Origin of the sequence: Halarchaeum nitratireducens, from assembly GCF_017874695.1 — an archaeon.
GTDB classification, from domain to species: Archaea; Halobacteriota; Halobacteria; order Halobacteriales; family Halobacteriaceae; genus Halarchaeum; species Halarchaeum nitratireducens.
This window is the reverse complement of the sequence record NZ_JAGIKY010000017.1, coordinates 1-56359: the sequence shown is the minus strand read 5'-3', so window position 1 is coordinate 56359 and position 56359 is coordinate 1. Positions and strand designations below refer to the sequence as shown.

Sequence of the window (56359 nt, the reverse complement as noted above, 5' to 3'; positions counted from 1 at the left end):
CGCTCAAAAGATCCACAAGCGACGACCAATCTTACAAGAGACGCTCGCTACCGCTACACAACCGAGGTGTGAGGCTTAACTAAAGACGGATGCTTCGATCCACGAGATGCTTCCGCTCGCCGTCTCGTCGAAGCGCGGTAGAAACCCAGAACGGGATTGAAACCGCTTGACGACGCCGACGACGTCGAGGACGCCGACGTCGAAGCGCGGTAGAAACCCAGAACGGGATTGAAACATCGACCGGACGACGAGCTGGTCAGCCGCCGGGTTCGGTCGAAGCGCGGTAGAAACCCAGAACGGGATTGAAACTTGCCGGGGCCCTGACGGCTGGACATGAGGATGCGGTCGAAGCGCGGTAGAAACCCAGAACGGGATTGAAACCGTACTGGCTCGCCGCCTCACGCACCCGAGCGAGCTGTCGAAGCGCGGTAGAAACCCAGAACGGGATTGAAACACATCGGCGCACCGTCCTCGTTGTCGTTGTCGGCCTGTCGAAGCGCGGTAGAAACCCAGAACGGGATTGAAACCGGGCGCATCGGCGGCTCGACGACGTCGGTGGAGGGCGTCGAAGCGCGGTAGAAACCCAGAACGGGATTGAAACACTATCTCTCGTGGTCGATCGGCGATCAGGACTATTGTCGAAGCGCGGTAGAAACCCAGAACGGGATTGAAACGTGGGGCGCAGACGCTCGGCCAGGATCGCGAAACCGAGTCGAAGCGCGGTAGAAACCCAGAACGGGATTGAAACCTGTTGCGCGTCGAACGAATAGCGATAGTCGTCGAGTCGAAGCGCGGTAGAAACCCAGAACGGGATTGAAACTGTAGTCGGGTGAGTTCGGCCCGGACGAGCCGAACCGTCGAAGCGCGGTAGAAACCCAGAACGGGATTGAAACACGGGACGCGCGACGTCGACGTCGTCGGTCCCGACGGGTCGAAGCGCGGTAGAAACCCAGAACGGGATTGAAACCGCACCTCCCGGTCTGGGAGGTTCGGAAGCGGGTGGTCGAAGCGCGGTAGAAACCCAGAACGGGATTGAAACCCGTCGGACCGGGCGACCTCGTCGTCCTGACGGGGTGTCGAAGCGCGGTAGAAACCCAGAACGGGATTGAAACCGCCGTTCAGGACGTACACCGACATTCCGGACACGCCAAGGATGACGTTGGCAGGAACTGACTGACTGAGTGAGAAGATCGGCTTCCGACTGAGAGATCACCCAAAACGAATGCATATCCGAGGTAGATAACGAAGGCGATAACGCTCGCTCCGGGGCCGAGTTGGCCTAGGCGGACGAGCGCGATGCGTCCGTATGATGCCGTCGCTCGTTTTCCGATACCGTGCTGGTGGACGTGATATTCTCGCTACTTCCAGGTGAACCACCGTGAGAGCCACGAGCGGAACGTCCCGTGGCGCTTGACCATGATGACCGTGCCCTTCGCTCGTTCGCCGACAGCTTCGGGAACGGCCCCGAAGACGAGTTGTTGGAGGAGGCCTTCTCGTGACGACCCGATCACGGTCACGTCGTATTCTCCCGACGCGTCGACGATTTCGTCCACGACGTTGCCTTCAAGAACGCGCGTTCCGACCGTGACGTCGTCGGCGAGCGTCGATACGAGAGTATCCACGAGCTCTTCAGCGTCCGCGTGGTCAGCCTCTGAGCCATCCGGTTCGACCACGTGGGCGACGTCAACGTGCGCGTGCGTGGTGTGTGAGATCGCCTGTGCGACTTCGGCTGCGAGCTTGGCGTGCGGACCACCGGCGGTCGGCACGAGGATTCGCTCAATGTCTTGGACCGTCTCGTCGATGCGCTCAACGAGAACGTCACACTTCGCGCCCGTGACGACGTCGTCGACGTTACTCCCGAGGACGAAGTCGCGACGCCGGGAGCGCCCCCGCCAGCCGAGGATGACGGCATCGCTGTCGTGTTGCTCGATCGTGTTCAGGATCGCTGTGGAGACCTGGTGGCCGATCTTGATCGTGCCGCTGACCGGGACGTCCGCGTCCTCGGCGATCTCCATCGTCTGGACCAACAGTTCGCGTTCGTCGTCGACGAACTCGCGCCCCTCGTCGAGCGGGGTTTGTTGGGGAACGGTGACGACGCTGAGCGCGAGGATTTCGCCGTCGTTCTCACGCGCCATGTCGATGGCGGTGTGCATGAGCTGTTCTGCGGTCTCCGGATTGGCGACCGGGACGACGATCTGGTACTCCCGGTCGGCGGGTTCCTGCTCGACGACGACAGTCGGCGTCTCCTCTTCGAGTTGCTCTTCTTCCTTTGCCTGCGAGTAGCCGTAGTAAACGACGAGACCGAGCCCCATCCAGACGATGGTCGTGACGAGCGCGATCAATCCCTCGTTGCTCGTGCCGATGCCGATGGCTTGGAGGCCGAGTTCGTAGACGAGGAAGGGCGTGAGGAGGAACTGGAGGACGATGCCGATGAGTGGCGGCCACGGCATATAGGGGACTTCGTAGGTCCGTGGGAGGTCCGGGTGGGTCTTGCGCATCCGGATGAGCGTCCAGTTCACCTGCACGAACAGCAAAATGAACATGATGTCCGCCGCGGCGGCGACGGACTCGATCGGGAGGGCGATGGCCATCACGACAATGATCACCGCCGAGATGGCGATCGCGATGTGTGGCGTGCGCTTCTCCGGGTGAACGTTGTCGAAGACAGGCGGGAGGACGCGGTCGCGCCCCATCGCGAAGGAGACGCGCGAGGAGGAGTAGACGGTTGCGTTGAGCGCGGAGACGGTGGCGGCGAGCCCAGCGAAGAGGAGGAGCGGGACGCCGTAAGGGACGAACTGGCCGGCCGCGCGGATGATGCCGAGCTCACCGAGTTCGCCGAGGATCTGCCACGTCGTCCAGTCGGCGGGCGTGCCCGCAACACCGGCGAGATCGATGATGTGCTGGTTGACGGTGATGCCGCCGATCGAGACGAAGGCGACGAGAACGTAGATGGGTATGACGATGGCGAGCGAGTAGAAGACGGCTTTCGGGATGTTCGTTCCGGGGTCAACGACTTCCTCGCCGGACTGGACGATGATCTCGTAGCCCTCGAAGGCGATGTAAGTAAAGCCCATCGCGCCGATGATCCCAAAGACGCCGTTCGGAGCGAACATGGGGCTAGAGAGGAACTTGCCAGCCCACTGGGGGGCGGTGAGCGTGGCGCGCACGCCGAAGACGATGAAGACACCGAGGATGAGGAGCTTAAGTCCCGTGACGACGACGCCGGCTTTCCCGGTCTCCTCGGCGCCGCGGTAGTTGATGTACGCGAACGCGATGACGACGAGGACGGCGACGATCTTCTCCGCCCAGTGTTGGGAGAGGACGCCGAAGAGGACGAAATGGTTGGAGAGACCGGGAATGGCGTAGACGGCGAGGACAGTGAAGAACGTCCCGAACGTCACCGCGTAGAGCGAGCAGGCGACGGCGTGGGCGAACCAGCTCATCCAGCCGGCGTAGAAGCCGTTGGGGTCCCGGAGGGCCTCTTTCACCCAGAGGTAGCCGCCGCCCGCCTCGGGGAACGCGGCGCCGAGTTCGGCGTAGCTCACGGCGGTGAAGAGTGCGACGAAGCCGTTGATGATGAACGCGATGGTGAGGGCGGGGCCAGCGATACCGGCGGCGAAGCCCGTGAGGGCGAAGACGCCGGCACCGATCATCGCGCCGACACCGATGAACGTGATGTCGAAGAGGCTCATGTCCCGGGACAGCTCCGTGGTCGCCCCTCCGGAGGCCGCGTCGCTCACGTGAGTCCCCCCAGTTGAGAGACTTGTCTAGTTTGGCCGCTCAGACAGCGGGGTGCCGGGCAGGCTCCGACGTCTATTCGATGCGTGAGATTGCGAGTTCGTTCGTGGGCTCTCCCGATACGGGCTTCACAGATCGGGTCTGACCGATAGCCCAACGCGCCGAGCCTCGACGTACTCATATACGGACGTTTCTCTCGACCCATATAAAAACAGCAGATAGTTGCGTATAACGCACAAAAGAGGTGTTTAGTTTCGTTTCAGGAAATATGTCGGTGGTCGATAGGGCGCGAGTCGCCCGACGACGCGAACGTCGCGGCGTGGCCGAGCCAAGCCGAGCTAGACGAGCCCCCGAGGTGGTATGCGAAGACTGTTAGCTTCGGGGCTCGTACCGTCGATATGGAGCGGTTGGACGAAGTCGATCGGCGTATCCTCTATCGTCTCGTCGAGGACGCACGGAACACGTCCGCACCGATGATCGCCGACGAGGTGAACGTCTCGGGTGCGACGATTCGGAACCGTATCGAGCAGCTTGAGGAACGAGGCGTTATCACTGGCTATCACGCAGCTATCAACTACGAGCGGGGCGATAATTGGATGCAGAACCTCTTCATCTGCACCGCGCCAGTCGCCGACCGCGAGAAACAAGCGAAGAAAGTGTCGAATATCCCGGGCGTCGTCAACGTCCGTGAACTCCTCGCTGGTCGGCGAAACCTCCACGTCACCGCGATCGGCGCAAATTCCGACGAGCTGACGGTCATCTCGCGGAGACTCGCTGACATCGGGCTCGACATCGAGGACGAACACATCGTCCACATGGAGGAGACGGTTCCGCTCGACCACTTCGGGCCAGGCGACGGACCGCGGAACTCGCCGATGCGGGACTTCCTCAGCCTCACCGGAGGGGCCGAGGTGATCGAGCTTACTGTCGACGAAAACTCACCGATCGCCGGCCTCACACTCTCCGAGGCGAATAAATCCGGGCTCCTCGATAAGGACTTGCTTGTCATCGCCATCGAGCGCGACGACGAGATCATCACTCCACGCGGGTTCACCGAGATCCGAGCCGACGATCTCGTCACCATCTTCTCACGCTACAGTACGGACGGCGTCGCCATCGAGCCGTTCGAGGCGGACGCCTGAGGTTCCAGCATCGAACTAGCGGAGGTCGATTCTCGCGATCTCCTCGGAACAGCAGGCCGGACACGTCTCGCTCGCGGACTCCACGATGGTTCCGCAGTGACGACACTCGTAGAACCCGTCCTCGCCGAGTCGGACGCCCAGTTCCCACAGCCGTACGAGGGCCCTCATGAGACACACCTATCAGTAAGTACTCTGTGGGTATCGTTATCTATCCGATGGGACGGATCGCTGTGCAGTCTATCGGTTTTCATCGTCACGTTCGGTCGGCTTACTGCTCGGTGTCCGTCCCGGTGAACGTCCGGAGGATCCCGTCTGTCGCGCCTTCCCGTGAGAAGACGGTGAGGAGGTCACCGGCCTCAACGATGGTCCCACCCCGGGGTGTTACGACGGTCTCACCGCGCTCGACGGCGACGACGAGGACATCCTCCGGGATGAGGTCGGCGCCGTCGGCTTCGTGGAGGGATTTCCCGGCGATGGGTGCGGTGTCGGTGACCGTGACCTCGAACACCTCGGCCCCACCGGCGAGGGACATGAAGTCCTTGATCGCGGGACGCTGGACGGCTCGAAAGAGATATTCGGCGATGAGACGCTGCGGGTTCTCGAGGACGTTCGCGCCGATCTGACGGAAGACGTTCATGTGCTCGGGATTCTGGACGACGGTGACGAGCGAGGGGATCTCGAACTCCTTCGCGAGCAGGAGGCACATGATGTTGGTCGCATCCTCGTCGGTCGTGCAGATGATCGCGTCGGCCTGTGCAGCACCTGCATCTTCGAGTGTTTCCTTCTCCGTTGCGTCCGCGTTGATGACGAGACAGTCGTGTCTGCGACCGGCGCGGTCTGCGACGTCCGGGTCGCGTTCGATGACGACGACTTCGTTCCGTGTCTGTTCAGCTAGCTCAAGGACTTGCGAGCCGATATTGCCCGCGCCGACGATGATGACGTACATGGATTGTGTGGTTGTGAGTTAGTCGTAGTCGATGCTGTCAGGGCCGCCGCACCCAACGGTAGACGGGGTAGGTTGCGACGGCGACGACGTAGAGGGCTGCGGCACCGAGAATGGCCGGATGCCGGCCGAGGGTGGCGCCGGCGGCGACGAGTGCGAGACCGACGACGATGAGTGCGTCCACGATGGAGTCGTCACCGCCGAACTCGCGGAACTGCCGGATGACCGGCCAGTTTCGGAGGCTCATTGGAAGACACCCTCGCGGTAGAGGAGGCCGCGGAGTAAGACGAGCACGGGGATGATCTCGAGGCGGCCGATCCACATGTTGAAGAGGAAGGTCACCTTCGCGGGCGTCGGCATTTCGGGGCCGGTAATGCCCGCCGAGAGTCCGACGTTCCCCTGCGCGCTCGCGATCTCGAAGAGGACGTTCGGAAGCGTGAACGACGAGTCGACGGTGAGCATGAGGACGAACGCACCGACGGCGAGGAAGATGAACCAGAGGAACGTGATGATGGCGGCCTCCTCGAACTCCCGGGCGGCTTCCTGATCGTCGAGCTTCCGGTTCCCGAGATCGAAGTGCGTCACGGCGGTCTGTGGCAGAAAGACGTTCCGGATGCGGTAGGCGGTCCCCTTTGTGAGCGTGGCGAGACGGACGAGTTTGATGCCGCCGACGGTCGACCCCGCAGCCGCCCCGACTACCATCCCGATTGCGACCGTCACCTGCGCGGCCATCGACCACTGCGTTCCGAGCGAGTTGGCCGTCTGGAAGCCCGTACAGGAAGCCGCCGAGACGAACTGGAAGACGCCGTACCGGACCGACTGGAAGAGCGCCGCCGCGTTCCCGGTGAGCGTGGTACCGAGGAAGGTGACCGTCTCCGTCGACTGATACACGCCCTGGCTGTAGATGATGGCGACGAGGAATGCCGACAGGAGTCCGAAGAAACCGAATACCCAGCGCGTCTGGAGGTCCTCGTACAGCTGGGAGAGGTCGCCACGGAGGACGAGGTAGTGGACGGGGAACGCGATGCTCCCGAGCACCATAATGGGAAGAAGTGCGAAATCAATGAGGGGGCTGTCGTAGGTCGCAATAGAGCCGTCCGTGATCGAGAACCCGCCGGTGGCGAGCCCAGTCATCGCATGGTTGATTGCGTCCCACATCGGCATTCCCGCCAGCCACAACACCAGGATGGAGAAGACGGTGAAGAGGAGGAAGATCCACCAGATGGTGCGGACCGTCGAGACGATGCTCGGGTGGATCTTCTCGGAGCGTGCCTCCGACTCGTAAAGCGTCAGGCTCCCCGACCCTGGGCGTGCGAGAATCGCCGTCGTCAACACGATGACGCCGACACCGCCGATCCATTCGATGAACGACCGCCACCACTGCAGGACGTGCGGGAGTTCGGACTCGTTCACGCTCATCGTGAGTCCCGTACCCGTGAAGCCGCTAAGGCTTTCGAAGACTGCGTTCAGCGCGGAGAGGTGTGCCGCCGTCGTCTCCGAGAGGAGCGGCGCCCCGAAGAGTGCAAATCGCTGTGTCCACGCGACGAGGAGAAACGGAAGTGCACCGAAGATGGCGACGAGGAACCAACCGCTCGCCGCGATCATCATCCCGTGGAGCTTCCCCGGCTCGGCAGCGCCAGCGAACCGACGGGTGAGTGCGGTTCCGATTCCGAGTGGAAGGACCGCCGAGACGAGGAGTGCAGGAACTGCGTAGAGCTCGTGCCAGACGAGGGTGACCGGGAGCGACAGCAGCGGCATCACGGAGAACGCCTGAAAGATTCGGCCGAGATCCCGGCCGATCGTCGCAGAGGACTCCTGCATGCCCCGTCCGTACTAAGAGCCGAAACAAATACCTACCGATGCCGGTCGTCAGTACACAACTCCTATATATGCCTGGTTTCTCTGAGAGAAAAATACACCACCCATATTTGGCAATCAGCAAATCTCATGTGCGGGGACCTGGTATACTGTGATATGGGAACAGATGATAAATCGGAGGATACCCTTCCCTCTATCGAGGGAATCCTCGACGACGAAATCGGGGGCAGGGACAACGTCGAGCGATACAGCATCATTGAACGCACGCGCCACGAAGCAGAAGTCATTCTTTTCGAGGAAGACGAGACGGGTGCGATCAAGCAAGCACTCTACCAAGTCGACATCACCAACGCACTTGATGGCGGGGACTACCACGTCCACTGGACATTCATCGGCTACCGTGGCAACGGTGAGTGAGAATCTGCGGGGACTCCCTCTAGCGGCATCTCTCACCGGGAACCCCGAGTAGGTCCGTCGATCTCGGAATCGCTCGTGCCGTCGCCCGCTCGGCCACCCGCCTTCGCTTCCGGCAGCGCACAGTCTCGTCATTGACTTCGGCTTCCGAGAGACTGTCAGCCTCACTAGCTGCCGCTCGCTCCGCGGATGATTTCCAAGGGCGCTTCTCGGAATCCCACGACTGAAATTCAGGCCGAGTGCAACGACCCCATGGTCTCGAGACGCAGACGGTCCACCCCAAGAGATACTCCGACCCTCTGCAGATTCCGGGTCAGTTGCGCGTCGCCAACTGCGCGATTGCGGCGCTGGTCACCATTTCGACGATGCCGAAGCAGACTGCGGGGAGCGCAGCAATTGCGGGGAAGCCGGCGGCGACGACGAGCGCGGCGGCGACGGCGAAGTCACGCATTCCGACGGAAAACGTCCCGGCGAGGCGTTCGGCGGGCGTCGCGTCCGCGATGCGTGTGATGCTCCACCCGAGGCCGTAGCCGAGGAGGTTCAGCGTGAACGCGCCGGTAACGACGAGCGCCAGATGGGGAGTGACAGCACGGAGATGGGTGGCATTCGCGGCGGCGACCCCGCCGATGATCAGGACGACCATCACGGACGCGATACTCGTGTAGTAGTCGTCGTAGTGCACGACGACGCGCTCGTAGCGCGAGCGGGCGAGTACTGCGGCCACCATCGGGAGGACGACGGCGACGAGGAGTTCGGAGACGAGGCGCCCGCTATCGACGTGGACCGCCTTACCAAGTAGCGTGATGACGGAAGCGGGCGTGTAAAGGACGCTCACGACGCCGATAGCGACGAGCGAAATCGAGGAGAGCGCAATATCACCGTCGGCGAGCGCGGTCATCGTCGGGGAGACGAGTTCGGGTGTAACCGCGCCGAGGAGAACGAACCCCGCCGTAAGCGTAGGTGAGAGTCCCAGGACGGTGGCGATGGTGAACGCGAGAAGCGGCATTGCGAGATGTGCGAGGAGGACGCCTGCGAGGACGCGTCGGTCAACCGCACGGACGTCCTCGATCGAGAGGAGGAGTGAGGTGCTTCCGACCATCACGACGAGAATCGGTGTGGTCGCCTGCGTCACCACGCGCAGCGATGGTACGAGTACACCGAGGAGGACGGCGAGGATGACCCACCCGATGAGGTACTCGTCGATCAGGCGTGTCAAGCGCACACTGGGGTTTGCTGGAGTGCGGTTGAATCGGTGCCGGTTCTACTGACCGGGATTTGCACTCCCCCGAAGCCTCGACGAGTGACGCTTTCAGTGAATTGTTTTATTATCCGATGGCGGATTGGCAGAAGATTGCCACTGTCTAATTCTGAACCCCCTCGATTGGCGTCTTTCCGTCGAGATCTTGGTGCGGTCTCTAACGGTTGTAGTAGTGCGGGAATCGTTCAAGCTATTCGCGTATACTCGACCGACTGCCCACCCACGAGCTATGGCAGTAGTCGGCGCGCATTTTGAGGGTGTAAAACCACTTCTCGATGAAGTTCCGCTCAGTATAGTTGATCCGACCCCTCAATCCTAATCGACTAAGAGCAGTCCGATAGCCAAATTGGTCAACGAGAGGTACAGTGTCTGAGAGGTCGTATTGGACTAACCGCCCGGGCCCGACGGAGGGTTCGTGTCGCGACGTGGTAGAATCCCACGGGGCTGAGGCCCGACCTTGCCTCTCAGTCACTCTGGGCGAACCGTTCTCGGAGCGCGGCTTCACGCGTCTCGAACTGCTCGATGTCGGCCCGAAGGTCGCGCTCAACGCGTTCGACTTGGGCGAGCGCGGCGTGGTCGTCGAGACCAGTCTGACCATCGTCCCTCGTCGTCTCACTCACCTGTTGTCGGTACGTCCGCGTGAGTTGATCGAGCGTGCCTGCGGGGTTGAACAGGATGTCGTTAGCCACCCGAACGTACCGGTCGAGTGCCGCGCCCTCCTTACCGGTGTAGAAGTGGGTGAGGGCGTGCGTCGCGCCCGAGTGGAGTGTCCACATGTCGATCTCGAAGGGATCGTCGGCCTCGGCACGGGCGTCGCTGGCCGCGCGCTCAGCGAGGTAGTCGGGGAAGTCGAGGAGGGCGTAGAAGGTCTCGACGTCGAAGGGCACCTTGCGGAGGTCGAGCGTGATCTCGCGGGCATCAGTGATGAAGGCCGCGAGGTCGTCAGCGACGATCTGGAGTTGGCCGAGGAGGCGCTCCCACCAGGTCTCGAAGGACTGGACGTCCCCGACGTGCTTGACGGTTCGGCGATCCGTCAGCGCGTGGATCGAGTTCGCGCAGTAGGAGTCCTGTGCGAACCCCTCGACGTAGACCGCGTGGCCGCCGAAGAAGTCGTAGCCGGAGGAGAACCCGACCGCGATCGGTTCTTCGCGCCCCGGGAGCGTGACGGAGAGGCCGTCGAAGAGGACGTCCATGTGGACCTCGCCGCCACCACGGTACTGTCTGATCGCGCCGAAGATGACGTCGCCGAGCGGCCGGACGTCGATTGTCTCCTCGGCGACGACGGCTTCGAGAGGCGTGTAGACGTCGTGGGGGTTGATGATCGCATAGCTATCCGTCGGCACGTGGAAGAGCGGGTCGACGCCGCGCGCGCGTGGGCGGCGAGACGCTCCGGATAGAGGGCGGACGCGGACTCGCGGACAGCGCGGGGGCAGTCGACCGCGGCGATGCTGGGTGCGGAGGCGCGCGAGCTGGCGACGTTTGCGCGACGTGAGCGTGTTCCCGCGTGCATCCCGCTTCCACCCGATCTCACTGGAGAGCCCGCGATCGTGTCGGCCTTCGGTGAGCGGTGGGCCGGTCCGCTCGACGGTCTCCTCCTCGTCGAACCCCGTGTAGAGTCGTCCACGGTGGTCGATCCGGTACTCATCGATGACGAGCCCGCACTCGACGCACGCCGTTTCGCCGCCGTCGGTCGCCGTGTCGCCTTCGCACTCCGGGCACCCCGGATCGGTCGGCAGTGTCTGTCCGTCGTCCTCGTCGAACTGTCGCTCGTAGATACGGCTACTCATGGTCGTGTCCGGGACGGCTCTCCGGGCCGCCCCGCGCCCGTCAGGGGCGGCCCACAAACGGCGACTGGAGTCGACCGCAAAGCCAAACCCGGGCACTGATGTCGAGAGAGACTAGCGAGAGCGCGACCTAGAGAGGAGACATCACTCATCTGCGCTTTTTGTCAGTCGGCAGCCCGGTGTCGCGTGTCTGCTACTGCCGTGTTTGAGGAGCGTCTACACGTCCCGCTCCCATCTCTCCCCGAACAGCACCGCATCGCCGACATCCTCTCGACAGTTGATGAGCAAATTCAGCGGACGGACGAGATCATCGAGGAAACGGAGGCGTTGAAGCGTGGCCTGATGCAGGGCTTGCTTACGACCGGTCCCGGGGACAACGTGGGGACGACAGAAGCGAGGATCGGGCCGATGCCGGTCGAGATTGCCGACAACTGGGAGGTGGACTATTTCGACGACGTGATCGAACTGAATCCCAACGACGACGTGCCAAACGAGGATTCGTTCCCATTCCTCCCGATGGACGCGGTGAATGAAGACACCCGTACCGTCGATTACTGGGAAGAACGCGACGCCGAGGACTGCACACGACCTCGATTCCGTAATTACGTCCTCGTCCACGAGTTCGTTCACGCGAAGCATCCACAACACTCGGATCGGTTCTGGAACGCCGTTGGAACGGTGCTCCCGGACTACTCGGACCGTCGGCGGTGGTTGCGTGTCAACGGGAATACGTTGACAGTGTGAGTGCAACGAGCTGAGACGATTGCCGTGCACGCTCCGGTCTCGCTATGCGGGTCGTGGTCGGACGTGCGGAACTCGGGTCCATCGCCAGTCTTGCACACGACGCTGACGGGCTCGCGCTCGGGGGCAGGAACCGCCTCAGGGGCGTTGAGACTGGAACTATCGGTGTGGTCGGTGTCGATTCGCCGCTGTCGGACTGGACGTTGGTCGTCTCGAATCCCTCATCCCTTTGGGGGACCAACACTCGCGAGCGCCGAAGAGACACTGACCACGACCACGAGAACTCCGAATCACCCACTGAAAGCGGTAGCAGAATTCGAGAGTAGTCGGGGGAAATCAACGGGCGGTACGTGCGGCCACATCAGAAACAGTCTCGAAAACAGCACTGGTGGCGACAGAGAACGGTAGCACTACGCAGAGATGGAGCCGATCGATCGGGCCACCACATCCTCGGTGCGGACGACGGTCTCGCTGGCCAGCAGTCCCCCGCGTGAGCAGCGGTGACGGGACGCTCGAACTCGACGTGGGTGATGGCGTCCCGATCGATTTCGAACGACTCTCACTCATCGCCGAGCGTCTCGGCGACGCTACTCGCTCCGCGATCGACGAGTCGTCGCCGACTGCACCAGACCGACTCGTCTGTGTCTTCGAGCCCGCGCTCTATCCGGTACGCGTCGGAGAAGCGCGCCGTACCCCGCGCCGAAGTTAGACATACGTGTAGTTATATCCTAAATATCTCGCTCTAACACGCCACATGGGCTTTTTATTCAAAGCATTTATACATAGATGGGGCGGACGGGTGAACGATGCCAGACGGAAACTCGACTACCCTGTTATACCTGTTCGGGCCGTTCGCCGTGTACTTGGCGATGCTCGTCGTCTACTACGTCTGGGAGGGCAGACGGGGGCGTCGCCTCCACGAGACGTACGAGACGGAGGGCGAGCATGCCTAGTGGGATCGCGGGCGCCGCGGGCACGTGGGTGCTCGGCACGTTCGCCGCGTACCTCCTCGTCCTCCTCGGGATCGGCCTCTACTCCTCGCAGTTGATGGACACCGTCGACGACTACGTCATCGGCGGCCGCGAGGTCGGCCCCGTCGTCACTGGGTTCTCCGAGCGCGCCTCCGAGATGAGCGGGTGGCTCACCCTCGGCGTTCCCGGCGACGCCTACAACACCGGTGTCATGGCGTTCTACAACGGCCTCGGCATGATCCCGGCCGACCTCTTCGCGTGGGCGGGCATGGCCAAGCGCCTCCGCAAGTACTCCGAGATCGTCCGCGCCGTCACGCTCCCGACGTTCTTCGCGACGCGCCTCCAGGACGACACCGGCCTCGTGAAGGGCATCTCCGCCGTGCTGCTCATGCTCTTCGAGGGCGGCTACGTCGGCGCGCAGATCGTCGCCGCCGGCACCCTCCTCCAGGTCCTCACCGGCGTCTCCCCGCTCGTGGGGATCCTCGCCGGCGGCGTCATCGTCGTCGGCTACACGATGCTCGGCGGCTATTTCGCCGTCGCGTGGTCCGACTACTTCCAGGGCGCCATCATCCTCGCCGCCTTCATCCTCCTGCCCGTCCTCGCGTTCACCACCTACGGACTCCCCTTCGACGACCTCGCCGCGATGGGCGGCGGCCTCTCCAGCGTCACCGCCGGAATGACCGGCTGGGCCGCCGTCTTCGGCATCATCAGCTACGCCGCGATCGGCCTCGGCATCCCCGGCAACCCGCACGTGATGGTGCGCTTCATGGGCATCGACGAAGTCGAGAACATCCGTCTCGCCGCCGTCGTCGCCCAGCTCTTCATGTTCGTCGCGTACATCGGCGCCGGCTTCGTCGGCCTCTACGGCCTCGTCGTCTTCGGCGGCGGTATCTCCAACACGGACAACGTCATGCCGATGCTCACCCTCGACCTCTTCCCCGGCTGGCTCGCCGGCATCATCCTCGCCGCCGCGCTCGCCGCGATGATGTCGAGCGCGGACTCCCAGCTCCTCGTCGCCACCAGCGCCGTCGTCGAGGACGTCTACCACGGCTTCGTCGACCCCGACGCGAGCGACGAGACCCTCGTGCGGTACTCCCAGCTCGTCACGCTCGCGCTCGGCGCCAGCAGCATCGTCTTCGCGTACGTCGCGAAGGACACTCCCATCTACACGCTCGTCCTCGACTACGCCTGGGGCGGCCTCGGCGCCGCCATCGGCCCGACGCTCATCGCCGCGCTCTGGTGGAAGCGCGTCACCGCGACGGGCTCCGCTGCGAGCATGATCGTCGGCGCCGGGACGATGATCCTCTGGACGCAGCTCTCGACCGTCCTCGGCGCGCTCGGCCTCGGCGGCCTCACCGAGGGCTCGGGCTTCGTTGCGAACTTCCTCGGCGTCTACGGGCTCTTCCCCGCGTTCATCCTCTCCGTCCTCGTCCTCGTCGTCGTCTCCCTCCTCACCCAGCCCCCGGAGGGCGTCGACGAGCACTTCGACGTCTTCGATAAACCCCTCGCGGCCGTCGTCGAGGAGGACACCCCGGAGTACGCGACCGACGGCGGGCGCGACTACGCCCCGAAGGCCGTCACTGAGACCGACACCATCCGCGCGCACGTCGACGCCGCGGACTACTGGGAGGAGTAGATGGCCGCCGAACCCACCGACGACGCGCCCGACCCGCGAACCGGCACGCGTCGTGCGTCCGCGACCCTCGACGTCATCCCGCCGCACGTCGAGCGCGGTGACGTGGACGCCGACGGCCGCGTCGGCGCCGTCGCCTACCCCTACCGGGTCTACGAGGCGAACGCCACGATCGAGCGGGCGTTCCTCCCGGAGCGCGAGGTGTCGTACGTCGCGAGCGTCGACCGCGCACGCAACCTCGTCCTCCGCGCCGACACCGTCCCGGACGTCGAATCGCACGACGTCGACGACGTGCTCGTGCTCCCCGCCGACCTCCCCGCGGAGCTCTGCCGCGAGCGCGCCCACGACACCGTCTTCGAGTGGACGGCGCGGAAGTTCGCGCTCGGGAGCGCTCCCGACGTCGACCTCGGGCGCGGCGTCGACGCCCGCAAGCTCTTCTGGCTCGCCGAGCGCGACGACGACGACGTCATCGTCGACAGCGTCACCGGCGACGAGTCGCGCCTCGACGGCTGATCGACTCGTCCTCTCGCGGCGAGAAGCGGAAATCGACGGAGCGTCTCCCCTTCACGCACCGAGGCACGTCTGCGCCGGGGCGCTCCTCACGCCCGTCCCGTGTCGCCGGTGTCCGAACGCATTTCGGATCGGCAGTCCAACGCGTCGCTATGACGCGAACCGCCGTCATCGCCGGTGTCGGCCCCGGACTGGGTGCGTCGCTCGCCCGAACGTTCGCCGCGGAGGGCTGTCGAGTCGCGCTGTTCGCGCGCTCGACGGAGTACATCGAGGAGCTCGCCGACGACCTCCCCGATCCGGGTGAGGGACTCGCGGTCACGGTCGATCTCGCGGATGTCGAGGCGATCCGCGAGGCCTTCGGGACCGTCCGCGAGGAATTCGGCCCCGTGGACGTGCTCGTGAACCACGCGAGCGCGGCGTCGTGGACCGGCCTCATGGACAGGGACGTTGTGAAAGGCGAAAACTGAGAGAGACTCACCACCTCCAGATTGTTAGCGTTGAGTAGTCGGTCCAATACCTGCGGGGAGTGTTCTCTCAAGGGGTGTTCAATTCACTAAGGACGTCACGAACGACCTCGTACGCGATGTCACTCTCCTATATGTAGTAGAAGCTCATGATCTGGAAAATAATCATCTTGGTAATGACTTGGATGTTGTTCCTGCAGACTACCCTGCCAGATGCACAGAAGTCCCGCTGACCCATCTCGGGACAACCGCGTCTCCCTTCTTTGTGTCGTGTCGTTGGTTGATCGTACGGAGACAGTACGTTTCGTATGCTTTGTCGCAGGTGGTCTCTCCAGTCCCCTCATCGGGGGAGTACAATTCGTATGCTTTCCCCACGTTCGTCCCGATGGGCCGACAATATATCGGCGGGGGACAGTACATTTCGTATGTTATCTGCCCATAAATGCGGTCTTAGATCTATATGAGGCGGACGATATTAGCAATCGAAGCAAGCGAAAGGTAGTTTTATATGTTAACTCGCCGATGGCTCTGTTACGCACATGGTCACGTCGTTCGATGATTTCACAGATACGCTCTTCGCAGACAAGAGCGTCCTCACTGAGCGCCACCAACCTGACGAGATTCTCGAACGCGATGACGAGATTGAGCAATATCACTACGCCCTCCGAGACATTCTATTCGGTCGCGATCCGGAGAACATCATGCTCTACGGGAAGGCCGGACTTGGAAAAACTGCGGTCACGAACTACATGATGGCTGAGCTTCAAGAGGCAGTCGCAGAGCGCCCCGCAGCGGATGACCTCTACGTACACCAGATTAACTGCAACGGAATGACCCTCTACCAGACGCTCCGCTATCTCGTCAACGACCTCCTCCCGCCGAACGCGAGTGAGTTTCCGAAACGTGGCCTTGGGGTCACTGACGCGTTTGAAGAACTCTACGCTCAACTCAATCAACGGGGCGGCACACATCTTCTTGTGTTCGACGAGATCGATCACCTCGACGACGTCGACACCCTACTCTACGAACTCCCGCGAGCGCCCTCGAACGGAAAGCTCACCGACGCTAAGGTCGGCGTGATCGGAATCTCGAACAACTACACGTTCCGGAAGAGTCTCTCGTCGAAGGTTCGAGACACCCTGATGGAGACGGAAATCTCGTTCGGATCGTACGATGCAGAGGAGTTGCGGACAATCCTCTCGGATAGAGCTGAACGCGCATTCGTTGAGGGGACATGCGACGAGGCAGCCATCGCGAAAGCAGCAGCTCTCGCGGCACGCGATATGGGGAACGCCCGCCAAGCGATCGATATGCTCCGGGTTGGCGCTGAAGTTGCTGAGGAGAACGGCGATTTACAAGTCACCGACGCCCACATCAGCGATGCTCAAGAGCGGGTACGGCGTGGGCGTCTGCAGAACCGAATTCGCGATCAGACGCAGCATGCCCAATACGTCCTTGAGACGATCGCGCTTCTTGAGCAAAGGGATCGTGCACCGACACGTTCCAAGGAGATCAAGGAGCATTACGAGGGCGTTGCAGAGTCATGGGCCTCTGATCCCCTTACCACGCTCAAGAGCATTCAGGATCACCTCGCGGACCTCCACATGCTTGGCTTCCTTACCCGTCACGACAAAAATGATGGCCTAAGTGGTGGACAACACTACGAGTACGAGCTCGACCTTGACGCGGATCTCGTTTTGGAGACGCGCCAGACGATCGAGGGAGCCGATATTCGCTGAATACGTGACGAGAGCATCGAAACAGATTGCTTGATCCGTCTTCAAGACGCCTGCGAACAGTGCTGTCCTCTCGTGTCGTCCGACGTGGAGAGCATACGAAACGTACTGTGTTGGAGGACACAGCACAACGGATCACTCTCTGCTGCTCTCCAAAAGCATACGAAACGTACTGCCTCTCACTCGTGTTCGAGTGCGTCGTAGATCCCGCGGTTCGCGTCCCGGTCTGCTGCTGCGACTCGACGCACGAGTTCTCCTCGAATGTCTTCCATCACGTCGTCAAGCGGAGTGGCTGATTCAGCTCCTTCCTCAGTCGCCATGATTGAGATCCCGGTCCGAGTGCCGTTAATCGTTCGGGTCTGCTGAGTCACCGGTTAGTTCCGCTAGTCCGTACTGAATGATGTCGTCACGCCACTGTTCGATTTCTCCCGCCAAGTCTATGTTCTCCGTCTGTGATCGCAGGTAATCGATCGTCTCTCCTTCGTCGACGGTTGCCTCATCGGTTCCGAACTGCTTGAGGACCGAGATGATCTCGTCGTCGTAGTCGAATTGGTAGCCATTGAGAAAGTAGAAGACTGACGTCGTGTTGAGTGCAGTCCGTTTGTTGGCGTCGACAAACGGATGGTTAGTCACCAACAGGCGGAGCAGGTGAAACGCCTTCTCGTGAATCGTTTCAGGTACCGCTCCAAACGCCCCCTCTTCGATGTAGGTCAGCGCGAACGCAATGTCTCCCTGGTTCTGGATACCGGACGCTGTGTCTGTGTATTCTGCGACGATATCGTCGTAGATGGCAAGAACGTTCCCCACGGATGGATACCAGAACGACTCAGCCATTCGGTTGTACTTCCAAGCTGAGTCGGTGTAACCCTTTTCGTCGTCCAGAATCGGGCTTCGCTGAATCCCCCACTACTGTTGAGCAGTGCATTCGTCGTGACCTAACGATTTGACTATCGACTATCGCGGTGTAGGACATGGCGCCCTCTCTCTTCTAGAACTGGGTTGTGTCAGGTTCGTCGGGTTTGAACGAGTCGGAACCATCGCCACCACGGCGGCCGAGGAAGACGATGGCGTCGAGGGCGCCGCGGGTAAAACGGGCTTCGTACGACCAGAAGAATCCGTCCCTGATGTCGTCGCGCGACCCGTGGAACTCGAAGGTTCCGTGCATGTTGTGGTCAAGCCAGAACTCTTCGGCGACGGTCTGCGTTCGCGGTGCCGCCGGGGAGAGCCCCCGTTCGAGGCAGTCGCTCAGAGTCGCGTCCTCACAGAACGCGACGTAGTCCGCCCACGAGTCGAAGCCGTGCGATTCCGCCTCAGCTCGTTTCTCCGACTCCGTCTTCTCCCGGAATTCCTCTTCGTGGCGGAGAAGGCGTCCATCCGTAGTGAGCTTGTACTGCTGTCCGGCCGGGTAGCCGATGTCCTTCGTCTGCCACTCGATCTCGCTCGGCCGTCGGTCTGCGGGGAACTTCGGAAGGTCAATCTCGTCTTCGACGACGAGCGGGTCGTACATCCCCATAGGTATCTCCGATTCGCGGAGCGGGCGCAAAATCCTTCCGTCGACTCGATCCGCTTCGGTGTGGGCTGAGTGCGACCTCTCGTTCTGCTCTCGGTATTACGACGAGATGAGTGTCGACTCAGACCGACATCGTGGGCCACACGTCGACCCTCACTCTTCGCTGTCGTTCTCGATGCCGCATTGGTTCTTCGCTTCCGAGATCGACATCGTCCGTCCAATCAGACAGAGTCACTCAAGCGACTACCAACGGCTCTTTCTCTTTCGCTTCGACCCCAAGCGACTAGGACGGGGCGACTCAATGCCGTTTGGACATCATTTCACGACGTCATGCGTGAGCGCGTTCACTGCCCGGCTCGCCGACGACCTCGATGTCGAGGTGGATGCGTTCGTAGGGGATGATGGGGCGCTTTGCGCGGCCGTCCTGCTCGAAGTAGACTATGTGTTGGTTGGCGAGAACCTGGACGTCGGCGTGGACATCGGCATAGTTGCGGTCGAGGCGGTCGGCGAGATCGCTGATACTGTCCGGTGTTTCGGTCATGATAGCGCGCATGACCGCCAGGCGACGGTCGGTGAGAAGCTTGCGGATCTCGGCGACGCTCTCGAACGTCCGCACGGCTTCGTCCGCAACGCCCTCGGAGCCGGCTTGGTCGATGGCGCGGTCGAAGACATCGTCCATGCCGCCGACGGTGATACGGAGGGTGCTGGGGTAGTTCTCTGCGTCGGCCTCGGGGTCGTCGGAATGGGTGTTATCGTTCATAGTCGGTTACTTCCTCCCGGAAGTTGGCGAGGTGGGCGTTGAGGTCCTCGAATTTGATGCCGTTGACGTCTTCTTCGCCGTTGGTCCATTCGTGGCGATGGTGATGGCCAGCGTCGTGAAGAGGGATCTGAGAGCTATCGTACCGAAGGAACTCGTCGCCGGTCTCCGGGTCATAGTACTGGAACCGGTAGTTGTACCCTCCGGGATAGTCCGTGCTCTCGACGGCGAAGAGCCGGATTCGTGTCCCATCCGCGAGGATGATGTCTTCATCGACGTGGACGTCGCCCTCAGCCATCGATACTAGAGGGTACAACCCAATATACAATAAGATTATTGGCTAATAGCCAATAGTACTATTTGTTGCTGCCTTCATCTGACTGGTCACTACCAGCGAGCGCATCGAGGACGTCTCGCTGCTCCTCAAGCCGGCCCCGCGTCGTGCTCGCTCTTTCTCCCACGCTATACCGCGGCGAAGAAGGGGGGGCCAAGCGACAGTCGGGCTCCTTCGGTGGAATCAGACGTTTCCGTCTGTGTTCAAGCAGCGTTGCTGAACGGAGGGGCAGGCCGCTTCCCTGCTCGTGCTGACTTCTCCACTGAGGAAGCGGTGCAACTCTTCGATTGAGCGACTCTACTGATACTGAGCGCAGACCTCTTCGATGCCCTCCTGGAAGGAGATTCGGGGTCCCCACCCGGTCGCCTCCGTCATCTTCGTGATGTCGGCCATGGTGTCGTGGACGTAGACGTCCTCGGGGATGGGGTTCTCGACGTACTCGGGTTCGATGTCGGTGCCCAGCCCGTCGTTGAGCATCTCGACGAGCGTGTTGAAGGAGTAGCTCTCGCCCGTGCCGAGGTTGTAGACGCCGTCGAGGCGTTCGTCGGCGGCGAGTTCGAGGCCGCGGACGATGTCGGAGACGTGCGTGAAGTCCCGGGTCTGCGTGCCGTCGCCGTAGAGGACTGGGGCGTCGCCGTGCGCCATGTCGTCGGCGAACTGCGCGATGACGTTCGCGTACTCGCCCTTGTGTTCCTCGCTCCCGCCGTAGCCCTGGTACACCGAGAAGAAGCGCATGCCCGCACAGGTGATGTCGTGGAAGTTCGAGTAGTACTCGGCGTACTTCTCGCGGGCGAGCTTCGAGGCCTCGTAGCCCGTGTTGACGTGGACGTCCATGTCCTCGGGGCTCGGCTCGGTCCGATTGCCGTAGATGGAGGACGTCGAGGCATACACGATCGTCTCGCAGCCGTCCTGGACGGCCTGCTCGACGGTGTTGACGAATCCCTCGACGTTCACGCGCGCACCGCGCTGAGGGTTCTCCTCGTGCATCGCGTACGACGAGAGCGCGGCGAGGTGAAAGACGACATCGACGTCCGTCGGGAGATCGTCGTCGAGGACGCTCGCGTCCACGTACTCCACGTCGTCGTCGAGGTTCTCGGGCGTGCCAAGATAGCCGTCGTCAAGCGCGAGGACGTCGTTGTCCGCGGCGAGGTGGTTTGCCAGATTCGACCCGATGAAGCCCGCACCCCCGGTGACGAGGATCCGCTGGTTCTGCATACCGCAGTCTGGTCGGTCGATATATATGTATCTGGCCGTCGTCGGTCTCCGTGACGGTTCGCCTCAGAACGGAGGCGTATCGGACTCCGCGGGCGTGACCGCGTCGATACTCTACCACGTCGACCGACGCGAATGGAGATCTGGAGGATACTGTGCGTGAAGCGGACCTCGTACAGAAGCCTCCGCCTCAACGTCGTCGCGTAGCCGCGAGCGCCTCTCTTTGAACTCGTGTGTCTTCGTTTCGAGGTCATCGTTTTGCTTACGCGAGACGAAAATTGAGGGAGACACACCACCCTCAGATTGTTAGCGTCGAGTGGGGGTCCGATACCGGCGAGGATGTTCTCTCAGGGGGTGTTCAACTCATCAAGAACGTCACGAACGACCCCGTACGCGATGTCACTCTCCCAGGTGTAGTAGATTCCGCCACCGCGTCCCTCGTTGTGTCGATGCCTGAGTGCGATGCCAAGCATATCGAGGTCATCAAGCTGATCACGGAACGCATCGTGTGAACGCCGCTCGACACCGTTTTCACGCGCTATTTGACAATAGGTGTCGTGGAGGGCCGCTGTTCGGATTGGGCCGCTGCTTGCTTCTGTACGGAAGGCGAGTGTGAGTGTTGCGAGTTTCGTCTGGAGTGGGAGGTCGTCAACCGCGCGCTCGATTCGACTCGCTTCGAGTTCCTCTTTTGCTGCTTCGACGATGTCGTCGGTCACGACCGCCCCACTTTCAGATTGTTTCGCGAGATCACCGGCTTCTCGCAGCAGCCGGATAGCTTGGCGTGCATCACCACTGTTCTTTGCGGCGATTGCCGCGACGTGCTCGATAACACCGTCTTGAACGACGTCATCGAGGAATGCTGACTCAGCGCGGTCCATGACGATAGTCTGCAACTCGGTGGCGTCGTATGGTGTGAAGACGAGTTCTTTCTCACAGAGAGTCGACTTCACTTTCGAGGAGAGGTTCTTCTTGAACTCGAGGTCATTACTGATACCGATGACGCCGAGTTTGACGTTTTCAACGTCGCCTTTCGATCGTGCTCGTGGGAGTTCGTAGAGCAATCCATCGTCATCACCGATTGCGTCAATCTCGTCAAGGACGACGAGGACAGTGCCCCCTAATTGATCAAGTTCATCATAGAGGTACTGGTAGACCGTTTCCGCTGGATAGCCAGTGGGACTGATCTGATCGGTTTCGTCATGGAGTTCGTTGACGAGTGCGACCGCGACTTGATAGGAGGACGAACAGTTCTGGCAGTTGAGAGTGACGACGGAGAGATCGACGGTTGGATCTTTGAATTCGTCGAGCTTCCCCAGCATATACTCCGTCACGACGGTTTTGCCGACGCCCGTCTTCCCATAGAGGAAGATGTTGTTGGGACGATTTCCGTTTGCGACGGGTGCGAGATGTGCAGCAAGCTTGTCGCGTTCCGACTCTCGCTCGAGAATTTCGGTTGGCGTGTAATCCTCGTGTAGGACGTCTCTGTTTGCCCAGATTTCGTTAAGCGATGTGAATGGATTCTCTGCCTTTCCCATGGTAGTTACTTCTCCTACAGAGACCACCATTAACAATCTGACGGTGGTGTCTGAAACAACAATAGGTGGTATGTGGAAAGGACACTGGTAGATGTTTGAGGATTTAATGGCTGAGGATACATTCTGAAGGTGGATCTTAGAATCCCAGATAGCAGTATATCGCGGAGCAATCTGACGGTGGTGTGCGTGTGTTCGTTGTCCACCGATCAATTGCTCACCAAAACAATCTGGCGGTGGTGTCCGAGGCATCGGAAGCCAGTAGGCGACTCCGAGTCTGCACCGCTGGGAGAGGGGAACGGCTGTGTGGTGGTCCGCGAGAGTGTGGTGCCCTTTCTATATCGGGTACTCACGACGGCGTCGCGGCCGTATTGATGGGGTCAAGTCCGACCGTCGTCGGCTGGACAGTCGGCGAAACCACAGGGAACAACAAAAACAAGGAGTGCGAATCAGTCCACATCTTCGAACTTCTGGGGCGAGCGTTATCGACCGACTGATCGGCGACAGCGGTTGTCGACTCGCCCTCAGTCGTCTTCCAGTCGCCGGAGCTGCTCGCGGTGGAGCGTGACGAGGAGGTCGGAGAGGACGCCGAACATGAGGAGTTGGATCCCGAGGAGGACGGTGAACGCTGAGAAGAGCGCCATGATGTTGTGCGAAACACCGGCGGTGAACCACTCGACGGCGACGTAGATCGCGGTGACGGCGCCGGCCAGCGTCGAGACGACGCCGACGCTCCCGAAGTAGAAGAGCGGGTTGTTCGTCTTGGCGAGTTTGTAGAGTGCGAAGATGATGCGCGCCCCATCGCGGAACGGTCGGAGGTTCGTGTCCGAGGCGTCCGGGCGCGCGAGATACGTGATGTCGACGACGCGGGTCTCGATGTCGTGTTTCGCGCACTTGACGGCCATCTCCGTCTCGATGGCGAAGCCGTCCGCGGTGAGGTGCATCCGCTCGAAGGACTCGACGCTGAAGGCGCGATACCCGCTCAAGATGTCCCGGTAGTCGTAGCCGTGGATGAACGCGAACGCGCGATTGATCACCGAGTTCCCGAGGCCGTTGAGCGTGCTCATCGCGCCCTCCTCCATGTCCGCGAAGCGATCGCCGATGACGTGCTCGGCGTCGCCCTCTACGAGCGGGTCGAGCATCGCGGGGGCGTCTTCTGCCCGGTAGGTGCCGTCGCCGTCGAGCATCAATACGTACGGTTCGTCGACGTGGGCGACGCCCTCGCGGACGGCTTGGCCCTTCCCCGACCCGGACTGCGTGATGACGTCCGCGCCGTGCTCGCGCGCGATCTCCCGGGTATCGTCGTCCGAGCGACCGTCGACGACGAGGATCGACTCGAACCCCTCCGCCCGGAAGTCGTCGACGACGTCGCCGACGGTCTCCGCCTCGTCGAGCGTCGGGATGAGCACGCAGACCTCGGAGTAGTCCGGCATCGATTCGAAACGCGACGCGGAGAGGGAAAAAGGATTGCGTGTTCGGTTACTGCGTCGTCTTCACGAACTTCACGGCGTCGCGGGAGACTGCCCTACTCTTCGCGGCTCTCGCTGAGGCGTTCCCAGATCTCGGTGCAACCGGCACCGTCTTCGACATCGTCCAGGTGTGCACCATCTTGGTTACTCATACTTCGAGTAACTCTCCGCGTCGAGATAAGAGTTGTGCCAATCGACCGCCACGCTATTGCGCACCACCACCCGAAGTTCGTGTATGATCGGAGACGACGAACCCGCGGACGTGCTCGAACGTCTCGACCTCACCGAGTACGAGGCGACAGCACTCGCGGAACTCCTCGCGCTCGGGCGGACGACGGCGCCCGACCTCTCGGAGGCGACCGGCATCCCGAAGGCCCGCATCTACGGCGTCCTCGACGGGCTCGCCGACCGGGGCTACGTGAAGGTGATTCCGGGCCGCCCGAAGCACTACCAACCGAAGCCACCCGAGCGCATCCTCGAGCGCGCCGTCGAGAACGAGCGCCAAGCGTTCGAGCGCTACCGGCAGGACGTCGAGGCAATGCGCGAAGAGTTTCTCGACACGTTCGAGCCGATGTACGAGGGGGCGAGCGAGGGCGTCACGCCCACGGAAGAGCTCTTCTGGGTCGTGGACGTTGGGGATCCCTCCGAGCAGGAGACACGCTCGCTCTATCGGGAGGCCGAAGAGTCAGTGTCGGTGATCACGAAGTCCTTCGAGTACTTCGAGCGCGTCGAGGAAGCGTTCGCGGACGCGCTCTCTCGCGGCGTCGACGTCGATGTCCTCTTTCTCCACCCCTCACATCTTACCGAGACGAACCGCGAGATCCAGCACGAAATCGTCGCGTATCTCCGCGAGACCTATCCCTCGGTTGACGTACGATTCAGTCGCGAGCAGCTGCCGTGGCGCGGGACGTTCGTGGACCCGAGCATGGATTACGAGACCGGCCGAGCCATCCTCCTCGTCGAGGAACGCGACGTCCCGCTCTCGATGCGGCAGGCGGCGGTCACGGAGAACGGCTCGTTCGTCGCGGGTCTCGAACGCTTCTTCGACCTTGTCTGGGAATACGAGGCGGCGAGCGCGGACAGTATCAACGAGTAGGTCGTTCCTACGCGGGCTTCGAACGCTGTGACGCGAGCGGACGGAAGACTTATGCCTTCTGTTACTCACAATTTGAGTAACTATGACCGTGCTCCTCACCGGTGCCGACGGCTACGTTGGTTGGCCGACCGCCCTCCGACTCGCCGACCGTCTCGACGACCGCGTCGTCTGCGTCGACAACGGCTATCGCCGCGAGTGGGTCGCCGAATCCGGCAGCGTCTCCGCGGTGCCCATCGACTCCCCCGAAGAGCGCTTCGCGGCCGTTGACGGTCTTTCCTACGTCGAGGGCGATCTCGCCGATCGGGAGTTCGTCGAGCAGCTCATCGAGGTGTACGAGCCGGACACTGTCCTCCACGCCGCCGCCCAGCCCTCCGCCGTCTATGCGGGAATCAACGGCGAGCGTGCGCTCTTCACCCAGCAGAACAACGTCTCGATGACGCTCAACCTCCTCCACTGCCTGCACGAGGCCGGCCTCGACGACACGCACTTCATCGAGACGACGACCACGGGGGTCTACGGCGCGCCCGAGTTCCCCATTCCTGAAGGCCCCACCGAGATGTCGAACAGTGGGGAGAGCGACGACGTGCCGTTCCCCGCGATGGGCGGCTCCTGGTACCACCAGACGAAGGCGTTCGACGCCGGGAACATGCGCCTCGCAAGCGGCGAGTGGGACATGCCCATTAGCGACGTCCGCACCGCCATCGTCTTCGGGACCGAGACGGCGGAGACGCGCGAGCACGCCTCGCCGACGCGCTTCGACTTCGACTACTACTTCGGCACCGTCGTGAACCGCTTCTGCGCGCAGGCCGTCGCAGGCTATCCCATTACCGTGTACGGGAAGGGCGAGCAGCGCAAGCCGATGGTCACGCTCGAGGACACCGTTGAGAGCCTCGTTTCCCTCGTTGAGGCTGGTCCTGCGGCGGATGACGACGTCACCGTCTACAATCAGGTGAATCGTCCCGTCGCCATCGTCGAACTCGCCGAGACCATCGCCGAGGTCGGCGAAGAGTTCGATCTCGATGCCGACGTCGAGCACTTCGAGAATCCGCGTGACGAGGACGAGGAGCACGAGATGGAGATGGATAACGAGCGCTTCCGTTCGCTCGTCGACGACGAGACAAGCCTCGAAGAGGGCATCCGTGACGTTCTTTCGACGCTCGTCGAGCACGACGAACGCATCGCTGCCCACGAGGACCGCTTCCTGCCGGGGGTGCTCTCCGATTAGCAACACCATCCTCGTCACCGGCGGCGCGGGCTACGTCGGGAGCGCGCTCGTCCCGCGCCTCCTTGCCGGAGGCTACGACGTCCGCGTCCTCGACGACTTCAGCCTCTCCACCCCCCGCAATCTGATGGGATCGTCGCTCTCCGATGTCGACTTCCACCGCGGCGACATCCGCAAGCGTGACGCCGTCGACGTGGCGATGGCGGACGTTGACGCCGTGATCCACCTCGCCGCCGTCACGGGCGCTGCGCAGTCCCACGGGATGCGCGAGCGCGTCGAGGACATCAACGTTCACGGCACCGAAGTCGTCGCGGACGCCGCGGAGGCCGCCGGCGTCGAGACGTTCGTCCTCGCCTCTTCGTGTAACGTCTACGGCGACACCCACGATGAGGAACTCGACGAGGAGTCGACGACTGCGCCCGGCAACCCCTATGCGGAGTCGAAACTCGCCTGCGAAGATATCGTCGCTGCGCGCGACTTCACCGACGTCAACCTACGGCTCGCAACGAACTTCGGTTACTCGCCGGGCGTGCGCTTCAACCTCGTCGTGAACTCCTTCGTCTTCCGCGCGCTCGCCGGCGAACCGCTCACCGTGTACGGCGACGGGACGAACTGGCGGCCGTTCCTCCACGTCAAGGACACCGCGCGCGCCTTCGAGGCCGCGCTCGACTGGCCCGCCGGAACCTACAACGTCGGCCTCGATAACTTCCGCATCGACGAGATCGCCGACGCCGTCGCCGACGTCGCCGAACGCGACATCGAGACGGACTACCTCGCGGAGCGAGACCCCGGTCCGTCCTATCACGTCCACTTCGACCGGATGCACGAGCGCGGTTTCGAACCGATGCACGACCTGCGCGAAGGTATTTCAGCCCTCGCCGCACAGTTCCAAGCATGACCGAAACGCACACCATCGGCGTCACCGGCGCCGCCGGTTACATCGGTTCGCGCGTCACACGCGAACTGTTCGCCGACGGCCACGACGTCGTCCCCGTGGACGACTTTAGCTACGGGGACGTCACCGAAATCGACGGCCGCACAGTCCGAGAACTCGACGTCCGAGACGGTGACGCGCTCCGCGATGCTTTCGACGACGTGGACGCCGTGATGCATCTTGCCGCCGTGAGCGGCGTCCAGTCCTGCGCCGAGAACGAGCGTGAGGCGTTCGACGTGAACGTCCGCGGGACTGAGACCGTCACGTGGTTCGCACGCGAACGCGGCCTCCCGCTTGTCTTCCCCTGCAGCATGGCCATCCTCGGCGAACCGACCGAGTTTCCCATCACTGCCGACCATCCGCGAGCGCCCGTCAACCACTACGGGCTGACGAAGAAAATGAGCGAGTCCGACGTCCACGATCTCGCGCGCGACGAGTTCCCCGCACACGTCTACATGAAGTCGAACCTCTACGGCCACCACGAGATCGACGGTGAGACGATCGGGAAGAACACCGTCATCAACATCTTCGTCGACCGTGCGAAGCAGGGGAAAGACCTCGAAGTCCACGCGCCCGGGACGCAGTCCCGTGACTTCATCCACGTGAAGGACGTCGCGCGGGCGTACCCACGCTCGCTTGACGTCCTCCTCGGCGCCGAGGTGGGCGCGACGACGCTTCCCATCGCGAGCGGCGAGGAGCACTCCATCCTCGAGATCGCCGAGATCGTTCGAGAAGCGGCCGCCGACGTCCGCGGAGCGGACATCGACGTCGAGATTGTCGAGAACCCGCGCGGCTCGGAGGCCGCGGGCGAGGACTTCACCGTCGACACCAGCGCGACGCAGGAAGCCATCGGCTTCGAGGCACACCACACCGTCGAGGAGACGGTCAGGGGGTTGTTGGCGGAATGAAGGCCGTGATTCTCGTGGCCGGCGAGGGCACCCGCCTCCAGCCGCTCACCGAGTCCCGGCCGAAGCCGATGCTCCGGGTGGCGAACCGACCGCTCCTCGAACACGTCGTCACGGCGGTCCGCGACGCCGGGATCGACGAGATCGTCCTCGTCGTCGGCTACCGGCGCGAACGCATCCAGAGCTACTTCGGCGACGGCGACGACTGGGGCGTCGACGTCACGTACGCGATCCAGGAGAAGCAGCTCGGGACCGGTCACGCGGTCCTGCAGGCCGAGTCGTTCGTCGAGGGGCCGTTCGTCGCGCTCAACGGCGACCGGATCGTGGAGAGCGACGACATCGAACGCGTCGTCGACGCGCTCCGCGAGACGGGCGAGACGACGCTCGCGGTCTCGCGCGCCTCGCGGCCGAGCGACTACGGCGTCGTCAGCCTGGAGGGGGACAGCGTCGTCGACATCGTCGAGAAACCCCCCAAGCACGCCGCGCCGTCGGACGTCGTGAACGCCGGCATCTACGGCTTTAGCCCCTCGATCTTCGACGCGCTCCGCGAGACGACCGCCGAGGGTGAGCTCGCCGTGACGGACACGCTCGAACGGCTCGTGGGCGCGGGCGAAGTCGAGGCGGTGATGCTCAATGGGCAGTGGATCGACGTCTCGTATCTCTGGGACCTCCTCCGCGTCAACGCCTCCATCGTGACGGCCGAGACCGCTGAATCGGCGCAGATCGACGCGAGCGCGAGCGTCCTCGGCGACGTCGCGGTAGGCGACGACGTCCGTGTTCGTCCAGGCGCGCGCGTCCTCACGGGCACGGCGCTCGGCGACAGCGCCACCGTGGGCGCGAACGCCGTCGTGGCGAACAGCGTCGTCCTGCCGGACGCGACCATCGGCGCGGGCGCGGTCGTCCGCGACGCCGTCGTCGGCGAGAACGCGACCGTCGGCCCGAATGTCACGGTCGAAGGCGGCGAAAGTGACGTTCCCGTGAATGGCCGCGTCCACGCGGACGTGCGCCTCGGCGGCGTCGTCGGCGACAACGCGCACGTCGGGGGTGCGACGACGCTCGCACCCGGGACGGTGCTCGGCAATCGCGTCGACGTTGAGACCGGGAGTCACGCCGACGGTCGGATCGAGAGCGACGCGCTGGTACGGAGGGCCTGACGATGTGCGGAATCGTCGGCTACGCCGGCCGCCGCGACGCGCTACCGCTGCTCACGGGCGGGCTCTTCAACCTGGAGTACCGCGGGTACGACTCCGCGGGCGTCGCGCTCCGCGAGGGCGACGGCGTCACCGTCTACAAGACCGTCGGCGAGGTGGACGCGCTCCGCGCGGAGGTCCCCGTATCCTCCGAGGCGACGGTCGGGATCGGCCACACGCGCTGGTCGACGCACGGGAAGCCCACGGACGAGAACGCCCACCCGCACACGGACTGCACGGGCGACGTCGCCGTCGTCCACAACGGCATCATCGATAACTACGACGCGCTGAAAGCCGAGTTAGAGGGGGAGGGCCACACCTTCGCCAGCGCGACGGACACCGAGGTCGTCCCGCACCTCGTCGAGGACGAACTCGCGGACGGCAAGAGCGCGAAAGAGGCGTTCCGCGCGGTCCTCGACCGCTTGGAGGGGAGCTTCGCGCTGGCGATGGTCGTCGGCGACAGCGACGAGATCTACCTCGCGCGCCAGGACTCCCCCCTGTGCGTCGGCCACGGCGACGGCGAGACCTTCGTCGGCAGCGACGTCACCGCCTTCCTCGAACACGCCCGCGAAGTCACGTACCTCGAAAACGGCGACCTCGCGGTCGTCACGCTCGACGGCGTCACCGTCGAGCACGACGGCGAGTCCGTCGAGCGCCCCGTCGAGCAGATCGAGTGGGACGCCGACGCCGCCGAGAAGGGCGGCTACGAGCACTACATGCTCAAGGAGATCCACGAGCAGCCACAGGCCTTACGCCAGGCGCTCTCGGGGCGCGTCGACGAGCTACAGGGCACGGTCGACCTCGGTCTCGACCTCCCCGCGGAGTACCTGCGTTCGCTGGAGGAGATCCAGATCGTCGCCTGCGGGACGTCCTACCACGCGGGACTCTACGCCGCCCACCTGATCGAGACGCACGCGGACGTCCGCGTGACGGTCCACGTCGCGAGCGAGTACGCGTTCCGCGGCGGGCGCGACCCGTGGCGGACGCTCGTCGTCGCCGTCACGCAGAGCGGCGAGACGGCCGAAACGCTCGGCGCGCTCCGCGACGCCGCGCGTACCGGGGCCCGCACGCTCGCCGTCACGAACACCGTCGGGTCGTCGGTCACTCGGGCGGCCGACGACGCGCTCTACATCCGCGCCGGCCCCGAGATCGGCGTCGCCGCCACGAAGACCTTCGTCTCGCAAGTCGCCACGCTCGCGCTCTTCGCGGTGCACGTCGGGCGCGTGCGCGGCACGCTCAGCGCGACCGAAGCGAGCGCGATTCTCGGCGACGTCCGCGGACTCCCGGGTGCTGTCCAGCAGGCCCTCGACGCCGACGAACAGGTGCGAGCGGTTGCAGAGGAATACGCCGACTCGGAGGCGTTCTTCTTCATCGGGCGGTACCTGGGTCATCCTGTCGCGCTGGAGGGCGCGCTCAAGCTCAAGGAGATCAGCTACGACCACGCCGAGGGCTTCCCCGCGGGGGAGTTGAAGCACGGCCCGCTCGCGTTGGTGACGGAGCAGACGCCGGTCCTCGCGGTGCTCACCGACGGCGCGAACGCAGACGCGACGCTCAACAGCGTCAAAGAGGCTGAGTCACGCGGCGCGCCGGTCATTGGCTGCCTCTCGGACGGACGCGGCGAGAAACTCCTCGACGACACGCTCGACGTTCCCGAAATCGGGGAGATGAGTCCGCTCGTGGCGAACGTCTACCTGCAGCTGTTCGCCTACCACGTCGCGAACCTAAAGGGGCGCGCGATAGATAAGCCACGGAACTTGGCGAAGAGCGTCACCGTGGAGTAGTCAGCCCATCAAGTGCTTCGCGATCTCTTTTAGCGGTCCGAGGTCAACGCCGAAGCGCTCCTCGAAGCTGAGGAGGAGACGGATGTCCTCCGGTTCGACACCATACCGGACGACAGCGACACCGTAGACGAGGAGGAAGACGGTAAATATCCCGACCAGTCTCGGGAGCGACATCCCGACGGTCGGGCCGAACACGGTTAGTGCGAGCAACGTCGCAGCACCGATTGCTGGTGCAAGGAGGAGCGAGCGCGTGAACGGTTGGATGCGCGTGCGCCGATAGAGCTGTATCGAGTAGAGGAGGTTCAACAGGAGGTACGACGCCGTGGTCGCGTACGCCGCACCGAGGAGGCCGTATTTCGGAATGAGAACGAGATTGAGTAGGACGTTGAGTACCGCGGCCGCGATGTCGTCGAGCATTATCAGGCGCGTGTGGCCGAGCGAGGTCAACGTACCCTTGTTCAGGCCGAATGTGGTGTGAATGAAGAACCCGGCAGCCAGAACTGAAAGGGCCGCAGCACCGGAGACGTACTCGGCTCCGAACGTATAGCGAATCGCTTGTTCCGGGAACAGGAACAGGAGCAAGAAGAGGGGGAGTGTCGCAAGTACCACCCACCGCGTTGCCAGTTGATAGAGGCGCTTCATCTGGTCGTGCTCGCCGCTCGCGTCGAGCTCCGAGAGGATCGGCATGAAGACGAACCCGAACGCCGTCATCGCAGTCATCAGGAGCTGTGCGAGCGGATACGCGACGTTATAGACGCCGACAGCACCCGTGCCACCGAACGCGCCGAGCATGTAGAAATCGATATCGGAGATGACTATTGTCATCGCTCCGCTCGCCACGAGCGGGAGCGAGAAGGACAGTAGCTCGCGTTCACGGCTCACCGTCGACACGGTACGGTCGAAGAGAGGCGTCCGTCGCGAGAGATAGACGAGCCCGACGAGCGCTGCCGCCGCATACGACGCGAGATAGGCGTACGAGACGCCGATTGCGCCGAGGCCGAACAGCAGGGCGACCACGATGCCCAGGAATCGGACGACAGGGAACGTGACGTTCTGAACCACGACCTTCGGAAGCGACTCCTGCATGCCCTGCACGGACCCGAGCGCGAGCTTCATCACTGCGCCGAACGGAATCGCGACGGCGAATATTCGAAAGATGAATGTTAGGGACGGGTCGTCGAATACCCGTGTCGCGAGGAAGGGGGCGAGCACGAATAGAGCGGCCCCGACGAGAAGGGAGAGTGGAAAAGCCACTCGAAACGCGGAGACGAGGACCGACCGGCGATCTGCCCGGCTCTCGTATCGCGGGAGATACCGACCGATACCACTGTGGAGACCAAGTATGACTAGCGTCGAGGTGACTGCGGCCGTGGTAATGCCGAGCGAGACGGCCCCGTAATCGACGTGGCCCAGCGAGCGTGCGATGAGGACCTTCGCGATGAACGAGATCGCGAGTTCGAGAACGAGACCCAGCAGGACGACACCTCCGCCCTTGAATAGCGAGCGGATAGTCGCGAAACCGTCTTCGTCAGTCATCTCTGCGGGCCAGGGCTCGCCCCATCGCGTTCATCGCCATCGTTCATGCCGCCGTAGTTCCACGAGAAATCGCCGGATCGGAACTCGCGGAGTGCAGTGTATCCGAGGACGAAAAAGCGCGGCGCCAACCGGAAATCCCTGGCTCGGAGTTCGAACGTCGAACGATAGCGGATGGCCTTCATGTAGATGAACACGACGGTCAGCGCGACGACCGTGAGAAGCGATAGGACACCGAGGACCGGCACGGAAAGCAGGAGAAGCGGCGTCGCGAGCAGGGCCAAAACCGAGAAGACCGAGGCTGCATCACCCGTCGGATGTTCCGGATGGAACCGCGCGTACCACCAGCCGTACTTCCGGAGAAACGCGACCGAGCTCGGCCGTCCCAGTGCCTTGTTGAGTGTACTCTCCTCGGTTTCAGCTATTTCGTCGCCATGCAGACTGGATTTAGCGTACGCCTTCGCTCCTGACAGCCACAGCCGAATCTGCATGTCCCAATCCTCACCCCGCGGAAGCCACGGGTCCCATCCCTCGACCCGGTCCAGCGCCTCCCTCTTGATGCTGCAGTTCGCCTGCTGGAAGAAAAAACCACTCTTCGGGCTGTCTACCTGCTGGTCCCACGACGACAAATAGGTCGCGGAGAGGACATCGTACTCCGGGTTAGCCCTGTGGAACGCCACTTGCCGCTCGATCCAGTTGTCGGCGACGTGGCGGTTCGTGTCGAGACAGGCGAGCAAGTCGCCGGTGAATCGCTCGTAGATATCTTGTCGGGCGGCGCCCACACCGCGTCCTCGTGACGACTGCTCGTAGCAGTCGATCGAGACCGTAGTTCCTTCTGCGAACTCACGGATGATACGCGGCGTCTCGTCGGAGCTCGCGTCAACGATCAGAATACGGTCGGGTGGACGGGTCTGGTTGACCAGCATCCGAAGCGTGTGCTCGATGGTGTCACTATTATTTCTGGTCGGAATACCGACCGTTATCGAGTACCCGTCTGACTCGTTCATTATAGCGACTGGGGACGCCGTGTGGACTTGAACATCGCTTCCGCAAGTCGGTGGCCGCCGGTAACGTGACGCTCGCCCCCGGAATAGCCGCCATCCGCCGGACTGGACCTTCACACTAGTCTCGCGACCGTAGAACAGAGTCACCGGACGCAAAATCATCGTTCTCGTATTTATTCAACGGGTGGTCATATACGCTGTTCGATTTCATACGTCTCCAGCGACGGACTTAATATTCGAAAAGACCAACGAATCGAACGGTCGAGCTATTCACCCTTATAATCTCCAGATATGACTGTCGAGCACCGGATAACCCACCCCGACCCGTATCTCTCCGTCGTCGTTCCGAGCCTTCCGGACCACGATCTCTCGGCGCTTGTCTCCGCTCTCCGCAACCAACAGCTCGACGAATTTGAGGCCATCTTCGTCGTCGATGAGAGTCTTGGCGTGTGTGAAGCCCGGAACCGGGGGGTTGAGGAAGCGAGCGGCGACGTCATCGCGTTCACTGACGACGATTGCGAGCCACCATCAGAATGGCTCAGCGTCATCGCCGAAGCGTTCCGGGACGACCCTGACCTGGTCATACTCGAGGGACCGGTCGGTGGGTACGGTAACTACGACGGAACTCGAAAATATCCCACCTGCAACCTCGCGGTCCGCCGCTCGGCGATAGAGAGTGCGGGTGGATTTAGACCGGAGTACGAATACTGGCGTGAAGACACCGAGTTCGGCTGGCGTATCGAGGCGGAGGGCACCGCCCGATACGACGACCGAATGTACATGGTCCACAAGGACCGCCCCCGAGCGGAGATCATCGAAGAGAACGAGCGACGGCTTGAACGAGAGTATCCCGAGAAGTATTCGGACATCATCGTTCCTGATACGATACTCGGTCGGATCAACGATTGGCTCTGGCGTCACGGGTTCTGGGACCGAGTTGACGACATCCGGTACCGTGGAGAACACTGATGGCCTGCCCAACACACTGTCGAAAGTGAGAGAATCCAGATGACAAATATCGCCGTAATCGTCCTCGACACGCTACGAAAGGACTCGTTCGATGACTACTTCGACTGGCTACCGGGCGTCTCGTACGACAACGCGTGGAGCACGAGTCACTGGACCGTCCCGGCGCACGCGTCAATGTTCACGGGCAAGTACGGTAGTGACGTGCCCGCGACCAAGAAGGCCGCTTCGTTTCCGGCCGAATCCGTACCGTGGCTGCCCACCCAACTGCAACAGGAGGGATACACCACACGGGCGTTCAGCGCGAACGCGTACCTCTCGTGGAAGTTCGGGTTCGACCAAGGGTTCGACGAGTTCGAGGGGAGTTGGCGAGTTCGCCAGATCCCGCGTGGCGACCTCTTCGACTGGAATTCGTTCATCGCCCGCCATAGCGACGACGGCCCTGAACGATTCCCGCTCGCCCTGTGGGAGTGTCTACGGAGTGATTGCGACACCCTTCCGTCACTGAAGTACGGTGCGCGATTGAAGCTCAACGAGTATCGCGACAGGAGCGGTGAGTTCGCGGACGACGGTGCACGAGAGGCACTCGATATGGCCACGACGACGTCGTTCGGCGACCAGGAGTTCTTCTTCATCAACCTCGTTGAGCCCCACTGGCCGTACAGTGCTCCCGAGGAGTATCGGCGGGTCGAAGCGCCAGGGCTCCGCTGGCTCGACGCGACACTCGGCGACGGCTACGACGATCCGGACTGGATTCGGACTGCTTACGAGGACGAGGTCCGATATCTCTCCGATCTGTACCAGGACCTATTCGAGGCGGTCAAGTCGTCTTTCGACGTGGTCGTCACTTGTGCCGACCACGGTGAATCGCTGGGGGAGGACGGAGTGTGGCAACACTGGTATGGTATCCCACCCGAAGTGACGAACGTCCCACTCTCCGTCTACGCGCCCGACGAGACGCTCGAGTCGACGAATTCGCCAGTCTCGTTGCTCGACGTCCACCGGACAGTCTCGGAAATCGCCGGTGTCTCGACTGAGTCACACGGAGCGGACCTCCGTCGTCTCTCCGAGACGGACGGTCGGACCGTCGGTGTGGAGTACCACGGGCTCTCCTCGCAGCACATCGAAGGAATGGAACAGCGTGGATACGACGCTGAGAGATACGACCGCCCGCTCTACGGCGTCGTTACCGAATCGGGGTACCACTACGAGACGTTCGACGGCTTCGTCGGCGACGATCGGGACGTGGTCGACGAGTTCGCCGCCGACCGTGACGCAGTGGAGGCACGTGAAGGCGAACTCGACGCCGAGACGCGCCAGCAGCTCGAAGACTTGGGCTACGCCTAACCGGCTCTTCTCTCCGCCAACTCACGGTACAAGGACCGATGCTCTGCCGCGACGCGCTCGAACCGGTTTGCTTCCCTGAACGCGCTCATCCGTTCACGGAGGGCTCTACGCTGCTCGTCGTCGTGTAGCAACGTCCGTGTCACCGACTCCGTGTCGTCGAGGTCGCTCGGGTTGAATAGCTGCATACAGCCCCACTCGGCAGCTACCCGTTCGAAATAGTCACAGCTGCTCCCGGCGACCGGCAGACTATAGGCGGCACACCAGTTGAAGACGCCACTCTGTCCGTTCTTCCGGTAGGGGAGCACGACGAGGTCGGCGGCACGGAAGGCGTCGTGGAAGTCGTCGTCGTTGAGAACACCGGTTATCTGGACGTTCGGGGGGCTGCGGTCGCGGAGGTCGGAGACGAACGCCTCGTCGGCCGCTTGACGGGGTCCACCAGCTAGCAGGAACTCGTGGTCCGGGAAGCGATCGGCTAGCTCAACGAAGACGTCTACACCCTTCTGCCGGGAGACGTACCCGGGCTCTACGACGACAGTATCGCTCGGCTCGTACCCGAACGTCGACTTCGCCTCCGCCGGTGCTACGTCTTTCGTCTCCCCGACGTTGACACCGTGTGGAAGCCGGCTCGTGGACTGGACGGCGACCGGCGTCGCCGTGTGAAACGCCGATTCGCTCGTCTCCGAAAGGAAGACGAGGTGGTCGGCGACCAGTGTGATACTGAGGTTCACGACTCGGATGTAGAGCAGTTGAAGCCATCGCAGGGAGTCGCCGGCAGTTTCCGCGTCCCATACTTCGTGAACTGTAAGGACGACCGGGGCCGACGTCAAACGCGCGCTCACCCAGAGGAGCGGAAAGAAAACCCACCAATACAGCGTCTTCGCTCCGAACAGGCCGTACTCGTGTTGGACGTGGACCACGTCGGCAGCCGTTGTGCCGGCGGAGACCGCGACCCGCGCGAAATGGGTGGGATCTGTACTGTTCGTGTGTAGCTCGACGTGTTCGACGTCACAGTCGAGGTAGCTGCGGAGGTCGCCGGCGTAGGTTCCGACACCACACGACCCGTCGTCGGGCGTGGCGACTATCGCGACCTCAGTCATGGGTCTTCCCGGTCACGACGTCGGTGTACCAGTCGACGAGCGACCGTTGTATCTCCGCCTCGAACGTGGAGAGTGCGAACTCTGCGACGACCGCCCCACCGATGGAGTACGTGTCCTGTTGTACTCGCTCGACGGTGTCCCGAATATCCTCGGCCGTCCCGTCATGGCGGTAGCCGTTCGTCCCGTCCTCGACAAACACCCCTGGGAACCCCTCGTCACGTGCGAGCACGGGCTTGCCGCTCGCGTTCGCTTCTATCGGCACGATACCGAAGTCTTCGTTCTTGCCGTTGAAGACGACTGCGGTGCAGTTGGCGAGCAGGTCGAGTTTCTCCTCCTCGCTCACGAACCCTCGGTAGTCGATGTTGTCGGCGCGTCGAACTCGCTCGACAACGTCGTCGTCGACGTCACCACGGCCGCCGGCCATGACGAGACGCTCGTCGAGACCCTCGAACGCCTCAACGACGGCGGGGACGCCCTTCTCCTCGTCGAGGCGGCCGAGGTGGAGGAAGTAACCGCCGTCGCCGTCCTCGTGATACTTCTCTAGGTCGAGCGGTGGGTAGAGTACCTCCGAGCCGCGCTTGTAATACTTCCAGAGGCGGCGCTCGATGATGGGGCTGTTCGCGAAGTAGTGGTCGACTCGGCTGTTGAGCGTCGCGTCCCGCATCCGGAGATACCGCACGAGCGGGCGGGTGGCGATGCCGGCGAGCGAGGACTTGCGGTCGTGGTAGAGGTCGTAGAACCACCGCGGCGGCGAGTGGCAGTAGTTGACGTGCAGGGTGTCGACGGGCGTAATGACGGCGCGAGTCGTCGCACCCGAGGTGACGAGGACGTCCGGGTTACCGAACGCCCGCCAGTCGACGTCCTCCCACTGCGCGTACTCGAACACCCGCCCGGCGCGACGCTGGAGTCGGCGAACGGGCGCGTAGTCGAGCGTCGGGGTCACGTCGACGAACGCGACGTCCCCGTAGGGGTTCGGGTCGTCGGGGTCGGGTGGGCCAAGCGTGTAGACGGTGTCGACACCGACCGCGTCGGCGAGCTTCGTGACGAGGTACTCCGCGCCACCCCACGCGTTGACGTGCCAGTGGGCGACGGCGACGTTGAGGTCGTCGAAGTCCGGTGGTTCGGTGTCGTCTCGGGCTGACCGCTCCATACCCCTGAGAAGCGGGGTGTTGTGGAAAAGCGTGCCGCTACCACTTCCGGAAGCCGTAGACGTAGCCGAGTCCGACCAGCACGGTGAAGACATAGAGCATCACGAACTGCGCGACGCTCGCGAATGACGGCTGCCGGACGACATTATGGACGTGCGCGGGCGTCGCGTCAGTGAGGAGGTGGTTGAAGAAAGCGGTCTCTTCACTGCTCGAATCTGGCAAAATCGTCTCCATCGCCCGCTTCGAGTAGCCCTGCCAGAACGCCCGGTCGGCGAGCCAGCGGGGGTCGGTGCGGTAGTCGAAGACCTTGTGCTCGACGACGGCGTCGGGGTCGTACCAGACGCCTTCGCCGTACTCCTGACGCATTCGCGCGCAGAGCTCTGTCTCGCCGCCCTGTAGGTTCTTCTCGCCCTTCCGACCGCCGATCTCGGGGTCGAAGCCGCCGAGTTCTGCGAACACGTCCGCCCGAAAGGAGATGTTCGAGCCGAAGGTGTTGCGGACTTCGCCCTCGCCGTCGGCGAACCCGCGGTGGGTGACGCCGACGAGCCAGTAGAACTCTTCGGGGAGGAACGACGGCCGGCCGGCGACCCAGCGCGGCGTCATCTTCCCGCCGGCCGCGATGGCGTCGTGCGTCTCGTAGCTCTCGACGAGTTCGGCGACCCAGTCAGGGGCGGCGACGGCGTCCGCGTCGATGAACGCGACGACGTCGCCGGTGGCGTGCTCGGCGCCGCGGTTGCGGCTGACGAGCAGGCCCTCGTTCTCGTCGTTGCAGTGGACCTGCACGTCGGGGTGGTCGCCGTAGTCGTCCGTGACGACGTCGTAGACGTCCTCGTAGCCGTCGACGATGACGACGAGCTCGACGTCGTCGTGTGTCTGGGCGAGCACGCTATTCGCGGCTTCGCGGAAGTTGTCGTACTCGTCGAGCGTGTAGGTGCAGAGGACGACGGAGACGCGCATCGTTTCCTCCACCTAGCGGGAGCGGCGACAAAGGGGTTGCTACCGGCGGCCGACTGACGAAAGGGTTCGCCGTCTGACGGACGCGAGACGCGCGCTCAGCCGTGGGTATATGACAAGGCTTATCCTCACTTTGCGTCTCCACGCACACAATGAGCGACGATACTGACCAGTCCGCCGGTCCCTCCAGCGGCGGACGCTCAGTCCTCGACATCGCAGCGGACTGGTATCCAGTCCCCGTGGTCGCGCTCCTCATGGCGTTCATGCTGTGGGTGCGCGGGCAGTCGTGGCAGAACTTCGTACAAGACGGACAGATCCTCCTCAGCGGGAACGACCCGTGGTACCATCTCCGAAGCACGGAATACGTCGTCCACCATTGGCCGGCGACGAGACCGTTCGAAATTTGGACGCAATTCCCCACCGGAACGAGCGTCGGCCAGTTCGGGACGCTGTTCGACCAAGTGATGGCGACAGTCGCCCTGATCATCGGACTCGGAAGCCCGAGCGATCACCTCATCCGTCTGGTCGTCCTCTTCACGCCTGTCGTCGTCGGGACGCTCGTCGCCATTCCGATGTACTACCTCGGGAAGCGCCTCGCTGGCCGCGCCGGAGGGGTCCTCTCCGTCGCCGTCCTCGGCTTTATCCCGGGCGTCTTCCTCCAGCGGAGCCTCGTCGGCACCGCGGACCACAACATCGTCGAGCCGCTCTTCCAGTCGCTCGCCGTGCTCGCCCTCCTCGTCGCGTTCCACGTCGCGGAGCGCGACAGCCCGGTCTGGGAGCAGGTCCGTGCGCGCGAGTGGGACGCACTCAAACCGGTTCTCGGGTGGAGTACACTCGCAGGAATCGCCACCGCCCTCTACATGTGGACGTGGCCGCCGGGCGTCCTCCTCGTCGGCATCGTCGGCGTCTTCTTCCTCCTGCAGCTCGCGAGCAACCACTACAACGGCACGAGCCCGGATCACCTCGCCTTCGTCGGCGTGACGAGCTCGGTCGTCACCGGCGCCCTCCTCCTCCTGCCCTTCGACACGATCGGGTTCTCGGCGTCGCGCTTCTCCCTCCTACAACCACTGGCGGCGTTCGCCGTCGCAGTCGCCTGTCTCTTCCTCGCGTGGCTCTCGCGGACCTTCGAGTCGCGCGACGTCGATCGGCGCGCGTATCCCGTCGTCGTCCTCCTCATCTCGGCCGTCGGCGCCGGACTCGTCGCCGTCCTCCTTCCCGACGTCTTTGCGATGATCTTCTCGAACCTCCAGCGCTTCGTCGCGTTCGACGCGAGCGCGTCACAGCGCACTATCGGCGAGGCCCAGCCGTGGCTCGGCAGCCTCTCGAACTACGGCGGGTCGCGCTTCGCGCTGTTCTTCAGCCAGTACGGCCTCGCGTTCTTCGCGATGCTCGCGGGTCTCGCGTGGCTCCTCTGGCGGCCCTTCATCGACGCGAGCAGTCGGAAGCGCTGGTTCGCCGTCGTCGCGCTCGTCGTCACGGCGATCGTCTCCCTTCTCCCGGGCCTGCTGCCGACGATCGCGGGCACCCTCGGGCTGAACCCGACGTGGACGGGAATCGTCGTCGTCGGCGGTCTCCTCTTCGCCTCCGTCGTCATCGGCGATCACGACGCGGAGAAGGCCTTCGTGGTCGTCTGGACGCTGTTCCTGATCGCGGCGGCGTTCACGCAGGTGCGCTTCAACTACTACCTCGCGGTGCCAGTGGCAGTGATCAGCGGCTACGCGGGCGCGACGCTGCTCCGCTCGGACTACGTGAACATCGCCGCGGTCCGCGAGTCCGCGGAGAACGTCGAGGCGATCCACGTCATCGCCGTTCTCGCCGTGTTGCTCGTCCTGATCGCGCCGCTCGCGGCGTCGGTGACGCTCAGCACGGACCGCGGCAACTTCCAGACGTCGACGGCGGTCCAGACCGGCGCGTCGACCAGCCCCGGCGGCGTGACCGGATGGGCGCCGATGCTCGATTGGATGCAGAACAACACGCCCGCGGAGGGTAACTACGGCGGCGCCGGTAACGCCGATCAGCTCGACTACTACGGCACGTATCAGCAGACGGACGACTACGACTACCCGAAGGGGAGTTACGGCGTGATGAGCTGGTGGGACTACGGCCACTGGATCACCGTGCTCGGCGAGCGGATTCCGAACGCGAACCCGTTCCAGGGCGGTGCGACGTACGCCGCGAACTACCTGCTCGCGCAGAACGAGACGCACGCCAACGAGATCCTCGACTCGAAGGGCGACGCGGACGAGACGACGCGGTACGTCGCCGTCGACTGGCAGATGGCCGCGGTGAACTCGAAGTTCAGCGCGCCGACGGTCTTCTACGACGACCGGGAGGGCGTGAACCGCTACGACTTCTACCGCCCGCTGCTGAGTCAGACGCAGAACGGCGGCTACCAGCTCCAGGCGTACGTCCACTCCCAAGACTACTACGAGACGATGCTGGTCCGGCTGTTCCGCTATCAGGGTTCCGCGATGTCGCCCGAGCCGATCGTGGTCGATTGGGACCAGAGCCAGGGGCCGTACTACCTCTCCAACGGACAGGGGTCGTCGTCGACGGTCCGGCAGTTCAACACGACGGCCGAAGCGGAGGCGTACGTCGCCAACGACTCGACGTCGCAGATCGGCGGCGTCGGGCGCTACCCGAGCGAGTACGTCCCCGCTTTAGAGCACTACCGGCTCGTCGGACTGAGCTCGAAGGCACCGAGCCAGCAGCTCTCGAACATGCCGGCGTGGGCGAAGCTCTACGAGCGCGTGCCGGGCGCGACGGTAGAGGGCAGCGGCCCCGCGAACGCGAACGTCACTGCGTCGGTGACGATGTACTCGACCCAACAGGGGAAGAATCAGAACTTCACCTACACGCAGCGCGCCCAGACCGGGCCGAACGGTGAGTTCACGATGACGCTGCCGTACTCGACGACGGGCTACGACGAGTACGGCCCGGAGAACGGCTACACGAACGTCAGCGTCCGCTCGACCGGGAACTACACGTTCAGCGCCACGGCGAACGGCACCTACTGGACGGGCTCCGCGGACGTGAGCGAGGGGCAGGTCAACGGCGCGAACGACTCTGCCACGCAGGTCTCGATGAGCGAGCTCGACCTCTCGTCGCTCCTCGGCGGAAGTAGCGAGAGCGGCGACGGTAGTTCGAGCGGCGGTAGCGAGAGTGGTAGCGGCGGTAGCAGCGACGGCGGTAGTAGCACCAGCACTGACGGCACCGCGAGCGACACCACCGCGGCCGTGACGGAGCCGACCGCACGGGCGGCCTGAACGACATGAGTGCGCGCGCGTGGCTCGGCGTCTACCTCCGCGGTGCCGCGATGGGCGCCGCGGACGCCGTCCCCGGCGTCTCCGGGGGCACGATCGCGCTCATCACCGGGATCTACACCCGGCTGATCGACGCGATCGCCGGCCTCGACCCGCGCGCGTGTCTCGCGCTGCTCGGCCCCGCCGTTCGCACGCCGATCGACGCCGACGCCCGCGCGACCGTCCGCGACGAACTCGTCGCGATGGACGTGCCGTTCCTCTGCGTCCTCGGCGTCGGCGTCGTCTCGGCCGTCGTCACGGTGGCGAACGTCGTCCAGTACTTCCTCACCACCGATCCGGTGGCGACGTACGCCTTCTTCTTCGGGCTCGTCCTCGCCTCGGTGCTCGTGCTCGCGGGCGACGTCAGCCTCGGGACGCCGCGTCACGTAGCCGCCGCCGTCGGTGGGTTCGCGCTCGCGTTCGTCGCGAGCGGGAGCGCGGGCGCCCACCTCCCCGCGAACCCCGTCACGACGTTTCTCGTCGGCGCGCTCGCCATCTGCGCGATGGTCCTGCCGGGGATCTCGGGCTCGTTGATCCTCCTGACGCTCGGCCAGTACGATCGGATGACCGGCGCGGTCCACGGCGCGACGGCCGCGGCGTTCGCCGGCGATGTCGGGGCGTTCGGTGAGCACGTGACGACGCTCGTCGTCTTCGCGGTGGGCGCCTTCGTCGGACTGCTCTCCTCCGCGCGCGTCGTCGCGTGGGCGTTCGAACACTACCGCACGGCGACGCTCACGTTCCTCGTCGCGCTGATGGCCGGGGCGCTGCGAGCGCCGCTCCGCCTCGCGTTCGGGGACGTTCCGGCGCTCGACGTCGCCGTCGTCGGACGCTTCGTCCTCCTCGCGCTCGTCGGCGCGGTCGTCCTCGTCGCCCTCGAACGCGCGAGCGGGACCGTCGGCTACTGACCGGGGCGCATCCCTGAAGGCGTCGCGGGACCGACGACCGGTATGGACGACGATCACGATCACCCGGTGTCGACGAGCGAGATCGACGAGGTACTCGCGGAGCGCGATGTCCCCGCCGACCGGCTCGACGCGGCGCTCGCCGCACTCCAGAAGCTCGCTAGCGACTCGCCCGGCGTCGAGAGCGTCGAGGACCTCGTCTACGAGTGGCGAAACGCGTTCCGCGACGACCCGCTCGTCGAGCGGACGGCCGAGGCCTACTACCTCGCGGTGGACGAGCGCGTCTGGCGAGACTTCGCGTCGCGTCTCGACTGGGACGCGGCCGTCCGCGAGGCCGTGCGAGCCGCCCACGAGCGCACGTTCGCCGCGGCGCTCAGCGGTGACGAGGAGAGCGACGTCGGCGACGGTGACGACGGCGGTGCGCTCGTTCTCCGGCGCTGAAAGAAAGGAGTCGTCGCGAGCGGTGCTACTCGGCGCTGTGGTGGTGGACCCAGTTCTGGATGGGGATGAGGTCGTCTCCCCCGCACCCGCCGCAGGTCTCGGGCGGATCGAAGCTTCGTTTGCCGGTCGCGGTCCGTCGCGGTACCCCGGCGTGAATGAGTTGACAGTCGCTACAGACGTATCGCGCCACGTTCTCCGGTGAGTGTGACATGGGCAGACGTACACGATCGTGGAGTAAAAACGCTTCCCCCGAAAGTCCGGAATTTCGGCGTTTAGAAGCGTCTATACGGCGGTATCCGCCGCCGAAGACGGCCGGCCGAATCACTGCCGGAGGTCGTATAGCTTCTGAAAGACGGTGGGGGGAAAGCGGAGTTCGACGCGACTCGGCGAACGGCCCTTCCCGCCGCCGTCGGTCATACGGACGCGTTCGAGGACGCCGGTCTCCGCGAGCTCGTAGAGGTACCGCTCGATCGTGCCGGTCGAGAGGTCGACGGCGTCGGCGTCGGCGATCCCCTCCGCGGTCTCCGTGACCGAGCTTCCCTCGTCGCGGTCCAAGTCGACGAGCGCCCGGAGGACGCGCTGTTTGTTCGTCGAGAGCGCCAGTACCTCGCCGAGCGAGACTCCGGGACGCGGGACGGAGCGACAGGCCGCGTCGATATCGGCCTCGCTGAGGCGGGCCTCGTCGGTCTCGGCGGCGTGTTCTGCCGCCGCGAAGAGCGCCGCGAGCGCGTCGTGGGCGTTCCCGTCAGCCCAGTCGGCGATCCGACGGGCGAGCGCGTGATCGAGCGCGCCCTGCGCGAGTCCCGCGGACGCGCGCGTCATCAGCACGTCGATGAGCACGCGGCGTCGATAGGCGTCGATCCGGATGGCGTCGACGGCGGCCGTGACGAGCGGGCACTCCGTGGGAGCGGGGCGGCCGACCGCCAGCCAGCGCGCGCCGTCCGGGAGCGCGTCGAGGCGCTCGCGGATCGCGTTCGCGTCCACGCGCGGCGAGCCGACGTGATCGACGGCGACGACGGCGCCGCCGGGCGAGCGCGTGAGGGCGTCGTGGAGGCGAGCGCGGATCTCCTCGGTGCCGATGCCGTGCTCCGGGATCGTCTCGTCGACGACGGCGTCGAGCACGTGCCGGTAGAACGCGAACTCGCTCGCCGTCTCGCGGAGGTCGACGTAGACGAACCGCGGCGTCGTCGAGGCGCTCGCGCGCGTGCTCGTGTGGATGGTGGAGTGGCTCTGTACGGAGAGGTCGTCGAGACGCGCGAACAACGCCGTCACGACGGCGGTCTTTCCGGCGCCGAAGGGCCCGTGAACGTACGCGTTCTGGGGGAGGCGACCGTCGAACACCGGGTCGAGGTGATCGAGAAGGCGCTCGACGACCGGTCCGCGTCCGGCGGGGTCCTCGACGTGTGCGACCGGCGAGAGCGCGCCGTACTCGCGGATCAGCCGCTGCGAGTCGGCCCGGTGTCGCCGTCGTCGTATTCGCGCGTCGATGTCCATGGTGAGTGTGGTCGTCTCTCTCGTACTGCGTGCGTGTTCAAAAGCCGACGGATCCGGCCTCAGAGGCCGAGATAGCCGGCGTTCGGGAGCAGGCCGAGCAGGTAGAGGACGCCGACGACGAACATGATCGATGCGATGGCCATCGCGGGCGGGTCGACGTGGGTCTCGGAGTGCGAGTAGAAGATCCGCTGGGCCCCTTCCCCGACGACGCCCGAAAGCGCGCCGAAGACGCCGGCGGCGAGCAGCGGCACGAGTTCGCCGCCGACCATCGGGGTGGCGATCATCGCGCCGACGACGCCGATCAGCGTGAGGTGGTGCGTGACCGGGATCTTGGCGACGCCGAGGTTGAGGAACAGCAGGCTGGCCGCCGAGATACCGTAGCCGAGGAAGACGCTCCCCGTCTCCAGCCAGATGTAGCCGCCGAGGATCCCGCCGACGACGCCGATTACCGTGACGTTCAGCCACTTGTACTGGTGGCCGAGCCACGGTTCGACGGCCAGTCGACCGGCGTTCCCCTCGGGGACGTCGTCGGGCTGTTCACGGGGTTCGTTGCGCTCGAACGGTCCCATGTCGAGGAGTCCGTCGCCCGCGGGCGAGCCGATCAGCGGGTAGCGGAACACGACGCGCGCGATCATGGCGGTCAGGAAGACCGACAGCGCGATGTTGTCGGTCGGGAACCCGAGACCGCCCGCGATCTGCGTGATGAGCATGCCGAGCGCGCCGAAGAGCGCGCCGACGGCGAGGATGTCCGGCTTGGTGCCGAACGCGGAGGAGATGTCCTTGCCGAGGTGGTAGTCCCACCCGTTCGGGTTCATCTCGGGATACTTCTTGCCGACGTACGCGGAGGCGGCGACGCCGCCCGCGAAGGCGACGTGCGGGCCGACGACCATCCCGAAGCCGAGCGTGCCGGTGATCCCCGCGGCGAGACTCCCGTTGATCGCGCCGAGGCCGTTCAGCTGGCCCTGTAGGATGCCGACGCCCTCACCGAGGAGGACGACGAAGCCGGTGAAGACGAAGGACGGGAGCGCGCCGAGCGCCGCGCCGAACGCGCCGCCCGCCAGGGCGGTGACCAGCAGGACGAGGAACGGCTCGACGCCCATGTCGAGGACCGGGATCGTCTGGAGTGGTGCGTACATGTCGTTATTCCTCCTGTGCCCAATCGAGCGAGCGTTCGACCGCGTCGTCCCAGCGGCCGTACATCCGATCGGCGTCCTCCGAATCCATCTCGGCTTCGAACTCGCGGTCGATCTGCCAGTTCGAGCGGAGCTCCTCGATGGTGTCCCAGTAGCCGACGGCGAGTCCGGCGGCGTACGCCGAGCCGAGCGCCGTGGTCTCGTCGACGACCGGGCGCGCGATCTCCGTCCCCAGGATGTCCGCCTGGAGCTGACAGAGGAAGTTGTTCTTCACCGCGCCGCCGTCGACGCGCAGCGAGGTGGTCTCCACGCCGGAGTCCGCCTCCATGGCCTCCGCGATGTCGCGGGTCTGGTAGGCGATGGATTCGAGCGTCGCGCGGACGATGTGCTCCTTCTTCGTCCCGCGGGTCATCCCGACGATGGTGCCGCGCGCGCGGCCGTCCCAGTGAGGCGCGCCGAGGCCCGTGAACGCCGGGACCATGTAGACGCCGTCGGTGGAGTCGACGGAGCGCGCGAGCTCCGCGGTCTGGGCGGCGTTGTCGATCAGGTCGACGTCCTCGAGCCACTCGATCGCCGCGCCCGTGACGAAGATCGACCCTTCGAGGGCGTACTGGACCGGCTCGCCGGACATCTGGAAGCCGACGGTGGTGAGCAGACCGTGCTCGGACTCGACGACCTCGTTTCCGGTGTTCATGAGGTAGAACGAGCCGGTTCCGTAGGTGTTCTTCGCGTCGCCGGCGTCGAAGCAGGTCTGCCCGAAGAGCGCGGCCTGCTGGTCACCGAGCGCGCCCGCGACCGGCACCTCGGCGCCGAGGAATCCCTCGGCGTCGGTGTGGCCGTAGTAGTCCTCGTCCGAGGAGGGTCGGACCTCTGGGAGCATCTCGCGGGGGACGTTGAACTCCGAGAGGAGCTCGTCGTCCCACTCCATCTCGTGGATGTCGAAGAGCATCGTCCGCGAGGCGTTCGTGACGTCCGTGACGTGCTCGCCGGTGAGGTTGTAGATGAGCCAGCTGTCGATGGTGCCCATCAGCAGTTCGCCGTCGCGCGCTCGATCGCGGAGGTCCTGCGAGCGCGAGGACTGGAGCTTCAGCGGCTCGGCGTTGTCGAGGAGCCACTCGGTCTTCGTCGCCGAGAAGTACGCGTCGACTTCGAGACCGGTCTTCGCGCGGATGTCCTCGGCGCGCCCCGCGTCCTCCAGTTCCTCGACGCGGTCGGTGGTCCGGCGGTCCTGCCAGACGAGCGCGTTGTGGATCGGTCGGCCGCTCTCGGCGTCCCAGACGACCGTCGTCTCGCGCTGGTTCGTGATGCCGATCCCCGCCAACTGATCGGCGTCGAGACCCGCATCGTCGAGCGCACGCGTCACGACGGCCTGCGTGTTCTCCCAAATCTCGACGGGGTTGTGCTCGACCCATCCGGGCTCCGGATAGATCTGCTCGTGCTTCTCGTAGGCGTTCGCCACGACTTCGCCGCCGTGGTCGAAGACGATGAAGCGCGTTCCCGTCGTCCCCTGGTCGATCGAACCGACGTATGTGTCGTCCATAGATACCCTCTGGCGACGAATTCTTTACCGATGTCGCCGCCCTATGGATAGATAAATACTAACAATAATAAAGGTTTCTCCGACACCCTGAGTCGGGGGTGAGTCGGGGGAACGTTCGCACGCGCGTCGGGAGCGGGCGACGACGGCGTCTCCCGTCCCGTCTCAGAAGTCGGGGAGGTCGTCGGGCGCCTCGTAGTCGGCGTCCCAGTCGACGTAGTCCGCCTTCATGCGGTCGGAGACGATCCGGCCGAGCTCGGTGAGCTCGGCGTTGATCGCGGAGACGGTGCTCCACGAGTCGAGGGCGGGGTGGAGGTCGCGCTCCTTCCAGTCCTCCGGCAGGCCGGGCGCGTGGTAGCCCACGCGGTCGGCGAAGTCGTCCCAGAAGAAGTCGAAGCGCTCGATCAGCCCGAGGTCGACGACGATCCGCCATTCGGATTCGTCGAGGTCGCTCTGCCGGGCCCACTCGGCGAAGGCCTCGTCCCACGCGCCCTCGCGGAGGAACGCCTCCAGATCGGATCGGTGCGTGTCGTTCGCGCCCGAGACGTCCACGTCGTCGTACGCGTTCGGGTCGGTGTCCGTCTCCAGCTCCGGCGGATCGGGGGTCTCGACGTCGAGGCTCATGCCCCGTGAAGGGTGTCCCTGCCCGAAGTACGTTGCGCCGTTGGCTTCGGCGACCGTTTACGCCCACCCTACCGGGGGGAATAAACATAAGGTGCCCCGGAAGAGACATAGAGGCGAACTGTATGGGCACGAGAACCGAGGTCCTCGTCATCGGCGGGGGCTCGACTGGCTGTGGTGTCGTCCGCGACCTCGCGCGCCGGGGCGTCGACGTGACCCTCGTCGAGAAGGGCAACCTCACCAACGGAACGACCGGGCGAATGCACGGCCTGCTCCACTCGGGCGGGCGGTACGCCGTCTCCGATCAGGCGAGCGCGCGCGAGTGCATCGAGGAGAACCGCGTCCTCAGGGACATCGCGGGCCACTGCGTCGAGGAGACGGGAGGGCTCTTCGTGAAGCGTCCCGAGGACTCAGAGGAGTACTTTCAGGAGAAGTTGCAGGGGTGTCGTGACTGCGACATCCCCGCCGAGGTGCTCACGGGCGAGGAGGCGCGCGCGCGCGAACCGTATCTCGCACACGACGTCGAGAAGGCGATCGCGGTCCCCGACGCCGCCGTCGACCCCTTCCGCCTCTGCGTCGCCAACGCCGTCGACGCCGAGAACCACGGCGCGCGGATCGAGACGCACGCCGAGGTGACCGACCTCCTCGTCGAGTCGGGCGAGATCGTCGGCGCGACGGTCCGTCACGCGTCCGGGAAGGGTCCCCGCGAGCACGGGACGCCGGGCGAGGAGGAGGAGATCTACGCCGACCACGTCGTGAACGCCGCGGGCGCGTGGGCGGGCCGGATCGGCGACTTCGCGGGTCTCGACGTCGCCGTCCGCCCCTCGAAGGGCGTGATGACGGTGATGAACACCCGGCAGGTCGATACGGTCGTGAACCGCTGTCGACCGAAGGGCGACGCGGACATCATCGTCCCCCACGAGACCGCCTGCATCCTCGGCACGACGGACGAGGAGGTCGGCGACCCCGAGGACTACCCCGAGGAGGAGTGGGAGGTCGATCTGGTCATCGACACGCTGAGCGAGCTCGTCCCCATCCTCCAGGAGGCCCGGACGATCCGCTCCTTCTGGGGCGTCCGGCCGCTGTACGAGCCGCCGGGGACCGGCACCCAAGACCCCACGGATATCACGCGCGACTACTTCACGCTCGATCACGCAGAGCGCGACGACGTGCCGGGCATGACGAGCATCGTCGGCGGGAAGCTCACGACCTACCGGATGATGGCCGAGTCCATCACCGATCACGTCTGCGAGAAGCTCGGCGTCTCCGCGACCTGCGACACCGCGGACGTCCCGCTCCCGGGGAGCGAGCGCGAGGGCGACATCGAGGCCGCGATGGAGCGCTTCGGCCTGCGCTCGCCCGTCGCGCGCCGGAGCGCGGACCGACTCGGCTCGCGCACCGAGGACGTCCTCGCGTCGTGCGACCCGAACCCCGTCGTCTGTAGCTGCGAGGGCGTCACCCGCGCGGAAGTGCGGGACGCCATCGAACAGGCCGGGACGGACCTCAACGCCGTGCGCCTGCGGACGCGCGCCTCGATGGGCAACTGTCAGGGCGGCCGCTGCGCGCACCGGATGGCGGCGGAGCTCCACCCCGAACACGACGAGGAGAGCGCGCGCGCGGCGCTCGACGAGCTCCGCGGGGAGCGCTGGAAGGGCCAGCGCCACGCGCTCTGGGGCGAACAGCTCTCCCAAGCGATGTTGAACCACGCGCTCCACGGCGCGACGCTCAACGAGGACGGCGACCCCGCGCGGACGGACGCATCCGTCGAGTGGGACGCCTTCGACGACGGCGCGGGAGCGGACGCCGAGGACGCACAGGGCGGATCGACCGCGGGCGGCGACGCGGAGGGCGCGCATGGCGATTGAGGACGACGTCATCGTCGTCGGCGGCGGCGTCGCGGGGATGACTGCGGCGCTCGCGGCCGCCGACACGGGCGCGTCCGTTCGACTCGTCACGAAGAGCCAGAGCACGCTCCGGCACGCGAGCGGGCTCGTCGACGTGCTCGGCTACGCGGACGAGGAGCTGATCGCGGACCCGTTCGACGCGATCGGGGACCTCCCGGCCGACCACCCGTACGCGAAGGTCGGCGTCGAGGCGGTCCGCGACGGCCTCGCGCGCTTCGACGCGGTCACCGGCGACCTCTACCGGGGCGGGCACACCGACGCGAACGCCCTCCTGCCGACGCACGGCGGAGCGGTGAAACCGACAGCGCGCTACCCCGCAAGCGCCGCTGCGGGTCTCGCCAGCGACGAGCGCGACGCCCTGCTCGTCGGCTTCGAGACGCTGAGCGACTTCGACGCGCCGCTGGCCGCCGACCACCTGCGCGCCGCCGACGTCCCGTTCGACGTCCGAGGCGCGACGGTGTCGTTCCCCGGCGCGCCGCGCGCGGACGCGAAGATCACGCGCTACGCCCACGCCCTCGACGAGAACGACGACGACGAACGCGAGCGCCTCGCGGCACGCGTCAAGCGCGTCCACGAGGGCGAACCGAGGGTCGGCTTCCCCGCAGTGCTCGGCGAGTCGCACCACGCGGCCGTCCGGACGGCGCTCGCCGACGCCCTCGACGCGGACGTCTTCGAGGTGCCGATGGGGCCGCCGAGCCTCCCCGGGATGCGACTGGAGGCCGCCTACGAGCGCGCGCTGCGCGACGCCGGGGTCAACGTCGTCCGCCGACCCGTCGATGGCTACGAGTCGGACGGCGACGGTCGACTGACCGCGGCGCTCGTCGAGCGCAACGGCCAGCGCGTCCCCCACTACGCCGACGCGTTCGTCCTCGCCACCGGCGGCCTGGTCGGCGAGGGCATCGATTCGGATCGCGAGGGCGTCCACGAACCGGTCTTCGACTGCCACGTCCCGCACCCCGCGGATCGGTACGAGTGGTTCGTCGACGACCCGTTCGGCGACCAGCCGTACCCCCGCTTCGGCGTCGTCGTCGACGACGATCTGCGGCCACGGGACGCGACGGGCGGTATCGAATTCGAGAACCTTCGCGCCGCCGGCAGCGTCGTCGGCGGCGCCGATTTCGCCGCGGAGTGCTCCGGGACGGGCGTCAGTCTGGCGACGGGCGACGCCGCCGGAACCGCCGCGGGCAGTGATACACAATGAGTGACGCAGAATCCCCGAGCGACGAGTTCGAACCGATCGAGGTCTTCCCAGAGGACGAGACGCCCGACCTCCGGCCGGGCGCCGACGACTGCTATAAGTGTTCGACCTGCGATACCAACTGTCCGGTCGCGGAGGTCGACGACGACTTCCCCGGACCGAAGTTCCAGGGTCCCGAGCAGTGGCGTCTCAAGCGCAAGGAGGACACCTCCGTCGACGACTCCATCTCGAAGTGCTCGAACTGCATGCGCTGTGACTCCGCGTGTCCCAGTGACGTGGGGCTCTCGCAGATGCACAACACCGCGCGCGCCGAGTACGTCGAGGAGGAGCTCTCGAAGACGAGTCTCACCTACTGGCGCAACCGGATCCTCGCCAACTACCGGACCTCCGCGTTCTTCGCCAGCAAAGTCCCCCGCATCGCGAACGCCGCGATGAACTTCGGGCCGGCGCGGTGGGCGATGGACCGCGTCTTCGGCATCACGAGCGAGCGCGAGTTCCCCGCGTTCGCCACGGAGACCTTCCGCGAGTGGTGGGAGCGCGAGGGCGGCGCGGACGGCTCCCGCGAGCGGGCGCGGGCGGCGCGCGAGCGACGCGGCGAGGACGTCGACGCCGAGAAGAAGGTCGCGTACTTCCACGGCTGTTACGCGAACTACAACACTCCGGAGGTCGGGAAGGCGATGGTGCGGGTCTTCGAGCACTTCGGCTACGAACTCGTCGTTCCCGAACAGCGCTGTTCGGGGACACCGATGTTCGCCAACGGGATGCTCGACGACGCGGAGCGCCACGCCGAGGTGAACGTCTCCTCGATGGGCGACCTGATCGAGCAGGGGTACGACGCCATCGCCTCCTGTACGTCGTGTTCGATGGCGCTCCGCCAGGAGTACCCCGAGCTGTTCGACATCGAGGGAATCGACGAGCTCGCCGAGAACACGTGGGAGGCCCTCGAATATCTCCGCGTGCAGGAGGACCTCTCCGGCGAGCTCTCGGCCGCGACGGTCGAGGACGAGAACCTCGCCGAACTGGCCTACCACGCGCCGTGTCACGCGCGCAATCAGGGCCTCGACGGGCAGGCGCTCGAACTGTTCGCGGACCTCGCGGGTGTCGACGCCGCGGACGTCGGGGACTCCTGTTCGGGGATCTCGGGCACCTACGGCTGGAAGTCCGAGAAGTACGATACCTCGATGAAGATCGGCGAGGAGATGTTCGACCACATGGAGGACGTCGAGGGCGAGGTCGGCATGACGGAGTGTCCGACCTGCGCGATGCAGATGGAGCACGGCACCGGCTACGAGATCAGACACCCCTTGGAGATCGTCGAGTCCGCACTCGTCTCCTGAGAGCGCGCCCGTCGCGCTTACGGCGCTCGACCCCGAGGGTGTAGGCATGACCGAGGGCACGCACCCCCGCCTCGACGAGCAGGTCGAGGAACTCCCCCTGTTGACGGACACGGCGACCGTGACGCGAGTCGAGGCGCTCGACGAGCAGCGACACGACGAGATCCGCCGCGCCGTCCACCGTCTGTTGCGCGAGCACGGCGCGGACGTCACGCGCTACATCGGCGAGGAGAGCATCGCGTGGACGCCGCTCCTCGACGCCACCGCGGAGCTCGATCTGCCGGACGTCACGCGGAAGAAACTCCGGACGCTCCGCGAGCGCGACGAGCGGGACTTCCCGTCGCTCGTCGAAGTCGCGTTCGATCCCGAGGAGCCGTTCGACTTCGCGCCCGGCCAGTTCGTCACCATCCGCTTTCGCGGGACGCCACGGCCCTACTCGATCGCGTCGTCGCCGAACGCCGAGGAGATGTCCCTCTGCGTCAGACGCGTCCCCGGCGGGCGGCTCTCCGAGAAGCTCTGCGCGGAGCTGAAGCCGGGTGATCACCTCCCGGAGCTCCGCGGCCCGAACGGCGAGTTCACCCTCCAGGACCCAGCCCCGACGGACATGGTCTTCCTCGCCACGGGGACGGGGATCGCGCCGCTGCGCTCGATGGTGAACTACGTCTTCGAGGAGGGACGGGACACCTACGAGGGCGAACCACGCGACATCTGGGTGTTCCTCGGGGCCTCGTGGGAGGACGACCTCGCGTTCCGCGAGGAGTTCCGGGCGCTCGACGACGCCCACGAGCACTTCCACTTCGTGCCGTGTCTCACCAGAGAGCGCTACCTCACGGGCTGGACGGGCGAGACCGACTACGTCCAGCAGACGCTGCTGAAGTACGTCGCCGAGGACGTCGACGCGCCGGACCTCGATCCGGATCTCGAAGCGTACCTCGACGCGGAGCCGGAGACGGACATCGCGGCGCGGATCGATCCCACGGACCTCGAAGTGTACGCCTGCGGGGTCTCAGCGATGGTGCAGACGCTCGAGGACGTGTGCTCATGCGTCGGCGTCTCCGGGGGCGACATCCGCGGCGAAGGCTACGGGTAACACGGCGTCAGGGCGTCACGGCGCATCGCCGCGGACGAGGGAGGGAGCGACGGGTCGGCCATCGAGCGAAGTGAGCCGCTCCAGCTCACACAATAGCAGCGCGGAAACCCACGAGTTCACTCGTGGATCACTGACCGTTCGCGGTCCGCTCCGGGTCCGTCTCGATGTCGTCGGGAGAGCGCTGCGTCGTGAGGCGTAGGACATAACGGTTATGCCGGTCGGCCCCACGGAGACCGGTCCGTGCGGCGCGCGGTGACGACACACGTAAGGCCCGGTGGTGACTACGCTCCTGACAATGAGTGACAGCGCGCGCGACGGCGAGGGGTCGGTGCGACTCGTCGGGACCGCGCACGTCTCCGCGGACAGCGTCGCGGAGGTCGAACGCGTCATCGAGGAGGAGGAACCCGACGCGGTGGCGGTCGAACTCGACGAGGGACGCTACCGGCAGATGAAGGGCGGGACGCCGGACGAGATCGCGCCCGCCGACCTCCTGCAGGGGAGCGTCGCCCTGCAGTTCCTCGCGTACTGGCTGCTCTCCTACGTCCAACAGCGGATGGGCGAACGCTTCGACATCGACCCCGGTGCGGACATGCTCGCGGCGGTCGAGACGGCCGAGCGCGTCGGCTCCGAGGTCGCGCTCGTCGACCGGAACATCCAGGTGACGATCCAGCGCTTCTGGGCGAGGATGGGGTTCGTCGAAAAACTCCGCCTCGTCGGGCAACTCCTCCTCGCCGTCGTCGGCATCGGCGGCGACGAGGAGGAGCTGGAGATGGACGACCTCACCGACACGGACGTGGTCTCGGCGATGATGGCGGAGTTCCGCCAGTTCAGCCCGGAGGGCGCACGGGCGCTCATCGACGAACGCGACGCCTACCTCGCGCACAACATCCACGACCTCCGCTCGCAGGGCAAGCACGTCGTCGCGGTGGTCGGCGCCGGTCACAAGGAGGGGATCGAGCGGTACCTCGACCACCCCGAAGAGCTCCCGCCGATGAGCTCGCTGACGGGACGCGTCGAGAAGCGCTTCTCGCTGTTCAAGGCGTTCGGCAGCCTCCTCACGCTCGGCTTCCTCGCCTTCTTCGGGCTCGTGTTGATGGCGGGCGTGAGCAACGGGACGCTCCTGCGGCTCTTCGTCGCGTGGTTCCTGTTCAACGGCGTCGTCGCCGCGGGTCTCGCGCTCCTCGGCGGCGCGCACTGGACGTCCGCGGGCGTCGGCGGCGCGGTGGCGTGGCTGACGAGCGTCAACCCCCTGCTCGCACCCGGGTGGTTCGCGGGGTACGTCGAACTGCGCTACACGCCCGTCCGCATCAGCGACGTCGGCCAGCTGAACGACATCCTCAACGACGAGACGCTCCCCATCCGCGAGGTGTTCTCGCGGATGACCGAGGTGCCGCTCTTCAGGCTCATCGCCGTCGTCGCGCTCACGAACCTCGGGAGCATGGTCGCCAGCTTCCTCTTCATCCCGCTCGTCCTCCCGCTCGTCGGCGGCGACCTCGGGAGCGCGAGCGAGGTCGTCTCCGTCCTCGTGCAGGGCGCACAGAACAGCCTCGAACTCCTCCGGGGGCTGGTGGCGTGACCCGGCTCTCCTTCGGCGCGCGTGAGCTGCGCGACCTCCTCGTCGCGTGGCTCGCCCTCGGCGTCGCGTTCGCGTTCTTCTACGAGCGGATCACGATCACCACGCTCGGCCCCGTCCTCACCTCCGGGGCGTTCCTCGTCGCGCTCGCCGTCAGCCTCCTCACGGCGGGCATCGGCTTCCTCCTGCACGAGCTCGCCCACAAGGTTGTCGCGGTCCGCTACGGACAGGTCGCGGCGTTCCGCGCGGACTACGGCCTGCTCGCGCTCGCCGTCCTCGGCGGGCTGGCGGGCTTCCTCTTCGCCGCGCCGGGCGCGGTCGTCCATCGCGGTCGGCTCACCGACCGCCAATCCGGGCTGATCGCGCTCGCCGGCCCCGTGACGAACCTCGCGCTCGCCGCGCTCTTCGCGCCGTTCGCGGCCGTCGGGAGCGCGCTCGCGTGGCGCGGCGTGACGATCAACCTCCTGCTCGCGGGGTTCAACATGCTCCCCGTCGGGCCGCTCGACGGCAACACCGTCCGCTCGTGGAGCACGGCCGTCTACGTCGCGGTGGCCGTCCCGAGCATCGCCCTCGCCGCCTACGCGTTGTACGTTTGACATCCTCCCCGCGCTGAAGCGCGAGGATTCCCGACCGCCGTTGGGATATTGTGGTCTACGGCGTGACCTGTTCTCGCGGTGCGAAGCAGCC

Annotated in this window: 50 protein-coding genes, 2 pseudogenes and 1 CRISPR repeat array; of the genes and pseudogenes, 26 read left to right on the top strand and 26 right to left on the bottom strand. The window is 64.7% G+C overall.

What is annotated here, in order from left to right; translation table 11 throughout:
* Positions 1 to 126 precede the first annotated feature (126 nt).
* Positions 127 to 1112: direct repeats of the CRISPR family, unit length 37 nt; unit sequence GTCGAAGCGCGGTAGAAACCCAGAACGGGATTGAAAC.
* Positions 1113 to 1358: 246 nt separating this feature from the next.
* Complete coding sequence (locus tag J2754_RS14605) at positions 1359 to 3692, bottom strand: amino acid permease (RefSeq protein WP_211087872.1); 2334 nt, start codon at positions 3690 to 3692, stop codon at positions 1359 to 1361.
* Positions 3693 to 4136: 444 nt separating this feature from the next.
* Here J2754_RS14605 and J2754_RS14600 point away from each other — a divergent pair, with 444 nt between their 5' ends.
* The gene (locus tag J2754_RS14600; protein WP_188879554.1) at positions 4137 to 4880 is read left to right on the top strand and encodes an Lrp/AsnC family transcriptional regulator; all 744 of its coding nucleotides are present in this window, start codon (positions 4137 to 4139) and stop codon (positions 4878 to 4880) included.
* 15 nt (positions 4881 to 4895) lie between these two features.
* Here the strand turns inward: J2754_RS14600 and J2754_RS14595 are convergent, their stop codons facing one another.
* The 4 genes from J2754_RS14595 to J2754_RS14580 all read right to left on the bottom strand — a co-directional run bounded on the left by J2754_RS14595 (position 4896) and on the right by J2754_RS14580 (position 7644).
* Entirely contained in the window at positions 4896 to 5048 is a 153-nt protein-coding gene (locus J2754_RS14595; protein WP_211087869.1) for a hypothetical protein, read from the bottom strand.
* Between the two features lie 100 nt (positions 5049 to 5148).
* Positions 5149 to 5826 (bottom strand): potassium channel family protein, encoded by a 678-nt coding sequence (locus J2754_RS14590; protein WP_211087868.1) that lies wholly within the window; start codon positions 5824 to 5826, stop codon positions 5149 to 5151.
* A 37-nt stretch (positions 5827 to 5863) separates the two neighbouring features.
* The gene (locus J2754_RS14585) at positions 5864 to 6070 is read right to left on the bottom strand and encodes a hypothetical protein (RefSeq protein ID WP_188879556.1); all 207 of its coding nucleotides are present in this window, start codon (positions 6068 to 6070) and stop codon (positions 5864 to 5866) included.
* Complete coding sequence (locus J2754_RS14580; protein ID WP_188879557.1) at positions 6067 to 7644, bottom strand: TrkH family potassium uptake protein; 1578 nt, start codon at positions 7642 to 7644, stop codon at positions 6067 to 6069. Before J2754_RS14580 ends, J2754_RS14585 begins: the two co-directional genes overlap by 4 nt.
* Before the next feature lie 153 nt (positions 7645 to 7797).
* On the opposite strand from J2754_RS14580, the gene J2754_RS14575 reads away from it, so the two are divergent.
* Positions 7798 to 8058 carry a hypothetical protein gene (locus J2754_RS14575; protein WP_188879558.1) on the top strand — a complete coding sequence of 87 codons (261 nt, stop codon included), beginning with the start codon at positions 7798 to 7800 and terminating at the stop codon, positions 8056 to 8058.
* A gap of 310 nt (positions 8059 to 8368) precedes the next feature.
* On the opposite strand, the gene J2754_RS14570 is transcribed toward J2754_RS14575, so the two are convergent.
* The 3 genes and pseudogenes from J2754_RS14570 to J2754_RS14560 all read right to left on the bottom strand — a co-directional run bounded on the left by J2754_RS14570 (position 8369) and on the right by J2754_RS14560 (position 11100).
* Entirely contained in the window at positions 8369 to 9277 is a 909-nt protein-coding gene (locus J2754_RS14570; RefSeq protein WP_211087867.1) for a bile acid:sodium symporter family protein, read from the bottom strand.
* 193 nt (positions 9278 to 9470) lie between these two features.
* Positions 9471 to 9698 (bottom strand): annotated as a pseudogene (locus J2754_RS14565) (transposase domain-containing protein); the annotation flags it as partial.
* 79 nt (positions 9699 to 9777) lie between these two features.
* Entirely contained in the window at positions 9778 to 11100 is a 1323-nt protein-coding gene (locus J2754_RS14560; RefSeq protein WP_211087866.1) for a transcription initiation factor IIB family protein, read from the bottom strand.
* Positions 11101 to 11283: 183 nt separating this feature from the next.
* On the opposite strand from J2754_RS14560, the gene J2754_RS16670 reads away from it, so the two are divergent.
* The 7 genes and pseudogenes from J2754_RS16670 (at position 11284) to J2754_RS14525 (ending at position 17155) form a co-directional block, all read left to right on the top strand.
* Complete coding sequence (locus J2754_RS16670) at positions 11284 to 11841, top strand: YgjP-like metallopeptidase domain-containing protein (RefSeq protein WP_342590131.1); 558 nt, start codon at positions 11284 to 11286, stop codon at positions 11839 to 11841.
* A 487-nt stretch (positions 11842 to 12328) separates the two neighbouring features.
* Positions 12329 to 12547, top strand: coding sequence for a hypothetical protein (locus tag J2754_RS14550; protein WP_211087865.1), 219 nt, complete (start codon positions 12329 to 12331; stop codon positions 12545 to 12547).
* A gap of 97 nt (positions 12548 to 12644) precedes the next feature.
* Positions 12645 to 12791: a hypothetical protein gene (locus tag J2754_RS14545; protein ID WP_211087864.1), complete on the top strand. Its 147-nt coding sequence runs from the start codon at positions 12645 to 12647 to the stop codon at positions 12789 to 12791.
* Entirely contained in the window at positions 12784 to 14445 is a 1662-nt protein-coding gene (locus tag J2754_RS14540; RefSeq protein ID WP_188879566.1) for a sodium/proline symporter, read from the top strand. Before J2754_RS14545 ends, J2754_RS14540 begins: the two co-directional genes overlap by 8 nt.
* On the top strand, positions 14446 to 14955 hold the full coding sequence (locus J2754_RS14535; protein WP_211087863.1) for a hypothetical protein: 510 nt from the start codon (positions 14446 to 14448) through the stop codon (positions 14953 to 14955). It begins immediately after the preceding gene.
* A 149-nt stretch (positions 14956 to 15104) separates the two neighbouring features.
* Positions 15105 to 15413, top strand: a pseudogene (locus J2754_RS14530) (SDR family NAD(P)-dependent oxidoreductase); the annotation flags it as partial.
* A 542-nt stretch (positions 15414 to 15955) separates the two neighbouring features.
* Entirely contained in the window at positions 15956 to 17155 is a 1200-nt protein-coding gene (locus tag J2754_RS14525; protein WP_211087862.1) for an orc1/cdc6 family replication initiation protein, read from the top strand.
* Between the two features lie 176 nt (positions 17156 to 17331).
* Here J2754_RS14525 and J2754_RS14520 read toward each other — a convergent pair whose 3' ends face one another.
* The 8 genes from J2754_RS14520 to aglJ all read right to left on the bottom strand — a co-directional run bounded on the left by J2754_RS14520 (position 17332) and on the right by aglJ (position 23930).
* Positions 17332 to 17472: a hypothetical protein gene (locus tag J2754_RS14520; protein ID WP_188879570.1), complete on the bottom strand. Its 141-nt coding sequence runs from the start codon at positions 17470 to 17472 to the stop codon at positions 17332 to 17334.
* A gap of 25 nt (positions 17473 to 17497) precedes the next feature.
* Positions 17498 to 17986 (bottom strand): type II toxin-antitoxin system death-on-curing family toxin, encoded by a 489-nt coding sequence (locus tag J2754_RS14515; RefSeq protein WP_188879571.1) that lies wholly within the window; start codon positions 17984 to 17986, stop codon positions 17498 to 17500.
* 154 nt (positions 17987 to 18140) lie between these two features.
* Positions 18141 to 18665, bottom strand: coding sequence for a hypothetical protein (locus J2754_RS14510; protein WP_188879572.1), 525 nt, complete (start codon positions 18663 to 18665; stop codon positions 18141 to 18143).
* Between the two features lie 325 nt (positions 18666 to 18990).
* The gene (locus J2754_RS14505; RefSeq protein WP_188879574.1) at positions 18991 to 19422 is read right to left on the bottom strand and encodes an HVO_A0114 family putative DNA-binding protein; all 432 of its coding nucleotides are present in this window, start codon (positions 19420 to 19422) and stop codon (positions 18991 to 18993) included.
* Entirely contained in the window at positions 19412 to 19717 is a 306-nt protein-coding gene (locus J2754_RS14500; RefSeq protein WP_188879576.1) for a toxin-antitoxin system TumE family protein, read from the bottom strand. The genes J2754_RS14505 and J2754_RS14500 overlap by 11 nt, the downstream gene beginning before the upstream one ends.
* A 333-nt stretch (positions 19718 to 20050) precedes the next feature.
* Positions 20051 to 20968: an NAD-dependent epimerase/dehydratase family protein gene (locus J2754_RS14495; RefSeq protein ID WP_188879578.1), complete on the bottom strand. Its 918-nt coding sequence runs from the start codon at positions 20966 to 20968 to the stop codon at positions 20051 to 20053.
* A gap of 344 nt (positions 20969 to 21312) precedes the next feature.
* Entirely contained in the window at positions 21313 to 22500 is a 1188-nt protein-coding gene (locus J2754_RS14490; RefSeq protein ID WP_188879580.1) for an orc1/cdc6 family replication initiation protein, read from the bottom strand.
* A gap of 521 nt (positions 22501 to 23021) precedes the next feature.
* The gene (gene aglJ / locus J2754_RS14485; protein WP_188879581.1) at positions 23022 to 23930 is read right to left on the bottom strand and encodes an S-layer glycoprotein N-glycosyltransferase AglJ; all 909 of its coding nucleotides are present in this window, start codon (positions 23928 to 23930) and stop codon (positions 23022 to 23024) included.
* A 271-nt stretch (positions 23931 to 24201) separates the two neighbouring features.
* Here aglJ and J2754_RS14480 point away from each other — a divergent pair, with 271 nt between their 5' ends.
* The 6 genes from J2754_RS14480 to glmS all read left to right on the top strand — a co-directional run bounded on the left by J2754_RS14480 (position 24202) and on the right by glmS (position 31094).
* A complete protein-coding gene (locus J2754_RS14480; RefSeq protein ID WP_188879582.1) occupies positions 24202 to 25062 on the top strand; it encodes a TrmB family transcriptional regulator in 861 nt (286 codons plus the stop codon).
* An 82-nt stretch (positions 25063 to 25144) separates the two neighbouring features.
* Positions 25145 to 26287, top strand: coding sequence for an NAD-dependent epimerase/dehydratase family protein (locus tag J2754_RS14475; protein WP_188879583.1), 1143 nt, complete (start codon positions 25145 to 25147; stop codon positions 26285 to 26287).
* Positions 26202 to 27182 (top strand): NAD-dependent epimerase/dehydratase family protein, encoded by a 981-nt coding sequence (locus J2754_RS14470; protein WP_407647968.1) that lies wholly within the window; start codon positions 26202 to 26204, stop codon positions 27180 to 27182. Before J2754_RS14475 ends, J2754_RS14470 begins: the two co-directional genes overlap by 86 nt.
* Complete coding sequence (locus J2754_RS14465; protein WP_188879585.1) at positions 27179 to 28126, top strand: NAD-dependent epimerase/dehydratase family protein; 948 nt, start codon at positions 27179 to 27181, stop codon at positions 28124 to 28126. The genes J2754_RS14470 and J2754_RS14465 overlap by 4 nt, the downstream gene beginning before the upstream one ends.
* Positions 28123 to 29277: a sugar phosphate nucleotidyltransferase gene (locus tag J2754_RS14460; RefSeq protein ID WP_188879587.1), complete on the top strand. Its 1155-nt coding sequence runs from the start codon at positions 28123 to 28125 to the stop codon at positions 29275 to 29277. Before J2754_RS14465 ends, J2754_RS14460 begins: the two co-directional genes overlap by 4 nt.
* Positions 29278 to 29279: 2 nt before the next feature.
* Positions 29280 to 31094, top strand: a complete 1815-nt coding sequence (glmS, locus tag J2754_RS14455; RefSeq protein ID WP_211087861.1) for a glutamine--fructose-6-phosphate transaminase (isomerizing) — start codon at positions 29280 to 29282, stop codon at positions 31092 to 31094.
* Here glmS and J2754_RS14450 read toward each other — a convergent pair whose 3' ends face one another.
* Together J2754_RS14450 and J2754_RS14445 are read right to left on the bottom strand one after the other, a co-directional pair.
* The gene (locus tag J2754_RS14450) at positions 31095 to 32630 is read right to left on the bottom strand and encodes a flippase (RefSeq protein WP_188879589.1); all 1536 of its coding nucleotides are present in this window, start codon (positions 32628 to 32630) and stop codon (positions 31095 to 31097) included. It abuts the gene before it with no gap.
* Entirely contained in the window at positions 32627 to 33634 is a 1008-nt protein-coding gene (locus J2754_RS14445) for a glycosyltransferase family A protein (RefSeq protein WP_188879590.1), read from the bottom strand. Before J2754_RS14445 ends, J2754_RS14450 begins: the two co-directional genes overlap by 4 nt.
* A gap of 288 nt (positions 33635 to 33922) precedes the next feature.
* Here J2754_RS14445 and J2754_RS14440 point away from each other — a divergent pair, with 288 nt between their 5' ends.
* Together J2754_RS14440 and J2754_RS14435 are read left to right on the top strand one after the other, a co-directional pair.
* Complete coding sequence (locus tag J2754_RS14440; RefSeq protein ID WP_188879591.1) at positions 33923 to 34600, top strand: glycosyltransferase family 2 protein; 678 nt, start codon at positions 33923 to 33925, stop codon at positions 34598 to 34600.
* 39 nt (positions 34601 to 34639) lie between these two features.
* Positions 34640 to 35944 (top strand): sulfatase-like hydrolase/transferase, encoded by a 1305-nt coding sequence (locus J2754_RS14435; protein ID WP_188879593.1) that lies wholly within the window; start codon positions 34640 to 34642, stop codon positions 35942 to 35944.
* Here the strand turns inward: J2754_RS14435 and J2754_RS14430 are convergent.
* The 3 genes from J2754_RS14430 to aglG are packed head-to-tail and all read right to left on the bottom strand — an operon-like array spanning position 35941 to position 39146.
* Positions 35941 to 37041, bottom strand: a complete 1101-nt coding sequence (locus J2754_RS14430; protein ID WP_188879595.1) for a glycosyltransferase — start codon at positions 37039 to 37041, stop codon at positions 35941 to 35943. The genes J2754_RS14435 and J2754_RS14430 overlap by 4 nt on opposite strands.
* Positions 37034 to 38191 (bottom strand): glycosyltransferase, encoded by a 1158-nt coding sequence (locus J2754_RS14425; RefSeq protein ID WP_188879596.1) that lies wholly within the window; start codon positions 38189 to 38191, stop codon positions 37034 to 37036. The genes J2754_RS14430 and J2754_RS14425 overlap by 8 nt, the downstream gene beginning before the upstream one ends.
* Positions 38192 to 38228: 37 nt before the next feature.
* Positions 38229 to 39146 (bottom strand): glucosyl-dolichyl phosphate glucuronosyltransferase, encoded by a 918-nt coding sequence (gene aglG / locus J2754_RS14420; RefSeq protein WP_188879598.1) that lies wholly within the window; start codon positions 39144 to 39146, stop codon positions 38229 to 38231.
* Between the two features lie 149 nt (positions 39147 to 39295).
* On the opposite strand from aglG, the gene J2754_RS14415 reads away from it, so the two are divergent.
* Genes J2754_RS14415 through J2754_RS14405 form a run of 3 tightly spaced genes read left to right on the top strand, consistent with a single transcriptional unit; the run spans position 39296 to position 43788 of the window.
* Positions 39296 to 42409 carry an oligosaccharyl transferase, archaeosortase A system-associated gene (locus J2754_RS14415; protein ID WP_211087860.1) on the top strand — a complete coding sequence of 1038 codons (3114 nt, stop codon included), beginning with the start codon at positions 39296 to 39298 and terminating at the stop codon, positions 42407 to 42409.
* A 5-nt stretch (positions 42410 to 42414) separates the two neighbouring features.
* Positions 42415 to 43350 (top strand): DUF368 domain-containing protein, encoded by a 936-nt coding sequence (locus tag J2754_RS14410; protein ID WP_211087859.1) that lies wholly within the window; start codon positions 42415 to 42417, stop codon positions 43348 to 43350.
* A gap of 42 nt (positions 43351 to 43392) precedes the next feature.
* Entirely contained in the window at positions 43393 to 43788 is a 396-nt protein-coding gene (locus tag J2754_RS14405) for a DUF8048 family protein (RefSeq protein WP_211087858.1), read from the top strand.
* Positions 43789 to 43813: 25 nt separating this feature from the next.
* Here J2754_RS14405 and J2754_RS14400 read toward each other — a convergent pair whose 3' ends face one another.
* The 5 genes from J2754_RS14400 to J2754_RS14380 form a co-directional block, all read right to left on the bottom strand.
* A complete protein-coding gene (locus J2754_RS14400; RefSeq protein WP_188879603.1) occupies positions 43814 to 43999 on the bottom strand; it encodes a hypothetical protein in 186 nt (61 codons plus the stop codon).
* Between the two features lie 110 nt (positions 44000 to 44109).
* Positions 44110 to 45282, bottom strand: a complete 1173-nt coding sequence (locus J2754_RS14395) for a Cdc6/Cdc18 family protein (protein ID WP_211087857.1) — start codon at positions 45280 to 45282, stop codon at positions 44110 to 44112.
* 59 nt (positions 45283 to 45341) lie between these two features.
* The gene (locus J2754_RS14390) at positions 45342 to 46418 is read right to left on the bottom strand and encodes a DUF7973 family transport facilitator (RefSeq protein ID WP_211087856.1); all 1077 of its coding nucleotides are present in this window, start codon (positions 46416 to 46418) and stop codon (positions 45342 to 45344) included.
* 4 nt (positions 46419 to 46422) lie between these two features.
* The gene (glpK, locus tag J2754_RS14385) at positions 46423 to 47955 is read right to left on the bottom strand and encodes a glycerol kinase GlpK (RefSeq protein WP_211087855.1); all 1533 of its coding nucleotides are present in this window, start codon (positions 47953 to 47955) and stop codon (positions 46423 to 46425) included.
* A 162-nt stretch (positions 47956 to 48117) separates the two neighbouring features.
* Positions 48118 to 48576 carry a DUF7992 family protein gene (locus tag J2754_RS14380; RefSeq protein WP_188879608.1) on the bottom strand — a complete coding sequence of 153 codons (459 nt, stop codon included), beginning with the start codon at positions 48574 to 48576 and terminating at the stop codon, positions 48118 to 48120.
* 122 nt (positions 48577 to 48698) lie between these two features.
* Between J2754_RS14380 and glpA the strand changes: the two genes are divergently transcribed.
* The 6 genes from glpA (at position 48699) to J2754_RS14350 (ending at position 56268) form a co-directional block, all read left to right on the top strand.
* Positions 48699 to 50438 (top strand): anaerobic glycerol-3-phosphate dehydrogenase subunit GlpA, encoded by a 1740-nt coding sequence (glpA, locus tag J2754_RS14375; protein ID WP_211087854.1) that lies wholly within the window; start codon positions 48699 to 48701, stop codon positions 50436 to 50438.
* Complete coding sequence (glpB, locus tag J2754_RS14370; RefSeq protein WP_211087853.1) at positions 50428 to 51678, top strand: glycerol-3-phosphate dehydrogenase subunit GlpB; 1251 nt, start codon at positions 50428 to 50430, stop codon at positions 51676 to 51678. The genes glpA and glpB overlap by 11 nt, the downstream gene beginning before the upstream one ends.
* On the top strand, positions 51675 to 53012 hold the full coding sequence (locus J2754_RS14365; RefSeq protein ID WP_211087852.1) for an anaerobic glycerol-3-phosphate dehydrogenase subunit C: 1338 nt from the start codon (positions 51675 to 51677) through the stop codon (positions 53010 to 53012). The genes glpB and J2754_RS14365 overlap by 4 nt, the downstream gene beginning before the upstream one ends.
* A gap of 46 nt (positions 53013 to 53058) precedes the next feature.
* Positions 53059 to 54099 (top strand): ferredoxin--NADP reductase, encoded by a 1041-nt coding sequence (locus J2754_RS14360; RefSeq protein WP_211087851.1) that lies wholly within the window; start codon positions 53059 to 53061, stop codon positions 54097 to 54099.
* A gap of 295 nt (positions 54100 to 54394) precedes the next feature.
* Entirely contained in the window at positions 54395 to 55675 is a 1281-nt protein-coding gene (locus J2754_RS14355; RefSeq protein WP_211087850.1) for a TraB/GumN family protein, read from the top strand.
* Positions 55672 to 56268 (top strand): zinc metalloprotease, encoded by a 597-nt coding sequence (locus J2754_RS14350; RefSeq protein ID WP_188879619.1) that lies wholly within the window; start codon positions 55672 to 55674, stop codon positions 56266 to 56268. The genes J2754_RS14355 and J2754_RS14350 overlap by 4 nt, the downstream gene beginning before the upstream one ends.
* Positions 56269 to 56359: the final 91 nt, after the last annotated feature.

What these genes read in the sequence shown, in the direction of transcription:
- J2754_RS14540 (WP_188879566.1), top strand. Translation starts at nt 12,784, where the DNA reads ATGCCTAGTGGGATCGCGGGCGCCGCGGGCACGTGGGTGCTCGGCACG.
- glmS (WP_211087861.1), top strand. Translation starts at nt 29,280, where the DNA reads ATGTGCGGAATCGTCGGCTACGCCGGCCGCCGCGACGCGCTACCGCTG.
- aglJ (WP_188879581.1), bottom strand. Translation starts at nt 23,930, where the DNA reads ATGCCGGACTACTCCGAGGTCTGCGTGCTCATCCCGACGCTCGACGAG.
- J2754_RS14410 (WP_211087859.1), top strand. Translation starts at nt 42,415, where the DNA reads ATGAGTGCGCGCGCGTGGCTCGGCGTCTACCTCCGCGGTGCCGCGATG.
- J2754_RS14450 (WP_188879589.1), bottom strand. Translation starts at nt 32,630, where the DNA reads ATGACTGACGAAGACGGTTTCGCGACTATCCGCTCGCTATTCAAGGGC.
- J2754_RS14430 (WP_188879595.1), bottom strand. Translation starts at nt 37,041, where the DNA reads ATGACTGAGGTCGCGATAGTCGCCACGCCCGACGACGGGTCGTGTGGT.
- J2754_RS14480 (WP_188879582.1), top strand. Translation starts at nt 24,202, where the DNA reads ATGATCGGAGACGACGAACCCGCGGACGTGCTCGAACGTCTCGACCTC.
- J2754_RS14535 (WP_211087863.1), top strand. Translation starts at nt 14,446, where the DNA reads ATGGCCGCCGAACCCACCGACGACGCGCCCGACCCGCGAACCGGCACG.
- J2754_RS14515 (WP_188879571.1), bottom strand. Translation starts at nt 17,986, where the DNA reads ATGGCTGAGTCGTTCTGGTATCCATCCGTGGGGAACGTTCTTGCCATC.
- glpB (WP_211087853.1), top strand. Translation starts at nt 50,428, where the DNA reads ATGGCGATTGAGGACGACGTCATCGTCGTCGGCGGCGGCGTCGCGGGG.
- J2754_RS14600 (WP_188879554.1), top strand. Translation starts at nt 4,137, where the DNA reads ATGGAGCGGTTGGACGAAGTCGATCGGCGTATCCTCTATCGTCTCGTC.
- J2754_RS14435 (WP_188879593.1), top strand. Translation starts at nt 34,640, where the DNA reads ATGACAAATATCGCCGTAATCGTCCTCGACACGCTACGAAAGGACTCG.
- J2754_RS14560 (WP_211087866.1), bottom strand. Translation starts at nt 11,100, where the DNA reads ATGAGTAGCCGTATCTACGAGCGACAGTTCGACGAGGACGACGGACAG.
- J2754_RS14505 (WP_188879574.1), bottom strand. Translation starts at nt 19,422, where the DNA reads ATGAACGATAACACCCATTCCGACGACCCCGAGGCCGACGCAGAGAAC.
- J2754_RS14520 (WP_188879570.1), bottom strand. Translation starts at nt 17,472, where the DNA reads ATGGCGACTGAGGAAGGAGCTGAATCAGCCACTCCGCTTGACGACGTG.
- J2754_RS14495 (WP_188879578.1), bottom strand. Translation starts at nt 20,968, where the DNA reads ATGCAGAACCAGCGGATCCTCGTCACCGGGGGTGCGGGCTTCATCGGG.
- glpK (WP_211087855.1), bottom strand. Translation starts at nt 47,955, where the DNA reads ATGGACGACACATACGTCGGTTCGATCGACCAGGGGACGACGGGAACG.
- J2754_RS14355 (WP_211087850.1), top strand. Translation starts at nt 54,395, where the DNA reads ATGAGTGACAGCGCGCGCGACGGCGAGGGGTCGGTGCGACTCGTCGGG.
- J2754_RS14475 (WP_188879583.1), top strand. Translation starts at nt 25,145, where the DNA reads ATGACCGTGCTCCTCACCGGTGCCGACGGCTACGTTGGTTGGCCGACC.
- J2754_RS14365 (WP_211087852.1), top strand. Translation starts at nt 51,675, where the DNA reads ATGAGTGACGCAGAATCCCCGAGCGACGAGTTCGAACCGATCGAGGTC.
- J2754_RS14380 (WP_188879608.1), bottom strand. Translation starts at nt 48,576, where the DNA reads ATGAGCCTCGACGTCGAGACCCCCGATCCGCCGGAGCTGGAGACGGAC.
- J2754_RS14580 (WP_188879557.1), bottom strand. Translation starts at nt 7,644, where the DNA reads ATGCAGGAGTCCTCTGCGACGATCGGCCGGGATCTCGGCCGAATCTTT.
- J2754_RS14500 (WP_188879576.1), bottom strand. Translation starts at nt 19,717, where the DNA reads ATGGCTGAGGGCGACGTCCACGTCGATGAAGACATCATCCTCGCGGAT.
- J2754_RS14360 (WP_211087851.1), top strand. Translation starts at nt 53,059, where the DNA reads ATGACCGAGGGCACGCACCCCCGCCTCGACGAGCAGGTCGAGGAACTC.
- J2754_RS14440 (WP_188879591.1), top strand. Translation starts at nt 33,923, where the DNA reads ATGACTGTCGAGCACCGGATAACCCACCCCGACCCGTATCTCTCCGTC.
- J2754_RS14405 (WP_211087858.1), top strand. Translation starts at nt 43,393, where the DNA reads ATGGACGACGATCACGATCACCCGGTGTCGACGAGCGAGATCGACGAG.
- J2754_RS14595 (WP_211087869.1), bottom strand. Translation starts at nt 5,048, where the DNA reads ATGAGGGCCCTCGTACGGCTGTGGGAACTGGGCGTCCGACTCGGCGAG.
- J2754_RS14490 (WP_188879580.1), bottom strand. Translation starts at nt 22,500, where the DNA reads ATGGGAAAGGCAGAGAATCCATTCACATCGCTTAACGAAATCTGGGCA.
- aglG (WP_188879598.1), bottom strand. Translation starts at nt 39,146, where the DNA reads ATGCGCGTCTCCGTCGTCCTCTGCACCTACACGCTCGACGAGTACGAC.
- J2754_RS14575 (WP_188879558.1), top strand. Translation starts at nt 7,798, where the DNA reads ATGGGAACAGATGATAAATCGGAGGATACCCTTCCCTCTATCGAGGGA.
- J2754_RS14445 (WP_188879590.1), bottom strand. Translation starts at nt 33,634, where the DNA reads ATGAACGAGTCAGACGGGTACTCGATAACGGTCGGTATTCCGACCAGA.
- J2754_RS14465 (WP_188879585.1), top strand. Translation starts at nt 27,179, where the DNA reads ATGACCGAAACGCACACCATCGGCGTCACCGGCGCCGCCGGTTACATC.
- J2754_RS14415 (WP_211087860.1), top strand. Translation starts at nt 39,296, where the DNA reads ATGAGCGACGATACTGACCAGTCCGCCGGTCCCTCCAGCGGCGGACGC.
- J2754_RS14510 (WP_188879572.1), bottom strand. Translation starts at nt 18,665, where the DNA reads ATGGGGATGTACGACCCGCTCGTCGTCGAAGACGAGATTGACCTTCCG.
- J2754_RS14545 (WP_211087864.1), top strand. Translation starts at nt 12,645, where the DNA reads ATGCCAGACGGAAACTCGACTACCCTGTTATACCTGTTCGGGCCGTTC.
- J2754_RS14400 (WP_188879603.1), bottom strand. Translation starts at nt 43,999, where the DNA reads ATGTCACACTCACCGGAGAACGTGGCGCGATACGTCTGTAGCGACTGT.
- J2754_RS14425 (WP_188879596.1), bottom strand. Translation starts at nt 38,191, where the DNA reads ATGGAGCGGTCAGCCCGAGACGACACCGAACCACCGGACTTCGACGAC.
- J2754_RS14460 (WP_188879587.1), top strand. Translation starts at nt 28,123, where the DNA reads ATGAAGGCCGTGATTCTCGTGGCCGGCGAGGGCACCCGCCTCCAGCCG.
- J2754_RS14590 (WP_211087868.1), bottom strand. Translation starts at nt 5,826, where the DNA reads ATGTACGTCATCATCGTCGGCGCGGGCAATATCGGCTCGCAAGTCCTT.
- glpA (WP_211087854.1), top strand. Translation starts at nt 48,699, where the DNA reads ATGGGCACGAGAACCGAGGTCCTCGTCATCGGCGGGGGCTCGACTGGC.
- J2754_RS14390 (WP_211087856.1), bottom strand. Translation starts at nt 46,418, where the DNA reads ATGTACGCACCACTCCAGACGATCCCGGTCCTCGACATGGGCGTCGAG.
- J2754_RS14585 (WP_188879556.1), bottom strand. Translation starts at nt 6,070, where the DNA reads ATGAGCCTCCGAAACTGGCCGGTCATCCGGCAGTTCCGCGAGTTCGGC.
- J2754_RS14525 (WP_211087862.1), top strand. Translation starts at nt 15,956, where the DNA reads ATGGTCACGTCGTTCGATGATTTCACAGATACGCTCTTCGCAGACAAG.
- J2754_RS14395 (WP_211087857.1), bottom strand. Translation starts at nt 45,282, where the DNA reads ATGGACATCGACGCGCGAATACGACGACGGCGACACCGGGCCGACTCG.
- J2754_RS14605 (WP_211087872.1), bottom strand. Translation starts at nt 3,692, where the DNA reads ATGAGCCTCTTCGACATCACGTTCATCGGTGTCGGCGCGATGATCGGT.